Origin of the sequence: Flavobacterium sp. 123, from assembly GCF_003634825.1 — a bacterium.
GTDB lineage: Bacteria > Bacteroidota > Bacteroidia > Flavobacteriales > Flavobacteriaceae > Flavobacterium.
Genome location: NZ_RBXD01000001.1, coordinates 909,215 through 966,885 on the forward strand (window position 1 = coordinate 909,215; position 57,671 = coordinate 966,885).

The window sequence follows — 57,671 nt, forward strand, 5'->3', positions numbered from 1 at the left end:
GTATTAGAGACGTGTTCGTGTGACATGATAATTACTTTTTTTGAAAATTAAACAAGATAGAATACTGTAAATACAAATACCCAAACTAAATCTACAAAGTGCCAATATAATCCAACTTTCTCAACCATTTCATAGCTTTTTCTTTTCTCATAGGTACCTATAAGCACATTAAAAAAGATGATGATGTTTATAATTACACCAGAGAAAACGTGGAATCCGTGGAAACCAGTGATAAAGAAGAAGAAATCAGCAAATAATTTACTTCCGTATTCGTTTCTAGTAAGATTTGCACCTTCAACTACCAAACTAGCTTGACTCAGTCTTAATTCAGACTCTTCTCTTGATAAAATTGTTTTTTTCTTTTCTTTAGTAATAACTTCAGTTCTAATCAAAAGATCAGGATGTGCTTTGAAACCTGCTTGAACTTCAGCTACAGAGTATGATGGTAAAGCTGGCTCACTCATGAACCATCTTCCTTTATTTCTTGTAAGTTGTTCTCTTTCTTCCGGCAATGTTGCAGCAAAGTCAGCCAGAGCTACTCTGTGACCATCTTTATCAACAAACTGAAGTAAGCTACCTCCTTTTGTCTCAATTGCTCCATACTCTCCTTTAATGAAGTTTTTCCATTCCCAAGCTTGTGAACCAACGAAGATTAAACCTCCGATAATGGTTAGAAACATGTAAACAACTACTTTATTTTTCTTCATTTGGTGTCCTGCATCAACAGCCAAAACCATTGTTACAGAAGAGAAAATCAAAATAAATGTCATTAATGCTACATAATACATCGGTGCAGATACACCATGCATGAATGGAAAGTGAGTAAACACCTCATCCGCCAAAGGCCATGTTTCAATAAATTTAAATCTAGAAAAACCATAAGCAGCTAAAAATCCAGAAAACGTTAAGGCATCTGATACGATAAAAAACCACATCATTAATTTACCATAACTTGCTCCCATTGGCTCATTTCCGCCACCCCAAGTTTTTTCTTCACTATTTGCAGTACTAACTGTCGATCCCATATAAGTTATTCGTTAAAAAGTTCCCAAATTTACATTTTTTTCTTATTTAAAGAAAAATAAAAATAAAAATAAATAAACCCACAATAAATCAAGAAAGTGCCAATACATCGCACCTAGTTCAATTCCAAGAGTTTGTGTTGAATTGTATTTTTGTTTAAAATGATTATAAATAATAATTAAAAGAGAAATAAGCCCTCCAGCCAGGTGTAACAAGTGAACAACCGTCACAATATAAAGAAATGTTGTTGTAATTGAACTTGCTTGTCCCGTAAAATAATACCCGTTTGCAACAATTTGACCGAATCCTACAAATTGCAAGATAACAAATAAAATTCCTAATGCTAAAGTAGACAAAAGAAACGTAGTTGTTCTTCCTTGGTGGTCTTTTTGTATTGCTTTTTTTGCTAAATGAAAAGTAACACTACATCCGATTATTGCTATTGTACTAAAATAAAACGCTGTTGGCAATTGAAAATCTTTCAACCAATCTGCTCTAGACTTACTTACCACAAAAGCACTCGTTAGTCCTGCAAACATCATCGTCATACTCACCATAGCAAACAACAATATCAATTTATATGATCTTGCCGTTCTGGATTTTTGTTCCTCTGTTGTCATTGTAATTTCCATAACTATCTTAAAAATTTATCAAATATATAAACTAATTGTAACAATGTAATATACGAAACACTTACTAGCATTAAAGTTCTTGCAGCTTTAGCAGTTCTCAATTTATAAAGTCTAACTCCGTAATAAAGCATCCAAAGACCTAATAAAAACACCACAACAGCAGCGACAGGCGTAATATACAATTGCCCTGTATGACCTAAAACTGGCAGAAGAGAGGCAATAATAAGCCAAACCGTATATAAAATAATTTGAAGCGCTGTTCCTTTATCTTTTTTTCCAGTAGGAAGCATAAAGAAACCTGCCTTTTCATAATCTTCAAACAAAAACCAACCAATAGCCCAAAAATGAGGGAATTGCCAAAAAAACTGAATCAAGAATAATGTTCCCGCTTCAATTCCAAAATTCCCTGTAGCAGCTACCCAGCCTAACATAAAAGGAATTGCTCCCGGAAACGCCCCAACAAAAACTGACAAAGAAGTCACCGTCTTAAGTGGCGTATAAATACTAGTATAAAGAAATATTGAAATCGCACCAAACATTGCTGTTTTAGGATTGATGGTAAATAATAATGCTATACCAATAATAGTTAACAAACTAGCAATAACTAATGCTACTGTCGAACTCATTCTCCCTGCAGGAACAGGTCTGTTTTTAGTTCGATCCATTAAAGCATCGAGGTCTTTTTCGATAACCTGATTAAAAGCATTTGATGCTCCAACCATACAATATCCGCCAATAGCAAGCTTTAATAATACAATCCAACTGCTAGAATCAAAACTATTATTTCCTAGCACAAATCCCGCAATAGACGAAAACACAACACTAATAGCTAAACCTGCTTTAGTAATTGCCTTAAAGTCAATATATATAGATTTTATAGAAATAGGATTTGGTATTGTATTCAATGCTGCTATTTATTTTTGTAAAAACTTTTGCAAAAGTAGGCTATCAAAAGGGATTTGGCAAAAAACAATTCATAAAAAAGTTTTTTATAACAAAACCGAAAATTAATAGTCAAAATACCAATTGAAAATATCTGCTCTCAACCCTATTGTGAACCAATTTGTACTTTGGTTAAAAGTAGTTGCCGTATTCTGACTTGGATCAAAACTTCTGTAAATATAACTTCCGAAAAATTTTAAATTCGTTGCCGGATTTATTAAATATCCTACTTGAAGATCTGTAATAAAGACTGCTGTTTTATTTCCTTGACCAACTTTCACTCCTGAATCAAAGGGTCTGTTTTCATCATAATCTTTATAAATATTACCGCCATAATTGTAACTATCCTCAGTCGTATTAAAATCCAAACCACGTGTTCCTGTAGTAATTTTAGCATCTGCAAAATACCTCCCCTTATGATAACGAGCAATTACAATAAACTCTTTTGCATTACCACCCCATTGATGCCCCATGCTTTGGTTGTTATGCCCATAGTTTGTAATAGGGTCACTATGAGAATACACATAAGGACGCACATGATTGTATTCCAACTGAAGCAATAAATTATCAACATGAAAAGCATTGTAATATTTAGCTCCCAACTGATATCCAAATTTATTTTTCCAACTATTGTCTACACTTTTAATTTCACCAAGAGAAAATTCATCAAGTAAAAATTGCCCATAGAGATTAACTTGATTATTCCATTTATATTTATAGGTAAGTCCTAAAAGTGCATTTCCAGTTCTAGCCGAAGAAGCAAATTCAACTGTTCTGTAAAAAATAATAGGATTTATAAAACTCTTATCAAAACCTCTATTATTGGTATTAGTCCAAATCACAGACTCGAAAAATCCTAAATTTAATTTATTTGAAACATTCCAACTTAAGTAATGATTGGCCATAAACTTTGTAGCATACGTTCTTTCGATTGTAACTTCTGGGCGAACATCTTTAAGCCACATGTAGGTATTCGTATATTTTATTTTCCAAAAATTAGTATTTATTTTGAAATATGGGTATGGACTAGCTCCGTCACTTTCTAACAAAGAACGGTATCCATCTCCTATAAAATTTCTTCCATAACCTAATTGTAAATCAAAATTCTTGCTTGCTGCATACGTTAAATTGGCTTCCGCCAAAGGAAAATCATAGGAATCCGTTTTGAAATCTTTGGCAATTCCAATGCCCGGTATTATAGCAGGATTACCTCCTGCAGGCTTAATTGATTCAGCATATTGATTGAAATAATCCGCAAATCGTCCTTGGCTTTCAAAAACAGTTGTGGTAAAATTGATTTGTTTCCCAATTCCTCCTCTAAAATTAATTCCTCTAGTATTTACATATGTGTAAGAAACATCACTTTGAGATGCTTTACCCACTTGCAAATCAAATATAGGATTTACAGTAAACCAATATCCTTCGCCTTGGATTTCGACCATACTCTCGTTCCATAATTTTCTAGACCACCATCCTGAAGCTTCTTTTTTATTCTTTTCGTTAACTTTTTTAAAATCATAATATTTCGAAACTTCGGCATACGTATACGGTTTAGAAGCCGTATGATTGTTACTTCCAATCTTATTAATTGAAGCATCAAATTCCGCATAATAACTATGAGAGAAGGGAATATTAAGGTGACTCTCGAACTCTGGATTAGTATACTTCTTATAAACTAAACTGTCTAATTCCGTAAGTTTTGTAGTTGTATTATTAAGAATCTCCGATTTAGCTTTTGCTTCAGCGGCAATTTGTTCTTTAGTTTTTAAAGGTATTGCAATTGAAATAGTATATTTTGAATACGTAGCTTTTCCATTATAAGTAGCAGGTTTAATTTTAGGAAACTTAGCAAAAACTCTTTTTGTTTCTTTTACTAAATCTTCTTCAACAGCATCTACATAAATAACTTTGAAAGTTCCCGTTTCATCTACTTCAAAAAGGACTTTTACAGTTCCATTAAAATTATTTTGTTTTAAGCTTTCAGAAACATTAAAATTTTGGAAAACAAAATCTTGAACTTGGTCATAAAAGCAATTTTCTAAGGTTACCCCTTGCAGATTTTCACATCCCGAAAAAACAGGAAATCTTTCGGGTAAAGCATTACCGCTTAATTCTTGAGAATAGCTAAAACAAGTATATAATGCTAAAAATAACAATAACAAACCTTTCTTCATATTGCTGCTGTGTTTAATAATCAATTTGTGTGCTTTCTCCATTTGCAATTGCTTTAGCTCCTGAAGTTCCTATTCGTTTTACTCCCAATTGTATCATTTCAATAGCTTCATCATAAGTTCTAACACCTCCAGCAGCCTTCACAGGAAGCGGAAAGGCGTTTTCAAGCATTAAAGTAATCGATGAAACTGTGGCGCCATTAGGCAAATTGTTTTTGGTTTTAAAAAAACCGGTAGATGATTTCACAAAAACAGAAGAAAACGATTCTTCTTTAAAATTTGAAATTACCAAATTTTTAATCAAACAAGACAATTGTATAATTTGCGTATCAGTTAGAGCCGCAACTTCAATTATCCATTTTACTACTTTATGATTAGCCAACCCTAAGGTTGTACATGCAAGAATTTCTTGTTTAACTAAATCAACTTCACCGCTCTTAAAAGCCTCATAATTACATACAAAATCTAAATCATCAGCACCATTCTTGATTGCCTCATTAGCTTCTAATACCTTTTCGTCTAAACTAGATTTGCCTTCTGGAAAATCAATCACAGTACCAATCTGCAAATTTGAATGTGCTTCAGCAATCATCTTTTTAGCCAGCGCAACTCTATTGGGACGAATCATAATAAGCTTAAAATGTTCATCAATTGCTTCTTGAATAAATCTCTTAGCGATTAAAACACTTTCCGTTTCACTAATTCCTTCTTGCTCTGCGGTTTTTAAATAAGTAGAGTCTAGATATTGTCTGACATTCATGGTTTTATAACTTAAATTAAAAGAGACCAATAGTAGGCAAAAGTACATTTTATATTGAAAAAGGGTGTTCTAAATGTCTACTTTTTAAAATCAAACCGAAAAAGTCCATTTCACAACTTCACTAACAAAAAAAAATCCCATCGGAATGGGATTTTATATCAAATTAGATTTTTGTTTTTTTAAATACAAGATTAAACCACTAGCAAGCATTGCTCCTGAAAAATTTGCTAAAACATCAAACACATCTGCCTTTCGGGTAGTTGTAAATAATTCTTGTAATATCTCGATGGTAATCCCAAAACAAATGGAAAGCAGTACTGTTATAATTAGTAATTTATTACTATTTGCTTCTTTGTAATGTTTTTGAAAAAATAAAAACCAAAGGATTGTAAATGAAAAATGAAAAAATGCATGAACAATTTTATCTAAATTTGGGATCGACATAGTAACATCTGGAATATTGCTCGCCTTTATCAAACAAAAAAAGGCAATAGCTAAAGTCCAAAATAGGGCAATCCAAAAAAAGAGTTGTTTAAGCACCAATCAATTCTTTGTATGATTCGCTTGATAATAAGGAGTCCACTTCATCTAAGTTAGATACTTTTACTTTTATCATCCATCCTGCTCCGTAAGGATCAGAATTCACACTTTCAGGAGCACTTTCCAAAGCATCATTAAAAGCGATAATTTCTCCAGACAAAGGAAGAAATAAATCTGAAACTGTTTTTACAGCCTCAACTGTTCCAAAAACCTCATCTTTTTCTAAAGTCTGATCAAGTGTTTCAACCTCAACATAAACAATATCTCCCAATTCTTTTTGAGCGAAATGGGTAATTCCCACTGTAGCGATATCACCTTCTAAACTCACCCATTCGTGATCTTTTGTGTACTTTAAATTTGCTGGTATACTCATAAAAATGCTTATTGATAATTAATTAAATTTTACGATACAAATGTAACAATCTTATATACAATTCTTGTTTACATTTTAAAAATTAATTTCCAAAATTATAACGAAGTGTAAATCCAGAACGAATATTTGTCAATGGAAATGAGGTCGAAATTACAGCTTTTGAAAACGAATGATCATAATAGAAAATAGCTGTTAGGTTTTTGCTAAATGCATAATCAGCCTTAATTTTCAAAGACCAAATATTTTGTCCAGCAGCTAATTGATTGTTATCATAATCTAAATAACGAACAATAGTCTGGTTGTTACGATACGCTAAATCAGCCGTTACATTGATATCACTTTTTATAATTCCCGTTGGATTATCTGCTAATCTAGAAGAAAAAATCACATCTTTGAATCGGTAACCTAATCCTACTATATATTCAATACCTTTTACTTCGGTCAATAAATTATTATCAAAACTCATTGACAAAGCCCTATCTTTTTTAATTTCTGTCAATACTTTTAAAGAGCTTTTCAATTCAAAATCAACTCTCACTAATGGACTAAATTGCTCCACTAAGTTGACATTTGACATAATTGTTTTATTATAAAAATTACCACTTGCGTCTGTTCCGTTTGGCGTTCTATCGTATTCGAAATTAGACCTGTAATTGTTAATAGTATAAGAAGCTCTATAATTGTGCTGCAAAGAAATTCGTTTAAAATTCTTTTTGAAAAAACCATAGCGCATCAATCCGTTGTATTTTACTGACCAGTTTGGAATTGGGAAGTTTCTAAAAATTCCTAAAGACACATCGGAGGCATTGCTACCTGAATAAGCTGCTAAAAACGATGGCAATAATACCGCTTGGCTATTTTTACCATATCCTAAAGGATAACCTTCAGCATCAAGATTTATAGGATTACTAATATCAATTCCTCTTTGTGACGCTAATCTATTAGCAACCACAAGTCTGTTTGTTCTGAAATCATCAAAGGCGGCCGAACCATTTTCGTCACTAGTTGAAAAAGATGTTTTAATGAAAACCGCCGAAATAGAGAAAAGTCCATAACTGTATGGCGATCTTGCATTATACTGTCCATTTGTAACATCATATTGTTCTGAAAAATTTTCAGAATACGATCTATCCAAAGACAAATCTATTTTAAGGTCAGGAAATAAATCTATATTTGCTGAAGTTTTAAAAATCTTGTTTGTCACCTGAGAATAATTCTGATTGAAATCTGGGTAAGTAGTAAGCCAACCTTTTTTTGCAGCTTCATATCTTACATCATCCTGACTACCAAAAACAAATCCTAAAGTTGGTTTAGAAGAACCTAAGAAACCTACACTTGGTATATATCCGGGTAATACTGTTCCGCTATTGTACGTATAGTTCATTTGTACATTTTTCACACTAGTCAAAACACCTATCAAACCATCAACAAATAGATTATTTTTAGAGGTTTGTTGGAAATTTGTTTTAACTATTTTCTCTCCAGGTTTTGGAGCTGCTGCTTTCGTTTTTGAAGCAAAACTGTTTTTTGCTTTAGTCAATCCTAAATATTTATACAATGCATCCATATTAAATGTAGCATTCAAATTATTAGAATTAGCATTTTGGATTGTATTTCCTAAGTTATAACTGCTTCCTTCAATTTCTATTTGTGATAACGCATTTGAAGCACGTTGCCAGCTATAATCTCCCGTATATGAATAATTAGCTTTTACAAAACTGAATAATGGTATTTTATTTATTGGTATTTCATAATCCAACTTCAATTGTTGCATATGTTGATTAGGATCTCCAATATCCCAATAGCTATCCCAAATGGTAAAACTATCAATAGGTTCATTCTTATCATTCAAATAGCTTTTCACAATATTACTTGACGAAGCTATATAATTCAACTTTAATGCTTTAGTCAGATTATAATTAAATCCATATTGGTAATTAAAGGCAAAATTTCGTCTGTATAATGGATCAATAGCAATTCCTTGAACGCCATCAACTTGTCTAAACTGCTGACGATTGTACTGTCGAATTATATCTGTATTAAATGAAATATTTGAAGGCAAATAATTAAAATTAAAATCACTTAACATTTTCCAGTAGGTGCTTTTCTTCATGAATTTAGTATTCTTGAATGGCTCCACCGATTTTGGTTGAAAAGTAAATGCATAATCAACGGAGGAATTAACTTGCTGATCGATATAATTTTCTATTTCAAAATCATGACGTTCTACCTCATTTATTGACTGAGAAAAAGTGAAATTTTCTGGGTCATAAATATGTTGTTTTTGTTCTGGTCTTCTTTCTTTTCTTACTCCAATAAAATTAATACTGGTTCGTTTTGTATAATCAATTGCTCTGCTTTTAATATTATCTTTTTCTGAAGCAGCACTATTATCCAATAGTTGTTTCAGTTTAATATCTTGATTAAAAGGATCGTATTCTGGCGTAATTGTTTCTTCACCAATACCATAATTAAATGGTAGATTGATTCCCCATTTTGGAGGCAACAATTTTCCAAGGTTAAAATTCGTTACAATATTATACTGCTGAATATCTTCCCTACTTCTTTCATTAGGCCCTTGTTCCAAAGCACCAAAACCAATTGTGGTCTTTTTACCTGTAGCTGATATAGTTGCAAAATCAGCCATATTTGAATCAATATTCAAAACTGCAGCCATACCACCTTTATTATCCATATCCGCCAAGCGAAGTTCATTGAACCAAACCTCCCCTTTAATATCTTGATGCAAATCATTGTTTTTCACACCGACCATCAAAGTTCTAACCAGACCAAAATTTGGATTCCCTTTTATTCCTATTTTCAATTTAGTGTTTCCATCAGCATCCGCTACACCTGATACATTATCTGGATAATAAATTCCATCTATAGGCAATGTGCTAGGATCAATACTCATGGCCTTAATTTTCAATTTAGTCAATAAATCTAAGGACAAATCAATTTCATTTTCTTCTGGCCAGACAACCTCTGCACTAAGAGAAGAACAATCTGAGGAGGACGAAGAGGAAGGAACGGTAACTTTTAAAGGAATTTCTACTTGATAAAAATTTTGGGTAAAATCATTCCCAAAACGAATAAAACCAATCATCTGATTGTCTTGAATAGAAATTTCATTTGGCAAAGATTCAGCGTGTAAAAACATTTTCAATTTTTTGAATTGACGCATATCTACACTTACATTTTTGAAAACAGCTCTTGAATCTTCTGGTTCTAGTCCATCACCTGACACTCTCAATGATAACGATTGTTCGTTTTGATTAATGATGGTGTTGTTATTATACAATTTTTCTCTAACTACTCCTGGAGGCGTAATATAATTGACAGGACATCTTTCATTATTTTCTTGGACATTAACGGCTAAAACATCTAAATCTGTATTGTCATCATCTACATTAGTATCATTAAAATCTAATGTTTTAGTATATCTTCTCCATTCGCCACGCACTAAATCCAAAGCTCCAAAACGTACTGTAACTTGCTCATTAAAGCCTGTCATAAACATTCGCATAAAGCGTATCGATCTAAAATCAGAAATATTCCCAATAGTGTTTTCTGGTTGTGAAACAGGTATTTTGAACTGAATCCATCTTGCCTCAGTAGTTGAACCATTTGGCAACTCTACTTGTGTGTTTCTGATATCAGTAATATAATTTTGTCCAACACTCATATTTGGCTGAAGATTAATACTGTATTCATAATACGCATTGATTGTATTCATGGTATTATCTCTATTGATATCTTCCACATCTGGAACCGTAGACGCTCCTCTATTGATATCATTTATATCAACAGCTGAATTCCCGTCAACTCCATTATAGTTTTTATAACGATCTGTAAGATTTCCTGAAGAATTGAGGTAATAGGTATAATCATCACCAGCAGGATCAGATTCAGAAGCATAATTATTATATATCGAAGCCTCTTTTGCATTAGGCAAACCATCCAAACCTATATCTTGATTGGTTCGGTTATTTGTGTTGTTATCAAAAGCATATATCAAAGATTGTGAAGCGGGAACATCACCCCAAATTGGTTGTGGATTTGTCAATATTTGGTCTGGTCCAAGTCCATTTTCATATTGTTTTCTTCCATCTTTCAAAATATCTTCTGAAAGTTCTCCTAAGTTGAAATATATTTTACCTGTATTAGAAGCTGGAACTGCTCCACTACCAACATAAGGATCTAAAACCCAAAACTGAATATACTCAACATTTCCTTGCTCAAAATTAGTCGAGCTTAAAGAACGCATAATTCCTCCAAAATTATCTCTTGGATTTGTTCCAATGTTTGAATTGTTATTATACGGCCCTCTATCAGATGGATAATAACTCAAATCCAAAGTGTTTACAATTTGAGATTGTCCTTGCGCGATATCAGTCAATGGATATAACTCTTCACTGTAAATTCTTCGGGTTGTGTTTAATGACAAATCATCATTAGTAATTCCTGATGGTTTTTGAGTGTAAAAAATAGGGTCAATTGAATACCATGATAATTTTGCTCTTTTAAAGCCATAACTCAAATCATTTGCACTTTCATTAAAATTATACATGCTTTCGGCATCATTGACTGGAGTTGAAGATAAACTCCAAGAATACGGTGAACGCATGTCTATAGTAGATTGTGAACCTTCAAAATCATCAACATAAATAGTAGATTCTCCTTGAAATTGATCGGCTTTTGGGGTATCTGGTTTCAAAAAAGCAATTTCTCCTCTCACCGAAAGATTTGAAGGAACATCCGTATCAATATTTGGCAACTTGTTAACCAAACGAGTTAAAAAAGGAACTTCCGTTGAAAAATTAGTGTTGAATCCAAAAATGGTATTGTTAACTGATTCTTGTCCAAAACTAGATTTTTGAGTAAATGGTTTTTCGGTCATTTTTAAGAAAGTGGCACCTACCAAAAATTTATCTGATATTTTGTGCTCTACATTCACCCCCATAAATTGTCGGGTTTGTTGACCAAAAATAGAATTGTTTTCTAACGAAACCTGAATTGGTGTATTAGAAGCTTGTAAAGAAGGGTCCAAAATCTGAACTCTTCCTAATTGATAATTAACACTATAATCAACTCCTTCAACTAAAACTCTTCCACCAGCGGTAACAACTACTGATCCTTGTGGCACATTAAAAGCACCTATAGGAATTCCATCCCCACTTGATGATTTATATTTTCCTCGCAATAAGAATTTGTTTTTATCACTGTCTTGTAAAGCTCCTGATTGTGTATTTCGATACATGCTTCGGAATACATATTTTTTTTGATTTGCGTTATAGGTATTTACATCACTATAGGTTTCTCCCGAACCTGGATTTGATAATTTAGAAAACAATAATTCTCCAAAAGGTTCTTTGGTCGTAAATATGATTCGCCCGTTTTGAGCATCTACAGTTAGACCTTGCATAAAATCAAAAAATCCATCACCTCCCGTTTGTGGATCATTATTATAATTTAGTTTATCTAAATTGAATACTTTAAGCAAAGGTGTTTCGGCTACTTTGTTTTCAGGCAAAGGATTAGAAGGAAATGGACTTCCGGCCTCGGTAATATAATTCAACGGGGAAGGATCCGTATACAAAATATTAAATCTGAAATCTTCTTGTTTTAACTGATATCCCCCTTGAATCTGATAAATGTTTTTCATCATTAAATTCCAAACAGGATTTTTGACATTGGTTAAATTACTTTTCAGCATTTTCAAAACCAAACTTTGAGTAATAATACTTTTATTTGAATTAGTATTAGTATTTCCTCCAACAACCGTAGCATCTACTCCGTCATTTCCAAATTCACCCACTTGATAGACTTTGTCTCCAATGGTGTATTGATAAGCAACAGCAAGAATTTCATCATTAGCTAATTTTTGTTGTAACGAAATGTATCCTAATTGAGCATTATAGGTATATTCATTCGGATTTAATTTTCGGGCGTTTTCTAACTTCGAATAATCTTGTCCTTCGCTTACAGTGGTATTAAAACCTGAATTTGAAGTTACAATTTCTCGAATATTAGAATTTAATAAACCTGTGCCAGCTTCTATCTGCGCCGGATCATAATCATTGTTTTTATTGTCCGTAGGCGAATCAATAGGATTGTTGAAAATTCCCGCTGAAGGATCTAGCACAACTACTTCATTATCTGGAATCCCTGATAATTGTCCTTCCCCTAAATCCTGAAGTGCAATAATATTTCTTAAATTATTATTCGTTGTTGTAACCCTGTTTTGTTTGTTTGTAACCCAAACTTCCAATCTCGAAATTTGAACTCTACTGTCTATAAATGGATAATTTTTTAAAGAAGCATCGTATCTATTTCTGAAATATTGTGACAAGAAAAAGTGTCTGTCATTATCATAATCAAGAGCGAAAATATCAAAATTTTGAACGGTTCCTCCACCTTCTGCAACGATGCTTTTGGTTTGTGATTTTTGTTCTGAAAAAACTCCCGTAACTGTAGTTTTACCAAATTTCAATTGCGTTTTAACCCCAAATAAACTTTGAGCGCCTCGAATCAAAGAACTATTCAAAGGCATGCTTACATTTCCGACTTCAATTTTTTGAATGATGTCATCCTCGGTTGGAGCGTATTCTAATTTGATTAAATTCTGAAATGCAAAAGTTGATTGTGTATCATAATTAGCATTTACATTCAATCGCGTTCCTACTTTACCCATCAAACTCATGCTAATTCTTTGATCAAAATCAAAAGAAGTATTTGATCTGTTTCTAGGAGAAAAAGAAGGGTTATCTTGTTTTGTGTACCGCATCCCTAAATCCATTTCAACAGATCCGGTAGGTTTCACATCAATAGTATTACTACCAAAAATGGATTCAAAAAAACCTGATTTCACATAGTATCTTGGTAATAAATCCTTTTTGGCATCTTCACTGCCTGTTTTTTTACCATCAATTGCATCTACTTTACTTTTGAAATACTCCCGCATGGATTCTTTCAAAACTAAATTTTCGTATTCTTTTGGGGTTAAAATAATAGGATAATTGATAGAAAATCCATCAACGGAATTTGTATAAACATACCGATCCGTAACTGGATCATACGTATAAGCAGAAAGAATACTTTGAGGGTTTTTTATTTGAACTTTCCCTACAGAAAATCCAGACTTAACAGTATCTTGAGCCTTTTCATTTACTTGGGCCTGAGATACAAAACCACAAAATAAAATTAGTACTAAAACACAAATTTTATTCATATAATTTTAGTGTTACTTTTATGCTTTTATAAGCTTTTTAAAGCTTTTTTAATAATTGATTCAACAGTAGCTTCTGGATCTTCTTTTATGATTTTTTCTATAACTTTCTCTGACGCTTTTCTAACAAAACCTAAAACCTCCAAAGCAGATAACGCTTCATCTCGATTTGTATTGCTCTGAGACATAGAAACTTCATCTAAATCATACAATTTCAAAACCTTTTCCTTTAAATCAAGAATTACCCTTTGTGCGGTTTTACTACCAATACCTTTTATGGATTGAATTGTAACTACATCTCCAGATGCTATTGCATTTGTAATTTGTTTTGGATCTAAAGAGGAAAGCATAGTTCTAGCAATACTTGCCCCAATTCCAGATACAGACAATAACATTTTGAATATTTCTCTTTCAGATTTTTCAACAAAACCAAATAGTGTATGTGCATCTTCTTTTATTTGAAGATGCGTAAATAATTTTATAAAATCCGTATTAGGAAGTAGTGAATAGGTATGTAATGAAATATTAACATGGTATCCAACGCCTCCACAATCTATAACGACTTGTGTTGGTGTTTTTTCTACTAGTTTCCCTTGCAAATGTGCTATCATATAGATTTTATATTATCAAATATAATAAAATTAAACTTACTTTTTTGGGCAAGCTTCCATTCTATTTTTCAACTCAAATTTATTTTTTTTCCTTCTCTTGAGCATCAATAACCGCAATAGCCGCCATATTGACCATTTCTTCAACACTTGCTCCTAACTGGAATATATGAACTGGTTTACCCATTCCTAACATTATTGGTCCAATTGAGTCTACTTTGTTAAGTTCTTTCATCAATTTATAGGTAATATTAGCTGATTCTAAATTAGGAAAAATCAATGTATTTACTTTTTTTCCAGCTAATTTAGAAAACGGGAATTTTTTCTCCAACATCTCAGGATTAAGCGCAAAATCAGCTTGAAGCTCTCCATCAACTATCATGTCAGGGTAATTTTTATGCAAATAAGCTACTGCTTCTCTTACTTTTCCAGCGCTTTCATTCGTTGAAGAACCAAAATTAGAATAAGAAACCATTGCAATAACAGGTTCAACCCCAAACATTTTTGCAGCATTTGAAGTCATGATTGCAATTTTTGCCAAATCTTCTGCAGATGGATTAATATTAATTGCTGTATCTGACAAAAACATTGGCCCACGAGCAGTCATCATCATATTTGTTGTTGCCACAATAGAAACTCCAGGTGCTTTATCAATAAGCTGCAGCATCGGTTTTACTACTGAAGGATAACTTCTAGAATGACCAGAAACTAGTGCATCAGCTTGCCCTACATTTACCATCATAGCAGCAAAATAATTTCTTTCACGCATCAATTTTTGAGCGTCTAATAATGAGATTCCTCTTCTTTGTCTAGTTTTCCAATAGGTTGTAGCAAAACTATTTTTTCTCTCTTCTTCAGCAGCTTCTTTTGGATCAATAATTGGAACATCGGCAACAAAACCTATTTCCGCTTTTAGCTCCATAATAACTTCTTTATTTCCTAATAAAATTGGGAAACCAATACCTTCTTCCAAAACAATTTGAGCCGCTTTAAGAACATCTAAATGATCTGCTTCTGCAAAAACAATACGTTTTGGATCGTTTTTAGCTCTATTTGTTATCAATCGAACCATTTTATTATCGTTGCCTAATCGATCTAATAAAATTTCTTCATAGGCATTCCAATCTGTAATAGGATTTAAGGCAACTCCAGAGTCCATTGCTGCTTTTGCAACAGCAGGTGCAACAACGGTAATCAATCGTGGATCAAAAGGAGATGGGATAATATATTCACGTCCAAAAGTTAATTTTTTAGCTCCATAGGCAATATTTACCTGTTCTGGCACATGCTCTTTTGCTAATGCTGCTAATGCTCTAACAGCCGCCATTTTCATAGCTTCGTTGATTTTAGTAGCTCGTACATCTAATGCTCCTCTAAAAATATATGGAAACCCAAGTACATTATTCACTTGATTAGGAAAATCAGATCTTCCCGTGGCCATAATAACATCTTTTCTAGTTGCAATTGCTAGGTTATAATCTATTTCAGGAACTGGATTTGCCATCGCAAAAACAATAGGATTTTCAGCCATACCTAATAACATTTTTGGTGTCATAATATCCCCTGACGACAATCCTAAAAATATATCTGCATCAACTAATGCTTCTTCAAGACTTATTGAAGGCATATCTTTAGCATATTGTTGTTGCAAATCTGACAATGATGGATTTCCTTTTGTTAATAGTCCTTTGCTGTTAAACATGTAAATATTTTCAAGTTTAACACCAAGCAAAATATATAAATTTGCACATGCTAAAGCTGCAGATCCTGCACCAGAAACAACCATCTTCATATCTTCCGCTTTTTTTCCTGCAAGTTCTAGTGCGTTCAAAAGTGCTGCTGAAGATATAATTGCTGTTCCATGTTGATCATCATGCATCACTGGGATATCTAATTCTTCAACTAAACGTCTTTCTATTTCAAAAGATTCAGGGGCTTTAATATCTTCTAGGTTTATTCCACCAAAAGTTGGCGCTATATTTTTTACTGTTTGAATGAATTCTTCAATATTTTTTGTGCTTATTTCAATGTCGAATACATCGATTCCTGCAAAAATTTTGAACAACAAGCCTTTTCCTTCCATTACAGGTTTTGAAGCTTCTGGACCTATATCTCCCAATCCTAAAACTGCGGTTCCATTAGTAATTACAGCAACTAAATTTCCTTTTGTAGTATACTTATAGACATTGTTAACGTCCTTTGCAATTTCCAAACATGGCTCGGCAACTCCGGGTGAATATGCCAAAGATAAATCTCTTTGCGTCGCATATTTCTTAGTTGGAACTACTTGAATTTTACCTGGCTGGGGCTTTGCATGATATAATAACGCCTCTCTTCTTTTGCTGTTTTGATCCATTTTGTCAGATTTTATACTAGATTACAAAGATAAGAGTCTTGATCTAAAAAAAGAGGACTTTTACTCCATTCTTTTGCATAAAACAAACTTCCATTTTGAATTAAAAAAAAAGCCGCATTAATATGCAGCTTTATTTAAGATTATTTCTTGTTCTTTTTATTGCGTAATATAGGAGTTCAAATGTTGAATAGTATCTTTTTGAATTTCAATAATTGCTTTAACCACATCACTTATAGAAATGATCCCTATAACAATATTATTTTCTATAACTGGTAAATGCCTCACCCTTTTACCGTTCATTAATTCCATACAAGACTCCAGATTGTCAGTAAGTTTTACTGTAACAACATCCGTCTCCATGATTTCACAAACTAAGGCATTCTTAGACGATTTAGCTTTCAAAACAATTTTTCTGGCATAATCTCTCTCCGATAAAATCCCTTTCAAAACTGTATCTTCAATAACAAGTATAGCTCCAATATTTTTTTCGCTCATCACTGTCAATGCTTCGTATACAGTATTCGTAGGAAGTACTGAATAAACTTCCTTCCCCTTTGTGCTTAAAATTTGATCTACAGTCATGATAAATAAGTTAGAATGAATTATAAAGTTAAAAAAAATATCGTTCGAAAAACAAAAAAATTAATTTACTTCTAAAATAATTCATTTGGAGAAACTAATTCATTTAGCTTCTCTTTCAAATTATTATGCAAAATCTTCAGTCCAAACTGATAGGACGCATTTACCCAACCAAAACCTTCTTTTGCGATATAATCAAACTCAGTACCTACATTGCCATATTCAGCAAAAACTTTATGAGAACTGATTTCTAAATCAAATTTTTCCGGAATTGTACCATTATATTCCACTGCATTTTTAGTAATAAGCCAAAGCCATCTATAAACCATTTCTTGCGCTTTGTCAAAGAATTTATACTTGACTAACCCTTCCCATAACAAAATTTGATGTGGTGCCCAGCCAAAAGGATAATCCCATTGTCGTTGTGGTCCGTCATCTGAAAAAAGATCAGAACTAGTTTTAGTACTTCCTGTAATTCCGCCCGTTTTTATAAAATGAGGCAAAGCAACTTCAACTAATTTCTTAGCTTGATTATCGCTACAAAGTCCAGCCCATAATGGGAAGAAAGTTGTTGCTGCTTCAAAAGGAAATTGTTTTTTGTTTACAAAATCATAATCAAAATACATTCCTGCATCTTCATTCCAGCACAATTCATTTATTTTTTCTTTTCTAATATCTGCTTTTTGTTCCCAGTCTTTCGAAGTATAGGTTACATCTTGAGCTTTAAAACTTCCATTAAAATACTCCTTTATTAAATAGGCAATATCTTTTTCATATTTATAAAGGAAGCTATTTATATCAACCGAATTTAGATTAGCACACATATTTATAAGCCTATCCGTAGTATCATGACCACTTTCTCTTAAACTTCTATCGTGAACAAAATACAAATCAAGCTCAGGATCTACTAGAGTTCGCTCTAAATATTGTTTTTCAAAATCTCGAATTGGCAAATTATATTTTTTTGCAAATGGCTCCAAAACATCATCAAAATGTCCTGGCTCTACCTCAAATGGCATTCCTACACCATCCGCTTTATACCTATTTAAACCCGTTGGCGTCAATCGGTTTCCTTGTTCCATCCAGACGGTATTGTATTCTAAAATCACCGTTTCAAGATGATCTTGTAACCAATCTGAACTTGGGACTTTTTGTTTTACAATATCAATAAGCAAAGAAGAATACAAAGGTGGCTGCGTTCTAGTTAAGTAATAACTTCTGTTGGCGTTTAGAATTTTTCCATAATGAATAATTTGATATTTAAAATTATCCGCAATTGCCATGGCCTTGTCCAGCTGATTATCTATCAACAAACCAACACCAATAAAATAACTATCCCAACCATACATTTCATTAAATCTTCCTCCTGGAACAACAAATGGAACGCCTTGTAAACCATCTGCTTTTTGTTCTAATGCTAAAGCTAAAATACCCGGTTTTTTATTTAAGGTTTCCACATATTCCATTGTGAAATTTTCTGGAAGAATCCCTAATTTAAAATTCTTAAGCTCTTTTTCTAAGTCTTGGAAATAAGCAACTCCTCTTTTATCTTTTGCAGAAATATAAAGAGTAGGAATCTCATTCGTTGTTTTTTCGTCTTGAAGAATTTGAGCTAATCCTTTTTTGTCAATAGTTCGAGTCAGTTCATTCCAATAATCATCTCTGATTTTTCTTGAAATTCTTTCTACTGGATTTTCTTGAATTCGGTTTAAATCAACCGATCCAATTTCACAGTTCTGCTCTTTTAATTGTGCTAATTCTTGCAAAAGATTAGACAAATGATAAGTGCCTTCTATGGTTTTTTCTTGTTTCGTAGTTTCGTCAACTAAAACAAACTTTTTAGGACCAGTATCATCCTTAGTGATTTTTTTATCTTTATCAGTATCTTCTTGAAGCAATAACTCATTAAATACTTTGTCTATGTTAAGAGAGAATTTCATTTTTTAGCAGTAAGATTTTTTAAAATAAAAAAAGAGATAAGTAACAACGACATTGGAATTAAAGTGTAATAAAAAGCATTTTCAGGCCCTTCATTTTTAAACAAGTACCCAATAATCCTTGACCCTAAAGTTCCTCCCAATGCTGAAAAAACAACAATTAATCCTGTCATGGAGCTGTGCATTTTTTTTGGCAAAGCACTCAAAACAACAGAATTCAGTAGCGGATAAATAGGCGCAATAAAAAGCCCTACTAATGGAAATGCGAATCCTATTAAAGGAATATCACCTAATGAATTGATTTCTTTAACATCTAATCCAACTGTTTTTGGAAGTACAAAAATAACAATCAGCATAGCCGCAATAATACAAAAACTAAGTACCCAAATCCAGTTTATTTTTTTAGTTATTATTCCAGCCAAAAGTCTTCCCGCTGCTAAAGTAATTGCAAGAATACTCGCCATCATTATACTAATATTCTGAGGAAGATGAAGCACTTTACTATTAAAAGTAGGTAGCCAAGACATTATTCCTTGTTCAATCATAACAAACAAGAAAGCACTAATTACAAAAACAATAGTCAAAAGCTTAGCAAACAATTTAAACATTTGAGCAAAATCATCCGCTAAATTGACTCCCGGAATTTCCGCTTGATTCTCGAATTTTGCAAAAAACAAAAACACGAAAGATACTAATGAAATCCCTGCCAAAAGCCAATACACATTCAACCATGAATCAGGATTTGTATCGGAATTGAACGCTGGAAATAAGAAATAAGCTAATGCAATTCCTATCATAAAAACACCCTCAATACTACTCATCATACTATTGTGTTCTTGCTGATTCTCTGTAATGGTTCCAATCAAAGAATAAACCGAAACTTTAATCAAAGCAAAAGAAACTCCAACGGTTGCAAAAAGTATTTTCGCCGCAGTAAAAGAATTTCCAAAATACATGCTTATACAAGCAACAGAAACTAATGCTAATCCAATAAGCATTGCTCTTTTGTAACCAATTCTAGGTAAAAAAGAAGCTACTAAAAAAGAAACAATTGCAATCGGAAGATCTTTAAATGCTTCCAGAATACTAGCTTGTAGTTCATCAACACCATAATTTGCTTGTGCTTTCAGAATTACAATTCCTACGCTGTTCAGCAAAATTGCAAACACAAAATAATTGAGGTACATGGCAATCTTAACGGTGTTTTTTTGCATTATTTCTTTATTTATTAATTGGTTAGTATTTATGAATCCACATTTAACTGGTAATTTTCCGATTGCAGTATAAATTAAAAACTCATGGTATTTATCACATCATTTTCCGAATGGTCAATTGTAAAACGATTGGTTTGAAGATCTGCCTTTAGATGTGCTACTGCTGTTCCATTTACCCATTTGATATCTATAACAGCATCAACGGCATCATTTATTTCTATATGACCCGAAAATGCAGCTGAAGTATTTCTTAAGTGCATGATTTCGAGTTGTTTTTTTACAACTTCGGTTTTCAACCCTTGCTGAATATCGTTCCTGGTCAATGTGGTACGATTAATTTCTTTGTGTCCAGCACTACCTCCATTATCTGCCGCTTCATAATTATTTTTACCCGCAAAAATATCTAAATACCAAACCTGAGGAATTCCTGGCATAAACATTTGGATAACTCTTGCAAGAAGTAACTTTTGTTCGTCTTCTCCTAATGCGCTAAAAAATGTTGCATTTATTTGATAATAAGAAATTTTGTTTCCTGAAGGATCGTAAAGATTCTTAACACGACCACCACGTTCCATGATTTTATTCATGATACTTTCAATCTCAGTATCCTCTAATAATCCTTTATTATAAGCTCCATTTATTTCTTTGCCTTTTAAATCTAGAACAGGTATTCCATCATGGCAACCAAGCATATTTACTGTTTTATATCCTTTAGCAATAATTTCCTTAGCCCAAGTCAACAAGGCTTTACTCGTTTTATTTTCGATAGTATGTATCGCTAAACCAGGTAAGAAAAAGTCATAAATATAATATCCTTTATCAGCTACCTCATCATGTAAATGCAAACCATATTCTGCGTGAATTTCCGGCAATAGCATCAAATTATTTTGTTCTGCAATTTTCTTAATACGCTCTAAATATTCCCAAGTTCCTGGTTTATTAAAAAAATTGGATTCCCCTACTTGTTTATGCAAATAGGCAAAAGCGTCTAATCTAAGAATGTTACAACCATAGCCATTCAGTTTCTTTAATGTTTCCTCGTAGAAATTCCATACTAAAGGCGACGCAGCATTAACATCCATTTGTCCTAAATAAGAACGTTTTTGTTCTACAATTTGTAAAATTTCTGATTTCAAAGGAGTACAATCTTTAAAATCAATGGTCGTAAAATCTTTATTATCCTTAATTGCGTCATTAACAATGGCAACAATAAATTGTTTTTGCTCTTCTGTTAAAGCTTTTATATTTTGTAAATCCGCAATAGTAATCGGGTTATAGGTTATTTGCTGATAAAAAGTGTTCCAATAAGGCTGTTCTGAACCATCTGGGAAACGTACTTTCAATATAGGCAAACCCGACTTTCTCATAAACAATTTATTGAGAAATTCTGGATTTGGAATTACAATTCCATCTTCATTTTTAACTCCATTTCCTTCCCAGAATTCATTCCAATTGATAAAAAAATCTTTAAATTTAGATTCATTACCATATTGTAACATATCTTTAAACTGAGGAGAAGCTACAGAAAGATGATTTAATACAATGTCAAATTTCAGCTTTATCTGAAGCTCATCCAAGTCCTTTAAATCTTTTGTATCGACCAAATCTTTATTAATATCATAATCAATAATAGAGAAACCTCTATCTAAATCACTATTAAAAAAAGTTGGCAAAACGTATAGTAAAGAAAACACATCTTTAAAATCGGTCATTTTAAGCATGGATATAGTATCGCTAAATTTTTCTCCAATACTATCTGGATAAACATTCAGCATTACACCATTACTTATTTTTGTATTATTTTGTTGCATGGTGTTTTATAAAAGTTTAGAAAGGATATTGATGTTATCCGGTAATCGTCCTACATTTTGCAGTTTTAAAGCGGCTAATTTTAAAGCGATATCCAAACATTCATTAATTGATTTTTCTTTTATATAAGCAAATAAAAATCCAGACCAAAAAGCATCACCTGCTCCAGTGGAGTCCATAACTTTGTCAATTTTTATTGCTGGCATTTGTATTACTTCTTTCCCTTTTTGAGATAATTTAACTCCTTTGCTACCTAAAGTTAAGCAAACAGTGTCCACTCCTTGTTGGTGAAAAAATTCAAATATCTCGTCATGAGGAAGTTCTTTCTCAAAAAGACGCAACATATCATCTTCACTAATTTTTATTAATGGATTAAACTGACAATAGGTTTTGATTACTTTGAAAGCTTTCTCTTGACTTTTCCACAACTTTCTTGCATAGTTAACATCAATACTTAGCTTACATCCTAAATCGTAAGCTTCTTTTGCTTTCTTCAAAATCGTTTTCTGTGCAGGATTTTTACTTAATGCAAAACAGGTAGTATGAAATATTTTTGTATGAGATAATATTTCCTTTGAAATTTGTTCCTCATAAATACAACAATCTGCTGAACGGTATGGTATAAAATCAGGTGTACCTTCAGATCTTGAAACAAAAATCACACTAGTTGATTTATCATCTAGAACGTTAACATGGTTTGTATTTATACCAACACTCGTTAATCGTTCTGTAATATAGGATCCAAAACCATCGTTTCCAACAGTTGCAACCATAATGGTATTTAAACCTAATCGCGTTGAATTCATAGCAACATTAGTAGGCGATCCTCCTAAATACCTATGATAATCTCTAGTTCCACTAATAAGCACGCCTTCTTGATGACCAATAAAATCTACAAGAACTTCACCCACACAAAGGATGTCAATTTCATTCATATTATTTATTATTTTATTCACTTAATTTTGTCTTTTTTATTTTAATTAATAATGTGCAGAAAGCTGCAATCACTAATAACACCCCTGCAAAACTTATTGCTTGACGAGGATCATTATCTAAGAAATTTTTTAAAATATAACCAAATGATAGGTTTTGGATAATCATCGGAATAACAATCATCATGTTAATAATACCCATATAAACACCATATCTTTCTTTTGAAATAACAGCAACAACCATCAAGTAAGGTATTCCCATCATACTTGCCCAAGCTATACCATAACCAATAACCACCGCAAAAAATACATACTGATTTTGCACTAATGGAAAGCATAAAAGTGAAACAGCTCCTAATAATAGGCAAACAAAATGAATCATCTTAGCACCATGACTTTTGGCTAATTTGGCCAAATAAAAGGCTATTGAAAAAGTAACTATAAACCCAAACGCACCAATCAATCCATTCCATTCCACTGCTTTTTCATAGCCTACAGCATTCTTTGGTGTTACATTCCAAACCGACAAAGCAATACTTTTTGAATTGTTTTGCCAATAACACATCATGGCATACCATTGAAACAAATAGACCACAAACAATTGCCACATAACTGTTGGCATTTCTAAAACCGCTCTATAAATATCTATAAAAGGAGAAAAAACATTTAATGGTTCTGCTTTTAAAAGCGCTAATTCTTCTTCAGTTGGCGGAATTTCTTTAGTCTTAGTCATACTCCACCAAATGGAACTTACAGAAAGTACTGCCCCTAGAAAAAAAGATGCATAAATCCAAGTTGGTAATGATCCTGTATAACCAACAAAAACTATTGGAAATAGAAAAAGAGAAATATAAGCCAAAAACTGCCCGAAACCAGTAAAAAAACTTTGCGCTTGAAAGCCCATAGGTTGCTGATCTTCGCTCAATGTATCTGCAATAAAGGCACGATAAGGTTCCATAGCAGTGTTATTACCAACATCTAGAATCCAAAGCAATCCTGCAGCCATCCATAATGAACTACTAAATGGAAATAAAAATAAAGCAATACTGCAAACTAGTGCTCCAATAAAAAAGTAAGGTTTACGTCTTCCCCATCTTGGATGCCAAGTTTTATCGCTCATTGCTCCAATTATGGGTTGAATCAATAAACCTGTCAAAGGACCTGCAAGATTTAATATTGGGATTTGATCTGGACTTGCATGTAAAAAATCATATATTGGATTGACCGCACTTTGTTGTAAACCAAAGCTGTATTGTATACCAAAAAAACCAACATTCATATTGATTATCTGCCAAAAACTCAATTTAAATTTTGTACCCATAGTCCTATTTTTATTTCGTTACTTATATCTTTTAAATTTAATTTTAAAATCCCAATCAACTACTGAATTAAATAAAAAAAACGTTTTCGGAAGAACCGAAAACGTTTTCGAACGCATTTTATTCGAGAAATAAAACACTATCTATTTTTGATCAAACGGAATGATAATTTGAGTTTCCCACTCTATTTCTTCACCTCCATTAAATGGATTTGCCAAAAAGTGCTCTAAAGGTTTGTTACTTAATTTATAATCATGTCTCTTAGCATAATCTATTAAGGCAAACCAAGCTCTATCTGAAGTTCTAAAATTGCCAAAATAAGTAGCTTTTAATCCTTTAAGTGCGGGTAATGTTTTAAATTTCACAACGTCACTTGGCGGAAAATCAGCTCTTTTTTCAACAGGGAAACAATAATTAAAATCTAATTTTTCCGAATCCAAATCCCAGTTTTGAACTTCAACAAAAGGTCTTCCAATTATTTTAATGTTATTTCTCTGCAAATACCCTGTAATAGAAGCATCATTTTGAATCATTGATTGTGCTTTTTCTTGTAGCACACTTTTTAAATTGATATACGCTACAAATGTTGCTTCAGAAGTTCCTTCTCCATCAATTTTAACTTTAAATTTATTGAGATGTTCCGTTAATCCCAATTTAAATTCTGATATTTTTTTAATTTGCTCTTGCTTAAAATCAGTTTTAAAAAAAGGAGCTGTAATCTTATTATAAAAACTATGATTTAAATCTTTAATACTAACATCAATTTTTGTAACCGAATCATTAATAGATTTAATGTCCCAATAATAATTAAATTCCGAATCCCCTTTTCGCATTTCATATTTAAGAAATTCAAAATTTTTCTTTTCTAAAATCACATAATTTTCGCTGTCTTTCAATGCTTGAGCAGTCGACCATTCTTGTACCCCTTGAAAAACAGTTCCTGTAGCCGTATTAATTTTAAATGAAATCGTATAATCACTTTCTTTAATAAATAAATACCATACTAAAAACAAGGAAAGAACGACACTTAATCCAACTATAATTTTTTTATTTCCTTTCATTATTTTTTAAGCATCTTTAATTTATTAGTAATATAATTTCCAATATTATCCCCTTGTTCAACCCCATTTTCAATAGCTGCTCTATAATGGATTCCTCCGTACAATCTGCTGATTGCAGCTTCTGCAGCGGCTTGTTTAAATGATTTGAAAGGTCTTTTTGGCAACCCAAAATAAACTTCTGAATCATCAATATAACTAAAATTATCTCCAAAAATAGTTGTTAAAATTATTGACGAACAAGAAGATATCACAGAATGTCCGCTAGTGTATTCTGGGAAAGGAGGTGTTTGTAATTGCGGTCTCCAATTTTCATCAATATTTTGATTAATATATGTTTCAGGGCGCACTACATTAGTTCTATACTTTTCATGCCAACAGCTAATAATACTTTCAAAAACACCTATAGATGTTTTGGTAAATGCAAAAACTGTGGTTTCAAAATCTGCATTCGTTTTCTTCAACGCAATTTTAGTGATGTTAATCCAATGTGCGTCTGGCGAATTTTTCTTCTTAGCAAACATCATATGACCTTGCGTAACGGTAGCGTATGGATTACAATCCCAAAAAGTAGCAATAGCAGATTCTTCTGGAATTACAGTACTTTTATTTTTCTCCATTGCTATTAATTTTTCAGAAATCATATTCCCAACATCATATGTTTCCTTTGCTTCTTTATAAAAAGCAGAATTTTTATCCGTTGAAAAAGGATGTGGAGCTTTCGGTTTAAATTGACCTGCTGAGTCCATAACTAACGTTCTTATTTCCCCCCAATGTGGTTCAACTCCATCCATATAGGCTGGTGGTGTAGGTTGCCATCTTCCTGGTTGACTAGCATACACAGAATATTTCGGAAAAGTTCGAGTTTGTTTGTAATTATCTTTCCCCATCCACAATTTAATTCTGTCTACAACTTTTAAAGCATACTCTTTAGAAACTTCAAATTCTTTTTGATTCTCAGAACCCCATTTTTTATACAAGCTATCTCTATATTTCTCTAAAGCTTCTTCAGAAAATATTAATTGTTTACTCACTTCAATATGTGCAATAAGTGCCGCTAAATTTTTATTAACACCACTTTTTGGATCTAATTTAGGAATAGAATCTAATCCATTTAATTGCCCTTGCAAACTTTGATATTTAGCATTGTTTTGAGCCATAATTTCATAAGCTGCAACATTAGGATAGACATAAATTCTACTAGCAACTGGTGGCGAAAATATATCATGAACCATAATTCCAGTTACAGTATCAACTGCAGCGCAGTAATCATTTGTTGTAACTTTAATTGGATCATCTTTTTTACAAGAAATAAAAAAGAGCATTATAAGTCCTAAAAGATAAATTTTAGATTTCATTTTTGGTAGGTTTTATAGTTTTGTTTGTAGTATTCTTCAAATTAGTTCTTAGCTGTAGGCATTTCGTATAATTCCACTTTTTTATTATTAATGGTAATCAAAAGATATTTTTTACCATTAAAATTGACAATATCCATATGTCTAACTGCTTTCTGAGTTAAATCTATTCCAATCTGATTACCCAAAAATATTGTTTTTTCATTTTTGATTAAAGCACCCGAAAAACCATCAAATCGACTATGATATGGAGATACTCCAAAATAATTTCCAGCTACAAAAACTTCTTCTTTTGCATCTGAATCAAAATTAGATTTTACAAAACAAGTAATTGGAGCAACTTGCATTTTATTTGAAAATGGCACGAAAGTAAATTTTCCATTATCATTTTTCAAATACCCTGATTTCAAATTATCAACTTCAAAAAGTTTACCTTTTTCAAGCATTTTTGGATCAAAAACTTCTTCAAGTGTTTTACCTGCAAATGACTTATAGCTATTAAATTTTTTCTTTAACATCCCACTAAATTGTTCTGCTAATTCATCCAGTCCCATTGTGGTATAATATTGACCTTTCTTTTCGATTGCAACAATAGTTTCAAAAGATCCATTGGTATCAAAGTCATCATAATACATTTTCATAGGGAAATCTTGTGAGGCTTTGAATTTTGAATTCATTCCCCAGTTCCCAACTAAATAATCTTCATCACCATCATGATCAATATCAAACGGCATTACAGATTGCCACAACCCATTGCTCTTTTCTGGAAAAACAGTTTCGGTTACATTAGAGAATTTTCCGTTTTTATTAGCAAAAAAAGTTGGTTTCATCCATTCTCCAACAACAATAATATCGATTTTTCCATCTTTATTAAAATCATTAAATACGGCATCAGTTACCATTCCTATTTTTGAAAATGTCTGACTTTCAACGATAGTAAATACCCCTTTATTATTATTTAACAAATAACAATCTGGCATACTTCCGAATCTATTATTTAAAGAATTATTCCCTACAAAAAGATCTAAATCACCATCTTTATCATAGTCAAAGGCTTTTACAACGGATGCATTTTGGGTTAGTTTAGGCGATGCGCTCTTTAAAAATTGATTGTTGCTATTTAAGTACAACCTATCTTGTAAATTAGATGCATTTTCGCCACCACCTGAAGCTACATACAAGTCATTTATTCTATCATTATTAAAATCTCCAATTACCGCTGAAGCATCTTCAAAAACAGAATCTTTCTCTATTTCAGAAACTAGTTTTTTAGTAAATCCAGTTTTATTTTGGATATAAACAGCCGCTTTTTTACCTCTAGATCCACCAAAGAAAATATCTTCTTTCCCATCACCGTTTAAATCTCCAATTGCTGTTGCAGCACTTCTATCAGAACGCTGGTATGGGATTAATTTTTGTGCTAAAAAATCAATATAATCATTTTCTTGATTCATGAAATCAATTCCTAATCCTGTTTCTACCTTTTTAAAAATTGGTAAAACTGCAGGATGTAATTTTCTATAATCAAACGCTTTTCTAGTATTACTTGCATTTATAGTAAGCGTTTGATTTGTTTTAATATTCTTTAGTGTTTGAGATGTTTTATCAGGCCAAATTACCACTATCGAATCCACAGAAGTTGTTTTTCCATATCCAAAATGAATCATTGGTTCAGATGAAGATTGAAAACCTCTTGTAGTTTGAAGTTCTTTAAATTGTTTTTTCCCTTTAGAATATGAAATTACTTTGGATCCAATTCCAAATGTATTTTTTCCTACAAATTGCAACTTCAATTTAAGGTAGTTCGATTTTTTATCCGTTTTGTTAATATAAACAGATGCAATATTATTCAAATTATTAGTAACTACATCTAAATCTCCGTCATTATCTAAATCAGCATAACCGCTACCATTAGAAATAATCGAGTCATTTTCAATCCAATCATTAGAACGATTTTTAAATTCTAAATCTTTTGAACCTTGAAAAACATAATTACTTACATTGCCTTTTGGCATTCTTTTCAACGCTTCTTTATCTAAAAGTTTTGTTGAATTAATTTTACTCTTGATTTGATCATTTGAATAATATTTTACATAATCTAAATCATTTGGACGTTTCGGAATTCCGTTACAAACAAAAATATCTTGTTCACCATCTTGATCATAATCTGCAAACAAAGTACTCCAGCTCCAGTCAGTTGCAGCTACACCACTTAACAATGCAGTTTCTGTAAAATGATTCCCATCTTGATTTAATTGTAACATGTTTCTGGTATACTGATAATGGTATCCCAGTTTTTCTGTTCTCATTTTAAGCATTTGAGTATTGTCATCTCCTAATGATGATTTCAATACTTTTTCGTCCTCTGGAAGCATATCCAAAGTCATTATATCTGGAAAACCATCATGATTAACATCCGCTACATCAACACCCATTGAGAATCGGCTAGTATGACCAAAGTGGCTTTTTAAACTTTCTGAAAAAGTCCCATCACCATTATTAAGATAGTAATAATCATCTTCATGAAAATCATTACAAACATAAATATCTGGGTATCCATCTAGATTAAAATCTGAAACAGCTAAACCTAATCCATATCCATTTGCACCTCCAAAAATTCCTGCTTTTTCGCTTACATCAACAAATTTTCCATTATCATTTCGGAATAATTTATCTCCACATTCATAGCTTCTTTTATTTCTAATATTGGCATTCCCGAAAGATAATTCTGAATGAACAGCATGATTTAACAAATACATGTCTAAATCACCATCTAAATCATAATCTAAAAATGCAGCTGAAGAACTGTAATTATCAAGATCTAATCCATATTCAGCAGCGCTTTCGGTAAACGTATTATCTTTATTATTAATAAACAATTCATTTTTTCCTTCAAAACCATTAATTCCAACTACTGCACAAACATAAATATCTAAAAATCCGTCTCCGTTAACATCCGCCATTATTGTACCTGAGTTCCAATCACTTTGCCCTTCAACTCCTGCTTTTGCAGTAATATCCTCAAATTTATTAGCCCCTTTATTCAGGTATAATTTATTTTTACCTTGATTTGAGGTGAAATAAATATCAACCAATCCGTCATTATTAATATCACCAAGCGCTACTCCACCCCCATTGTAATAATATAGATAATCTAAAATGGATATGTTTTTTGATTCTAATAATTGATTGTTAAAAGTAATATTACTCTCATCAGAAGATAATTTCTCGAATAATTGTCCTTCTTTTTTGGAACATCCTATAAGTAGCAATGAAGCTAGTCCTATTCTAAAAAATTTATTCATTGCGTTTAAATATTTTTGGAGCATTATTATTTATAGCTGCTATAATTGATACTCCTTTATTTTTTTCTTTAATTGTTTTAAGTTGTTTAACTTCTCCTCTAATGAAGAAACCAGATTTAGCATAAGGAAGCCATGAAAAATTACCTTTGCTATTTCCTAAAAGTACACTTGCATAATTTGAATCTAATCTTGAAAATTGAGGTTTGAATTCATATTGGTTTCCACCTAGAATTAAATCCAAAATTCCATCATTATTCACATCCATTGTTAAAATAGTATTGACACAAGAAAATTGAACTTCTTTAGGAAGTACTTTAATTTCGAATTGACCATTTCCTTTATTAATAGCAACTACGCTTTCTTGAATATTGGCTGTTTTTTGAATAGAATTATCAACAACCTCTTGTGCAAATAATTCTTGAAAGGTCTTTTTAGAATAATCCGCATAACTCAAATTTTTCTTTTTAATTGATGGGATTTGTTTTGCCAATTCTTGCTTCAGGTTTATCGGTAAATCTCTACCTTCAATATCTCGAGTAGTTATTTGTTCAATTGTTCCATTGTTATCAAAGTCATTAGTAAACAATTTCATCGGATTAGATTTAGTTGCTTTGTAAGATGTATTTGTTCCTTTATTGCCTAAAACCAAATCTTTTTTACCGTCATTATTCAAATCAACACAACTAACCGCATTCCAAAACCCATGAAAATCTGTAAGATTAGATTTAAATTCTGTCAATCTACGTCCTGTATTTTTGAAAATCATAGGAGCAGTCCAATCTCCTACAAGAATTAAATCTTTTTTGGAATCATTATCAATATCTTCCCAAACTGCATCAGTTATCATCCCTACAGCATTTACTTTAAAGGCTTTTTTATCAATTACATTAGTGAAATTACCTTTCCCATCATTCTCTAATAATAAATGTTTAGGGTCTATACCATAAACTCCTGGAACGCTTCGGCTACCCACAAACACATCAATATCACCATCGTTATCAAAATCATTAGGTGCAATTACAGAAACATTATTATTTGTTGTAGGTATACTAACTTTACTTTTTACAAATATTCCTTTTCCATTATTCAAATACAAACGATTTTTATAATTTGCTTGATCTGTTTTTTCATTTCCACCAGATCCAACTAATAAATCTTGATCGCCATCATTATCGGCATCAAAAAAACTAGCAGCAGTATCTTCAAAATTAGCATCCACATCTAAGTCTTTTTGAGCTGTAACAGCATAATTTCCGTTTCCTTTATTAATATATACTTTAGCAGATTGTCCTTTTGCTCCGCCAATGAAAAAATCCTCATTACCATCTCCATTGATATCTGCAATAGCAAGGGCTGGACCTTCTTGAGAAAGCATTTTTGAAATTAATCCTTCATAATCAAAGTCAATATAATCATTTTCTTTATGCGCTAAAAAAGAAGCTTTCTTTTCAGAAAAAATTGATTTTGAAACTGTTTTTTTAGGAACATAATTTAACTTAGCATCAGCTATATTCAAGTTGATTGTTTTATCTTTTACAACTTTATTAATGGTTTGAAATTTACCATTTGGCCAAATCACTTGTAAAGAATCTATTTTCTTTGTCCCAATTCCAAAAGTCATCACATAATCAATGGATGATTGGAAACCTCTTGACGGAATCAATTCTTGCTTAATGATTTCACTACCAGAAAATAATTCAACTATACTTCCTAAGGCAAATTTATTTTGGTTATCTCCTTTAAGTTTCACTTTTACAAAGTGGTTGTTTTTATTTTTCTCAGAATTATTTTTATAAACAAACGCTTCCATATTAACGTTGTTCACAATTAAATCTAAATCTCCATCATTATCTAAATCACCATAAGCAGCTCCATTAGAAAAACTTGGAGTGTCTAATCCCCATTTTTGAGCTTCATTACTAAAGGTAGCGTCTTTATTATTTTTAAATGCATAATTAGAAATAGGAGTACTTGGCATTTTATTAATGATAGTCTCTATTTCTTCTTTCTTACCAGTAATCACCATTTTTTGCATGATATCATTAGCAAAAAAGTCCATGAAATCTTGATTTGTTAAGTCATGATAAATTCCATTACAAACATATATATCCTTATAACCATCATTATCCATGTCAAATAATAATGCTCCCCAACTCCAATCAGTTTTAGCTACGCCAGCATAATTAGCAATCTCTAGAAATTGATCGCTTCCATTATTTAGCTGCAACGTATTTTGCATGTATTGATTGTAAAAATCAAGATTTAATTTTCTAGTAAATAAATCATAATTATCAAATGTAGTAGTAGTTTTTAAACGTTCATCAGGCTCAGGCAACATATCTGTTACAAAAATATCTGCTTTACCATCATTATTAATATCCGCCATATCTGCTCCCATTGAAGACTGACTAATATGAGATGTCCAATTTTGAATTTGCTCTGTAAACGTTCCGTTTTTATTATTTATATACAAATAATCTCTTTCGTAAAAGTCATTAGAAATATAAATATCCGGATAAAGATCCCCATTAACATCTCCTACAGTAACTCCAAGTCCAAAACCAATAAGACTCCCATAAATACCTGAAGCTTCGCTTACATCCGTAAACTTTCCATTATCATTACGCAATAATTTATCACCTCCACCTTTAAGAATGTCTGCTACATCCCAATCTTTATCTCTTAACTCTCTTTTGTTAGAATAATTAAGACTACTTACTGGAATAAAGCTATTATTTAAAATATACACATCTAAATCACCATCTTTATCATAGTCAAAAAATGCTGCGTGTGTAGTAATTCCAGTATCTGCTAAATTATATTCTTGGGCTTTTTCAGTAAATGTATTGTTCCCATTATTAATAAAAAGCTCATTATTTTGTTGTCCTCCTTTACTATTTCCTGCATTACAAACATAAATATCGAGTAAACCATCTGCATTTATATCTACCATAACAACTCCAGTAGACCAAATTTTAGTTCCTCCAACTCCGGCTTTTTTAGTAATATCTTCAAATTTAAAATTTCCTTTATTAAGATATAATTTATTAGTACCAAGATTAGATGTGAAATAGATATCCGATAATCCATCATTATTAATATCCCCAATAGCAACACCACCTCCATTATAAAAATTTCGGTATTTAAAGATATTCATGTTTTCTCCGTTTTTGACTTCATTTTGGAAATTAATTCCAGTTTCGGATGCATCTAGTTTGGAGAATAAAGAGTCTTTATTTTCTAAATTTTCATTAGAACAATTAGTAAAAAAAAGTAGAAAAAAGAAAAATAAAATAATACGATTAAACATATTTAAATACTATTTGATTAGGTAATTAGAGCATGCCAATTTATGTAATATTGATTATATAAAAAAATAAAACAACTAATAAAGCAGAGTGGAAAACGTTAAAAAATAGAGATTTTATCTATTATTTGTGAGAATAAAAAAGAGTTCAATTTATTGAAATAAAATATTTTTTACTCTTATATAAAAAAAGAAGAATGGGACTTATATAAAAAGATAAAGAGGGTAATAAATACCCTCTTTAAACTAACTCAAAACATAATTAACTTAACAATATCTTAGTATCCAGGATTTTGTGTAAGATTTGGATTGAATAATGCATCAGATGGAATTGGGAACAAAACATATCTAGAATCAGATACATAAGGTTTCAATTCTCTAGCAGCTAAGAATGTTCCAAAACGAACCATGTCATTTCTTCTCCATCCTTCTAACCATAATTCTTTCCCTCTTTCAAGGTATACTCCATCAAGAGTAGCTGGCGAAGCAGCTTGTCCAGATCTTGCAGCAATATCAGTCATGATAGTACCTATTGAACCTGAACCACCTCTTAAGATAGCTTCTGCTTTCATTAATAATGCATCAGAATATCTCATGAATACAAAATCATTATTCGGAGTACCTAAGTTAGCAGCATCTGGAATATATTTTTCCATTCTAATACCTGCAGTTTCTAATGTAGCTCCACTAGTAATCAAAGTGATTGCAGGAGTATAAACTAATGGATTTCCATTTCTGTCTTTTAATGCAATTAAACCACCTGGTTTGTACATTTGACCTACTTGCATACCTACTGGGTTACCAAAATTAGTGATGATATCTGAATCAGCATTTTTGATACGTCTATCATTTGGATTAAATTTATTATAGTATTCAGATACTATAGCAAAACCATTCCATCCATCAGGAGTTTGATTGTAGTGCATACCCATTCTCCAGTGGTATTGAATTCCTCCACCTGCACCACCTTGTACATTCTTAGAAGAGAATAAAATCTCTGGTGATGTATTATTAGTAGGCTTAAAGTTATCCCAATAATCTGAAGATAAAGAACTACTGATTGCATCAACATTAGTAACAACTTTAGTCATGTCTGCAGCAGCAAATGTATAAGGACCTGCAGCATCAGCAGCTTCAAATACACCTTTGTTTAAGTATAATTTAGCTAACAAAAAGTGAGCAGCATCAGCATTAGCAATACTTGCATCACCAGCTGTTCTAGCAGGCAATGAAGAAACTATAGCCTCTAATTCACTAATTACAAATTCAGTAGCTTCAGTTCTAGACCATACTTTAGGATCGTCAGTCAATTTAGATCCTGCCTCTCTGTAAGGAACTTGTCCAAACAAATCGATTACATTATAGTAATAGAAAGCTCTTAAAAAACGTGCTTGAGTAACCTCAGAACCACTACCGTTTTCAATAACTAAGTTACAGTTGTACACTTGAGACAATAGAGTATTCCAAGCATTTTTAACCTCGTTGTGATCAGGAGCCCAAGTATGTACGTGGATTTGTCTCCATGTAGCATTATCATCCCAGTCTCCTCCACGTGTTGGCCCAACTAAAGCATCTCCTGACATTTCGTCTAAAGCAAACATTTGCCCTTGAGTTTCAAAGCCTCTTAATCCTTCATAAGCACTTGTCAACAGTGAAGCTGTATTTATTGTTCCTCCACCTGTATTAGATATAACAACACCATCTAATACTTCTTCATCTAAATTAGTACAACTTACTCCTAAAACCATTGTACCTACAAAAAAGATGCTTTTTATAATATTATTTCTTTTCATTGTTCTTTTTAATTAAAATGTTACGTTAAGACCAACAGATACACTTTTGTCTCTTGGATATGATAAGTACTCCATACCAGCTGAAGGCACTCCATTCAAAGATTTATCAGTATCAACCTCTGGATCTGAACCTGAATATTTCGTGATTATAAATAAATTAGAAGCATTTACATATAATCTTGCTGAAGACATTTTAAATTTATCCAAAATAGAACCTTTAACTGTATATCCAAAAGTTAGGTTACCCATTCTTAAGAAATCTCCTTTTTCTAAATATTTAGTAGAAGGTGAGTTAGGATCTCCTTGTGCTTGTGGAGAAGTTGCAGCTTCTTCAGTTACGTTTCTACCACCTAAGAATGCTCCTTTAAAGAAATATGCATTCGTTGTGTTGTTGTAGATGTAATGACCGAAAGCACCATAGAATGAAGCTCCTAAGTCAAAGTTTTTGTATGTAAAGTTTGTATTGAAACCAACATTGATTTTTGGTAATGGTTGTTTATTCAATAATACTTTAGCAGCAGTACCTAAACCTGTATCGTTACCAGCAGCATCAGCATAAATAGAATTTCCATTAGCATCATATCCTCTCCACTCGTACATGTAGTAGGTGTAAAGTGGTTTGTTGTTAGTCAATACTTGAGCGTAAGCTCCTGATAAACCTTGACCGTTTATTCCACCTGTAGAAATAAATCCAGGGAAGTTTTCTAATTTGTTGCTTAAGAATGAAGCATTACCTGATACATCCCAAGTAAAATCTTCTTTATTGATTACTTTATAGCTCAAAGAAACCTCGATACCTTTAGTAATAATATTTCCTTTAAGGTTTGTATTACGTGGAGATGGAGGACCTGGTTGAGAAGACGCAGCAGGAACTGGAGAAATCAAATCTTTAGTATCTTTATGGAAATAATCCACAGATCCAGTTAATCTATTATTGATTAATTCAAAATCAGTACCTACACCATAAGATTTAGTAGTTTCCCATTTCAAGTTCTCGTTAGCATTATTATCTAATCCTAAAGTTCCGTTCAATCCGTAAGCACCTCTAGCAATAGCTGAGTTAGGAGCAAATTCTTGGTTACCAGTAATACCGTAGTTTCCTCTTAATTTTACACTGTTAACTAAACCTTCTTTATCCTCAACAACTTTGTAAGCAATACCTACAGATGGGAAATAATCGTATTTATTATTTTTTCCTAGTTTAGTAGAACCATCAGAACGCATAGTTCCTGTAAGAATTAATTTTTTGTATAATGTTGCATTAATCCTTGCGAAATAAGACTGTAATTCAGTTCTGTTTCTGTAAGAGTAAACTCTGAATTCATTTTGAAGACCTCCCTCGATATTGTCAATCAAGTTTGTTTGAGCCATATCATAACCTTTACCGATAGATGAATTACCATCAGCATTGTAGTCATAGTAAGAATAACCAACTAATGCATCTAAGTTAAAGTTATCACTAAAGTCATTATTATAATTTAATGTATGCTCGAAAGTTTTATTAAATTTATTTTGTGAATTTATTGAAGCTTGACCATGTTTTACAGCTGAAGATCCAGGAACTGAAGCTTGCGCTACATTTTGAATGTCCATTGTTGGTAACAATTGGCTTTTTCTGCTTGAGTTAGAACTTTCAATACCAAATAAGAATTGATATTTCAAGTGGCTATTAATTTTCCAAGTAGTATTGATACTTCCTAAAAATTTATTTGTGTTTGTAAAATCTTTGTAAGAATTCAATAATTGTACTGGATTCAAGTAAGTATTACTTACAACGTGGTATGAACCATCTGTGTTATAAATTGGCAAAGTTGGATTCCAATACAAAGCAGTACCGATAATGTTTCCAATGTAACCAGCATCATTAGACAAGATAGTAGTTTCATCTTTCAATGAAGCATACATAATTCTTTCTTCTACTTTCAAAGCTCCTCCGAAGAAGTCATTTGAATTATAAACTGTAGCAGAATATTTATCTAAACCTGTATTTTTAACAATACCATTAGTATTACTAGCTCCTAAAGAGATTCTTGTATTAGAGTTCTCTGTAGATTTAGTAAAAGATAAATCATGATTAGTAGCAAAACCGTTACGCAAAACTGCATCTTTCCAGTTGTAGCTTCTTGATCCTTTATCATCACCACCTGCAGCAACGAATTGATCTGGAGTCATTACATTGAAATCTCCAGCCATTTTACTGAACTGTACAGAAGTGTTGTAAGACAATTGTGGTTCTTTAGATTTTCCTTTTTTAGTAGTAATAACGATTACACCATTAGCTCCACGAGAACCGTAGATAGCTGTAGAAGATGCATCTTTCAAAACACTGATACTTTCTATGTCATTTTGGTTAACAAAGTTCAATGGGTTTCTTGCAGAAGACGCTCCTAACAAGTTATCTCCACCTGCAGCTACGTTACCACCGTCCAAAGGCACACCATCAATTACGATAAGTGGTCCGTTACCTGAACGAATAGATGTATTACCACGTACTCTAATAGCAACTCCACCACCTGGCTCACCGCTTGACTGAGTAACTTGTACACCTGCAACTTTTCCTCTTAATAATTGAGCAGGAGAAGGTGAAGCTACATTGTCAAAACTTTTTGATCCAATTTGATCAACTGCACCAGTTGCATCTTTTTTCTTAACAGAACCGTAACCGATAACGACTACTTCTTTTAATTCTTTTGAATCTTCTTTTAAAGTAACACTAACGTTACTTCTTCCTGCTACATTTACTTCTTGACTTTTAAGACCAATGTAACTAAAAACTAAAACTGCGTTTGAGCCAACATTTTTGATAGTAAATTTTCCATCAAGATCAGTTTGCGCTCCGTTAGTTGTTCCTTTTACCAATATAGAAGCCCCTGGAAGTGGACCACTAGAATCTGACACCGTACCTGACACATCTTGCGAATAGGTCAAACTAGTACATAGCATGGTTAGAAACACCATCAAGCCTTTAAGTAGACTATTTTTCATACGTAATAAATAAGTTGGTTAATAATTTGTTTAAATGGTTTGTTTTAAATATTAATGCCAAACATAATATTAATTTTATGATAAATTTAAGAATTAACAAACTATATCGTTTTCGATAGCCCGAAAACGTTTTCGATTTAAAAATTAATACCTTAAAAAATTAATACTAAAATTATATTAAACATAAAAAAAGCAACTTAAAAAAACACATTATGTATATATTATGGTTTTTTGATTCATAATAGTTTGAATTTTTACCAAAATAACCCTCATTTGTAAAAAAATATTACGAATCCTTCATCGATATTATTCTTTCAGTATTAAATCAACATTTTGAGCATATTTAATCTCAGCTTTTTAATACACTCGATGGTGAAAGTGTTGAAAAAAAACATTTTTGATAAAAAAAATCAAAAACTCTTATTTGAAAAAATTATTTTTCTTTCCTAATAAAAACAAAAAAACCATGAATAATTTAGATTGTAATTCTGATTTATTTAACAGAATTACAATCTAAATTATTCATGGCAAAAAAAAGCCTTATTTCAATTCTTATTCTATTGTAATTGTTTTATTATCAACTCCAATTCCAATTATTTTTAAAGATTTCCACTTTTTAGGCAACAAACCTTTATTGTATTTCAATCCTGAATCTGTTTGTTCAACTCCTCCAAAACCGTAAATAACAGCTTGAAGCATTGCACCTGCACCAGTAGCAAAATAAGGATTACTACTATTTGCTGATTCTGAAAACACCCCAAAAGGAGGACGACTATTTGGTAAATAAGATTTTACAAAATAATTATACGCCTTCTCTTTGTCTCCCAGCCTAGCATATAAAACAGATAAAACTCCCGAAGCCATAGCTGGTCCATCTTTTTTATCAATTTTTTCAGTGTAATATTCTAAATCTTTTTCTATTTGAGCTCTTTCGGTAATTATGTGTAAAGGATAAGCTAATAAATTAACATCAGCTTGTTTAATCATTTGTCCCTGGTATCCTCTATAGTTTTGAGTAATTCCATTTTCAGTATGAATAATTAATTTATTAGAGACTTCAACCCATTTTGAATTAATCGGCTCATTCAAAATTGTTGCTGCCTTGATAGTATTTTTCAAAGCTTCAATAGCAGATGCATTTGTAAAAGCATTATCATCAACATGCTGTGCATATTCATCTGCACCTACAACATTCAGAATAGAAAAAGTTCCATCTTGATTCTTAACAACACGACTTACCCAGAAATCAGCTGTTTCTTTTAATACATTCCATTCTTTTTTCAACCAAGACTTATCTTGTGTATAGGTATAGTAGTTCCAAAATGCAATTGACACATCTGCCGTAATATGTTGTTCAAAAATTCCTGTCAAAGCCCATGTTGGCGTTGCCTCTTCTCCAGTATCATCTGATTCCCATGGATACATAGCTCCTTTATAGCCATAAATAGTTGCTTTTTGTTTGGCTTTTTCCAAACGGTCTGAACGGTAATCTAAACAAGATTTAGCCATATCGGGTTGTAAAGCCAAAAGTGTTGGATACATCCAAAGTTCACTATCCCAAAAAATATGTCCATTATATCCCTGAGAGGACAATCCCATAGGAGCAACACTCTGTCTAGTTTCAGGTCGTATATAGGAATATAAATTATACAAAGCAAAACGAACGCGTTGTTGTGCATCAAGATCACCTTCAATCTGAATATCTCCAGTATTCCATAATTCAGCCCAAGCTTGTTTGTGGCGATTCAACAATTTATCTATTCCTTCTTGCAAAGCATAGATTGGTTGTCTTTCTGATTCGTTCAATGGATCCGTAACATCTTTTGAAGTACAAATCCCTCCCGCAACTGCAAAACGATATTTTTTGCCTTTTAATAATTTTTTAGAAAAACCAACCTCACCACCTGTTTGTTTCAAAGTTTCATTTTGTCCATCAAAAAGAAATGTTGTAGATGCAGCAATTGTATATTTCCCATTCAGAGTTTTAGCAGTTGTACCAAAAACCGGCATCATATATTGATTGTCCTTCAAAACGCGATATTGGCTTTTTGCGTTTTTTAATTCATCAGGAACTACCATATAATTATTAGCTGTTATTTCGATGTCTTTTTTAGGAGTGATTTCTACAATTGCCATAGCTGAAAACGGAATCGCTCTATTGGCTAAAATTGTGTAATTAATACTTGCATAATCTTTGAATGAAAATGAAGTTGTACTTAATCCCTCTTTCATCGAAATAACTTGACTCCAATTGTCAATATTGTTTGATTTTATTTCTTCATTATTAATACTCAAATGAAGATTCAAAAATTCTATCCCTCGAACAATTCTACTAATACCATTTTCAGGACTACCGTCATAAACACCATTTAAAATAATTTCTTTTGTTTTCAGTGGTGTGTCATCAGTAACAATTCCTATTTGTCCATTAGCCATTGCAACACCAAAATAATTTTCTCTAGAGTTTGCAAACAAATGCCATTCATCTGATTTAGTTTGACCGAAAGCAGCTGGGCATACTGCTAACATAAATACTAATTTTTTTAAATTTGAGATCATAATTTTATAAATTTATAAAGTTTCCAAACTTATGTTAATTATTTTTCAAAAAGTAATTTATTCGTCTAACTAGACGAAAATCATTATCGACAACGTTTTCGTAATTTCGAAAACGTTATCGATTTAGGTATGAAAATTTATTAAAAAAAATATTCTATTTTTAGAGGCTGAAATTTAATTAATCAATTAAGCATTATGACTTATAAATGGAATAAAATAGTAAAAGTAAGTGCTTTACAACTTATATTGTTGTTGTTTTCATGTAAAAAAGAAAGTGAAACAGCTATTACAATTCCAACTTCTGAAAAAATTTCAGTTGATTCGACAGTTTATTACAAAGAACCATTTCGCCCACAATTTCACTTTTCTCCAGAAAAACATTGGATGAATGACCCTAACGGTATGGTTTATTATAAAGGAATTTATCATTTATTTTATCAATATTATCCTAACGATATAGTATGGGGACCAATGCATTGGGGACATGCTACAAGTACCGACTTAATCCACTGGAAACATAAAAAAATTGCATTATTCCCAGACAAATTAGGTCTCATTTTTTCAGGAAGTGCTGTTATAGATATCAATAACACTTCTGGATTAGGTACAAAAGAAAATCCACCAATGGTTGCTATTTTTACCTACCATAATATGGATATTGAAAAAGCAGGAAAAATCAATACCCAATCTCAAGGACTGGCCTACAGTTTAGACGAGGGTGAAACTTGGAAAAAATACGATGGAAATCCAATTATAAAAAATCCAGAACTAAAAGATTTTAGGGACCCAAAAGTGTTTTGGAATGAAACAACTAAAGAGTGGGACTTAGTCTTAGTAGCTGGAGATCGAGCACAGTTTTATACTTCCAAAAATCTAACGGATTGGAAATTACAAAGTGAGTTCGGAAAAAATACTGGGGCTCATGGTGGTGTTTGGGAATGTCCTGATATATTCAAATTAAAAGTAGAAGGTTCTAAAGAAGAAAAATGGGTTTTGTTAATCAGCATCAACCCAGGAGCCCCGAATGGAGGATCTGGAACCCAATACTTTATTGGAGATTATGATGGGAAAACATTCAAAACCAATCAAAAAGACATCAAGTGGATTGATTACGGTACAGATAATTATGCTGGTGTAACTTATAACAATACTCCTGATAGTAAACGAATTTTTATAGGCTGGATGAGCAATTGGTTATATGCGCGAAACACGCCAACCAAAAATTGGAGAAGCGCTATGACTTTACCAAGAGAAATTTCGTTATCTAAAATAAACGGAGATTACACCTTAAAAAGCACCCCTATTGAACAATTCAAACAACAATTAGTTACTGAATATTCAAAAGATTTGATTTCTATAAAAAAAGGAACTAAAATAGATTTCACCTACGATTATTTAAACCAATCATCTATACGATTTAATAGCAAAAATCAGAATTTAAAACTAGTTTTTTCTAATGATTTAAACGATAGTCTTGTAATTGATTATTACTCTAAACAAAAAATATTTTCTATTGACAGAAAGCATTCTGGCTTTGTTGATTTTGAAAAAACGTTTGCAAAAGACATTCACAAAACAAGCGTATCGAATTTAGTTTCAGTCGCTATCGATTATCAGATTATTTTAGATTGGTCGTCCATCGAAATTTTTATAAATGGAGGTGTATATAGTTTTACAGAACAACTATTTCCTAAAAAACCATATACTAAATTAAGCATACAATCTGATGAAAATCAAGAGATAACAAACTTAACAATAAATAAAATAAAAGGAATTTGGCAAAAATAATATTTTGCAAAATTGATTAACTAAAAACCACAAAAAACTAAAAAAATGAACAACAGAAAAATACTTTATTGGTCAATTATTGTCGCATTGGCAGGCTTTTTATTTGGATTTGACACCGTAGTTATTTCAGGTGCAGATAAACAACTACAACAATTATGGGGTTCTTCTGATTTGTTTCACGGATTAGTGGTTATGTCATCGGCTTTGTGGGGTACTGTTATTGGAGCTATTTTTGGTGCTTATCCAACCAATATTCTAGGAAGAAAAAAGACATTGATAATTATTGGTATATTATTTTTCATATCCTCAGTAGGAACTGCAATGGCAAACGATCCTATTTTCTTTTCTATTTTTAGATTTATTGGAGGAATTGGAATCGGAGCCTCAACTATTGCAGCTCCAACCTATGTTTCTGAGATTGCGCCAGCTAAAGACAGAGGAAAACTAGTTGCTTTATATCAATTCAACATTGTTTTTGGTATTCTTATGGCCTTTACATCTAACTACTATTTACAAGATATTGGAGAAAATTCTTGGAGATGGATGTTAGGAATTCAAGCCTTCCCTTCTTTCATTTACACACTTTTAGTATTTGGAATTCCAGAAAGTCCACGTTGGATTTTAGAGTATAAAAAAGACCGTGAAAAAGCTATTTCTATATTGAAACAAATCAATAGTGATACTCAAGTTGAGCAAGAAATGAAGGCAATTGAAAGCGAAATGGCTCACGAAGGACAAGATGAATCAATTTTTAAGAAAAAATATAGAAAACCATTGTTATTAGCTTTTTTCATTGCGTTTTTTAATCAACTTTCAGGAATTAATGCATTTTTATATTATGCTCCACGTATTTTTGAATTAGCAGGTTTAGAAAAATCAGCTTCTTTTTTGAGCAGTATTGGAATTGGAGTAATCAATTTAATATTTACCATGATTGGTATTTCTTTAATTGATAAATACGGAAGAAAAACCCTTATGTATATTGGTTCAGTTGGATATATTATTTCTCTAGGATTAGTAACTACTGCATTTTATTACGAATGGAAAGGAATGGCAGTTCCTTTATTTTTCTTCTTGTTTATTGCTTCACACGCAATAGGACAAGGTGCTGTAATCTGGGTATTTATCTCTGAATTATTTCCTAATAAACTAAGAGCAGCCGGAACCTCTTTTGGAACATCTGTACATTGGGTATTAGCGGCTTTAATTCCTTCTTTTATTCCATTTTTATTTAAACAAATTGGAACAACAACAGTGTTTAGTATTTTCTGTATTATGATGGTTTTCCAATTGCTTTGGGTATTCTTCAAAATGCCAGAAACCAAAGGAAGAACATTAGAAGAACTATCTGGAAGTCTATCAAATAACGAATAATTATGACAAAAAAAGTAATCTGTTTCGGAGAAGTTTTATATGACGTTTTCCCAACACATAGAAAAATAGGCGGAGCTCCACTAAATGTGGCTATTCGTATGGCTTCACTTGGCATAAATACACAAATTATTAGCCGAGTAGGAAATGATGAAATAGGAAAAGAATTGATCCAATTTATTGAAGAAAATGATGTAGATACTTCATCCATTCAAATAGACGAAACATTCCCAACTGGTGAAGTAATTGTAAGACTAGACAGCAAAGGTTCAGCCTCTTATACCATTAACTATCCAGTTGCCTGGGATAAAATTGCTTGTGTTCCAGAAGATGAAATTAATGTTAAAAAAGCAGATGCATTGATTTTTGGAAGTCTTGTATGCAGAGACTCTGTTTCGCATCAATCCCTTTTAGAAATAATAAATTATTCGAAATATACTGTTTTTGATGTTAATTTAAGAGCTCCTTTTTACACTAAAGAACTGCTTATTAACTTAATGATGCAGGCTGACTTTATAAAATTCAATGATGATGAGTTATATGAAATTAGTGAATACATGAACTCACCGTACAATTCATTAGAGCAAAATATTCGCTTTATTTCTGAAAAAACAAACACAAAACATATTTGTGTAACCAAAGGTAATCACGGTGCTGTTTTGTACTATGATGGAAAACTATACTATAACAGCGGGTATAAAATTAATGTTATTGATACCGTAGGTGCTGGAGATTCGTTTTTAGCATCTTTACTAGCTAAATTATTACTTGGAAATGACCCACAAAATGCTATTGATTTTGCCTGTGCGATGGGAGCTTTAGTAGCACAAAGCGAAGGGGCAAATCCAAAAATATCAAACGATTCGGTAGCTGAATTTATGAAAATATAAATAATTTAATTTTCAAAGTATTTACATTTATTAGCTTGTTATTGAACTAAATACGATGATTTTTTTAATTATTTTAAACTATTTTTTCAACTGAAATGAATAAAATTTTGTTGTTGATTGTAGCTTTAGTATTTCCTATGCTCTTTTTTGGACAAGGCAACTTTGATTCGTTATTACAGGAATTAGACAAAACAGTAAAGGAATACCAACTGTATTTAAATCAGAAAGAAACCAAAATAGATGGATTAAAAAAACTTCTAAAAAATAAGAATTCTGATTATCAACAATATGAGCTTTACGGTAAATTATATGATGAATATAAATCCTATCAATCAGATTCAGCATTAGTATATGTAAGAAAGGGTTTGTTGACAGCTAAAAACCTAAAAGACCCTGAAAAATTAAATGAAGTAAAACTAAATTTTGCTTCGATAATGGGAACTTTAGGCATGTACAAAGAGGCTATAGATAAACTCTATGAAATTGACATAAAAACTTCACCTACATTAAAAGGCTCGTATTTCTGGACCCATCGAATTATTTATGGCTCCATGTCAGAGTATGCAACTTCAGCTCAGGAAAAAGAAAAATATGTAGCTCTAACTAAAAGATATAGAGATTCATCCTTATTATACTTTCCTGAAAAATCGCCACAATTTTTTATAGATAATATTGAAAAACGAATTGATTCTGGCAAGTATGATGCAGCACTAAATGAGCTCATTAATTTTTTTCCAAAAATAGCTGGTAATGATCCCAATCGGGCAGTTATTGCTTATATAATTTCGGAAGTTTATTCTTTAAAAAAGAATATTGAACAACAAAAAAAATGGTTAACAATTTCGGCAATATCTGATTTACAATTAGTAAAAAAAGAAAACATTTCATTACGAAAATTAGCAATTATTTTATACAATCAAGGAGATATTGATCGAGCCTATAAATATACAAAACGTTCTTTAGAAGATGCTCTTTTTTGTAATGCACGCTTAAGAACTTACGAAATCTCAAAGATGTTACCCATCATAAACGAAGCGTACGAGACTAAAAATGAAACTAATAGATCTCAACTCGTTTTGTTTTTAATAAGTGCAAGTATATTATCACTATTTTTATTAGGTGCTTTAATACTTCTTTTTAAACAAATGAAAAAATTAGCAAAAGCTCAGGAAAATCTGAGTTTAGCTAATGCGCAGATGTCTTTATTAAACAAAGAATTAAATGCTTTCAATGAGAAATTAAATCAAACGAATACAACTCTTGCCGAAGCTAGTTTATTAAAAGAAATATACATCGGTCGGTATATGGACCAATGTTCAGATTATATAGGAAAATTAGAAGAATATAGCCAGAAATTAAATGTTATGGCAACTGCTGGGAAAATGAATGAACTCATAAATACCGTCAAATCAAAGAATTTTATAGCGAAAGAATTAAAAGAGTTTTACAGTAATTTTGACGAAACATTCTTACAGCTTTTTCCAAATTTTGTAGAAGAATTTTATGAATTATTGAACAAAGAAGAACGTATTCAACTAAAACACGGTGAATTATTAACTCCTGAATTGCGCATCTTTGCACTAATTCGTCTTGGTATTAAAGACAGTGCAAAAATTGCAATCTTTTTACGCTATTCTGTATCGACTATTTATAATTATCGTTCTCAGCTTAAAAATAAATCACTTGGACCAAGAGAAGAATTTGAATCAAAAGTTATGTTAATAGGTAGCTCAAATAAAAAATAAGGTATTCAAATTTTTTATCAGAACTACTTATTTTAAAGCAATTATTTATTTAAAAAACTAAATTTCAAATACTTACATAAAAAATAATCTACTTTTTTTGAAACATAAAAAAGTATCATTAAGAAAATATCTATTTTTACAATGACAAAATTAGATGTTAAAAATAAATCGATTTCGTTGAAATCATACATAAGCGAATGTACATCATGAATTTAAAAATTAATCATATTCAACATATCGGCATACCGGTAACTGACATTAAAAAATCAGAAGCATTTTATGAAAAATTAGGCTTCACGAATGTCATGGCATCAACGTTTGAAATTGAAGCTGAAAAAGGTGGAATAGTAGCCATGATGAAACGTGAATCCATGATTATTGAGCTTTATCAGATGCCTGAAAGCAAATTATCAGAAATTAAAAGCAGAAAAGATGGACATGTAGATCACATTGCTTTTGATGTAGATGATATAGATTTAACTTTTACAATTTTAAAAGAAAATGGCTTTCAAATTTTAGAAGAGAGACCTGTATTCCTTAATTTTTGGGATAACGGATGTAGTTATTTTAATATTTTAGGCCCAGACGGTGAACGATTAGAATTCAATCAAATCATCAAAAATTAGTATTTTTAACTTTAACCAAAACTTAGATATGAAAAAAAATCATGTATTATTTTTGTTTGCAGCTTTACTACTACTCCCTTGTATTAGTTTAAATGCACAAAATAAAAAAATCTCAATTATGAAAAATGTAGATCCAAAATGGTGGAAAGAAGCCACTGTTTACCAGATTTACCCAAGAAGTTTTAAAGATAGTGACGGTGATGGTGTGGGCGATTTAAAAGGGATTATTTCTAAACTAGATTATGTAAAAAGTTTAGGAATTGATGCGGTTTGGCTCAACCCAATTTACACTTCTCCAAACGATGATAATGGGTACGACATTAGTGATTATCGTGAAATCATGAAAGATTTTGGAACGATGGAAGATTTTGATCTTTTGTTGAAAGAAATGCACAAACGCGACATCAAATTAATCATGGATTTAGTGGTAAATCACAGTAGTGACGAGCACGAATGGTTCAAACAATCCAGAAGTTCCAGAGATAATAAATACAGAGATTATTACCATTGGTGGCCAGCCGAAAAAGGAAAACCAACTTACAGATGGAGCTTTTTTGACGTGAATAGCGAAGCTTGGAAATATGATGCCCAAACTGATGCTTATTACCTGCATTATTTTTCTCAAAAGCAACCAGATTTGAATTGGGAAAACCCAAAAGTAAGACAAGAAGTATATGATATCATGCGTTTTTGGCTGAACAAAGGCATTGATGGTTTTAGAATGGATGCTTTCCAATTTGCTTCAAAAGACACCACTTGGCCAGAATTACCAAAAGGTTACGAAAAAAATGTAAATAAATATTATGGTGTAGGACCCCATTTACACGACTATTTACAAGAAATGAATAGAGAAGTTTTTAGCAAGTATGATATCATGACAGTTGCTGAAGGTGCTGGAAGTTCTCCTGAAGATGCGATGCAATTTGTGGATCCCGATCGAAAAGAATTAAACATAGCATATCATTTTGAAAGTGTAGATATTGGCAAACATTTAAAAGATTTTGGCCTTGTAAAATACAAAGACATTTTTTCTCGATACGACCAAACTTTCAAAGACAAAGGATGGCTGTCTATTTTTCTTGCCAATCACGACCAACCTAGAATGGTCAGTAAGTTTGGTAATGATACACCGAAATTTAGAGCTATTTCTTCAAAAATGCTTTCTACTTTTGTAATGACTATGAGAGGAACTCCTTTTTATTATAATGGTGATGAACTAGGAATGGTAAATATCCGATTTGATAATATTAATGATTATAACGATGTTCAAACCAAAAACAAATATCTTGAGTTAAAAAATAATGGTGGCAATTTAAAAGCATATATTCAGGGCCAAAAACAAACTTCAAGAGATAATAGCAGAACGCCTTTTCAATGGGACACTACTCAAAATGCAGGTTTTACTACCGGAACTCCATGGTTGAAGATAAACCCAAATTATGAGACCTTGAATGCCGAAGCGCAAGAAAAAGATCCTAATTCAGTGTTGAATTATTTCAGAAACTTAGTAGCATTACGCAAAAAGGAACCAACATTGGTTTATGGCAAATACACCCTTTTAGACAAAGAGAATCCGGATGTATTTGCATACACTAGAGAACTTGACGGTAAAAAACTATTGATTTTATTGAATTTTTCTGAAAAAAATACAGCCTATACCCTTCCGATTTCTACGGCTAAATCTAAAATTATTTTAGACAATTATTCCAACACCAAAAAAATAAAAAAGAACACTTTACGTCCGTACGAAGCAGTAATTTTGGAGCTTAAATAAAGCCTGATAAAATCTTTCAAGTTAAACTGTTTTTTGAAAATCGATTTGCAAATTAAATTGTAGATTTGTTTTTCAAGAAACAGTTTTTTTTATCGATACTAATCAGGAACTCCATAAATGAAAGATGCTACTCTCAAACAAATTGCCTTACAACTTGGAATTTCTATAACAACTGTTTCGAAAGCCTTAAAAAATTATTCTGACGTAAGTGAAAAGACTAAAAAAGCGGTTATAGATTTAGCAACCGAATTAAATTATACTCCAAATAGCTTTGCCGTAAACTTAAGAACCAAAGAATCTAAAACCATTGGATTAATAATCCCCACTGTTGTACACCACTTTTTTTCGAATGTTATTGAAGGAATTCTTGAAGAAGCCGAGAAAAGAAACTACATGGTTATCATTTTACAATCTAATGAAAACTATGAACTCGAAAAAAAACAAGTAGCGCTTTTATTGAATAAAAGAGTAGACGGAATTCTTATTTCCTTATCAAATGGGACAGGCGAATTTGACCATTTAAAAACAATTCTTGCCAACAAAACTCCATTAGTTCTTTTTGACAAAATTGCAAAAATTGTAAACTGTTCGAAAGTGACCATAAACGACAGGAAAGCGGCTTATGATGCGGTTACTTATCTAATAAAAAAAGGATATAAAAAAATTGCTCATTTTCGCGGATCTTATTTACCCCAGAATGCTATAGACCGTTTTTTGGGTTATAAAAAAGCGCTTGAAGACAACAACATTGTTTACGATTCTTCATTGGTTTATTTATGTGAAAATAATTTAGACTTTGAAGACGGCTATGAAAATGCAAAAAAAATAATTGCAGAACATCCTGACATTGATGCAATTTTTGCCGTAACGGATTTAGTTGCGATTGGAATTATTAAATATTTTAATGAAATTGGAATTGAAATTCCAAGGCAAGTTGCCGTTTTTGGATTCAGCAATTGGTTTATGTCAAGCATAATATCCCCTAAACTCACTACAATTAATCAGCCAGGTTTTGAGATTGGACAAAGGGCAGCTTCCATTTTATTTGATGAAATAAAAGCAAAAAAGAACGATGAACCAGTTGTTTTTCAATCTATCGAGTTGAATACAAGTATCATTGAAAGAGAATCTACCTAAACACAGTTTTTATTAAATTTAACTGTTGCTAATTAATTTGTTTAATTTGAAATTTAGAAAGGATTTCAGATAAAAATTAATATCTTGGTATTGAATTTTTGAATAAAAGAAGATCTAAACCCTATTAAAAAGACCTTCTCGATAATAAATATCTTTTTCACTAATTTTTTTAAATTAAACAATTAGATAAACGCTTCATGAAAGACATCACTCTTAAAGAAATAGCTAGTAAATTAGGCATTTCCATAACTACCGTTTCCAAAGCATTGAAAAATTATCCAGATGTTAGTGAAAAAACTAAAAATGCGGTAATTGAACTTGCTCAAAATCTACAATACACTCCAAATAGTTTTGCGGTAAACCTAAGAACGAAAGAATCTAAAACTATTGGATTGATTATTCCAGAAGTAATGCATCATTTCTTCTCGAATGTGATTAATGCTATTATCGATGAAGCTGAAAAAAATGGATATTTAGTTATAATTCTTCAGTCAAATGAAACCTTAGAATTAGAAAAGAAACAAGTTGAACTTCTTATCAATAAAAGAGTTGATGGGATTATAATGTCGTTATCAAACGAATCTAATAATGACGAGCATATAAAGGGAATTATCAATAGAAAAATTCCATTTGTAATGTTTGACAAGATTGCAAAACTTACTACTTGTTCAAAAGTAATTATTGATGATCAAAAAGCTGCTTTCAATGCAACTCAGCATCTAATCGATAATGGTTGCAGAAAAATAGCTCATTTTCGTGGTCCATTAAATCCTCAAAATTCCATTGACCGCTATATTGGATATAAAAAGGCATTAGAAAAAAATAATATTCCCTTTGACAATAAGTTAGTTTACACCTGTGAAAAAGTTACTTTTCAAGAAGGAAAAGATTTTGCAGAACAAATCATTAAAGAACATCCAGATGTAGACGGTATTTTTGTCATAACAGATTTAGTAGCCGTAGGTGCTTTAGCTTATTTTAATGAAAATAACATAAAAGTTCCAGAACAAATCGCTATTATTGGCTTTAGCAATTGGTTTATGGCACAAGTTATTACGCCTAAATTAAGTACTGTTGATCAACCAAGTCATGAAATGGGAATTGTTTCTTTTAATTTGTTATTAGAAGAAATGAATTCTCGTAAAGAAGAAACTCCATTTAAACCTAGAACGGTTGAATTAGAAACTAATATTATAGTTCGAGATTCTAGCTTAAGAAACTAATAAATAGTATTATTTTAAGAATTCAATATTTTTTTTAAGCCCTTGAAACTTGGCTCTTTTGAGGGGTGAATTTTTAAAAATGACTTTAAAAGTTTCTTCGGTAATTTCTTCCCAATCGCTTTTTGACATCGAAAGTAATTCCCGATTAGGATTAAATAAGGGTTCCGAATGTGATTTTGAAAAACGATTCCAAGGGCAAACATCTTGACAAACATCACAACCAAAAGCCCAATCATCAAAGCTGCCTTTCATTTCTTGAGGAATGTTTTCTTTTAATTCAATCGTAAAATAGGAAATACATTTGCTCCCATCAACTACATAAGGTGCAACTATAGCCTCCGTAGGACAAGCATCAATACACGCTGTACAAGTGCCACAATGATCAGTTGTAGGAGTATCGTAGTCTAAATCTAAATCAATAATAAGTTCTGCAATAAAGTAAAAAGAACCTACTTTTTGAGTCAACAAATTACTGTTTTTACCTATCCAACCCAAACCACTTTTGGCAGCCCAAGCTTTGTCAAGAACCGGCGCTGAATCAACAAAAGCGCGTCCAGAAACCTCCCCAATGTTCGATTGAATTGAAAACAGAAATTCTTTAAGTTTTTCTTTAATTACAAAATGATAATCTTGCCCGTAAGCATATTTGGAAATTTTATATGAATCTGTATTTTGTAGCTGTTCCGGATAATAATTTAGCAATAACGAAACCACACTTTTAGCATCATCAACAAGCAAGGTCGGGTTCAGACGCTTATCGAAATTATTTTCCATATACAACATTTGTCCATTTTTTTTATCATTTAGCCATTTTTCAAGTCTAGGAGCTTCTTGTTCTAAAAAGCCGACTTTAGATATCCCACAAGACAAAAACCCGAGGCGTTTGGCTTCGGATTTTATAAATTGTGTGTATTTTGATTTGTTGTTAATGGTAAAATAGTATTTGTAATTCTAGGCAAACTCTTAAATAAAAGTCAATTTTTATACATTTTATAAAGAAAAGTGAACAAGAATAACTTAAAACAAGCCACCTTGAATATTGGTTTTTATTTTTCCTAAATGTCTATATGCCTTATCCGTAACTTCTCTACCTCTTGGCGTACGCATGATGAATCCTTCTTGAATAAGAAACGGTTCATAAACTTCTTCAATGGTTTCACTACTTTCAGATACTGCTGTTGCTAATGTTGACAATCCAACTGGTCCACCTTTAAACTTATCGATAATTGTATTAAGAATTTTATTATCCATTTCATCAAGTCCATGAGCATCCACATTAAGCGCTTTAAGAGCATATTTAGCAATTTCTATATCAATTGTTCCATTACCTTTAATTTGAGCAAAATCACGTACCCTACGCAATAAAGCATTAGCAATACGAGGCGTGCCTCTACTTCTACCGGCAATTTCAATAGCAGCATCCAAAGAAATTGGCATTTTTAATATTGATGCACTTCGTTCAACTATTGAGGTAAGGAGTTCAGTTGTATAGTATTGAAGGCGTGAAGAAATTCCAAAACGTGCTCTCATAGGAGCTGTTAATAAACCTGAACGTGTTGTTGCGCCAATTAAAGTAAAAGGATTTAAATTGATTTGGACAGTTCTGGCATTAGGCCCAGATTCTATCATAATATCAATTTTAAAATCTTCCATTGCAGAATATAAATATTCTTCAACTATGGGACTCAAACGATGAATCTCATCAATAAACAAAACATCGCGTTCTTCTAAATTTGTCAATAAACCAGCTAAATCTCCAGGTTTGTCCAAAACAGGACCTGAGGTTATCTTAATACCAACTTGTAATTCATTAGCTAAAATGTTAGCCAAAGTAGTTTTCCCCAAGCCAGGAGGCCCATGAAAAAGGGTATGATCTAAAGCTTCATTTCTTTGATTAGCTGCTTGAACAAAAACTTTTAAATTTTCAAGTATTTGGTCTTGTCCTGCAAAATCATCAAAAGAAAGAGGTCTCAATCTTTTTTCGAGATCTAATTCTTCCGAATTAAATCCTTTGGTTGTGGGGTCTAAATTTTCATTCATTTAACAAAGATAAAGAAACTAATGAGTTGCATGAAATACATCAGGCGAGATTATTAAAATAAAAGTCTAAACTCAAATATATAAAAACAAAAAACCCCTACTAATGTAGAGGTTTTTGTTTTTATATATTTTTAGTGATGTAAAACAACTTCACCTGGCTTCATTGGAACATTTTGAGGAACAAAATCATCTTCATGTTCAGGATTGCTGTAATCATAAGGCCAACGATGTACTTCTGGTATTTCACCTGGCCAGTTACCATGCATATGTTCTACAGGAGCAGTCCACTCTAAAGTATTCGATCTCCATGGATTTTGAACAGATTTTTTACCGTAGAAAATACTACTAAAGAAGTTGTATAAGAAAACCAATTGAAAAGCACCTCCGATTAATGCAAAAGTAGTTATAAGTACATTTACATTTTGTAAATCGTCGAACAATGGAAAGTTTGTATTTGTATAATAACGTCTTGGTAATCCAGCTAATCCAATAAAGTGCATTGGGAAAAATACTCCATAAGCACAAACTGCAGTTACCCAAAAGTGAATATAACCTAAGTTTTTGTTTAACATTCTTCCAAACATTCTTGGAAACCAATGATAAATACCTGCAAACATTCCATAAAGAGCTGAGATACCCATTACTAAGTGGAAGTGAGCTACAACAAAGTAAGTATCATGAACATTAATATCCAAAGTACTATCTCCAAGAATAATTCCAGTTAAACCTCCAGTAATGAAAGTAGAAACTAAACCAATAGAAAATAACATTGCAGGATTTAATTGTAAATTACCTTTCCAAAGTGTTGTGATATAGTTAAATGCTTTTACAGCAGAAGGAATTGCAATCAATAAAGTTGTGAATGTAAATACCGATCCTAAGAATGGGTTCATACCTGAAATAAACATGTGGTGACCCCAAACTATAGTTGATAAAAATGCAATAGCTAAAATTGACATAATCATTGCTCTGTAACCAAAAATTGGTTTACGAGAGTTAGTTGCAATAATTTCAGATGTAATTCCTAAAGCAGGCAATAATACGATATATACCTCAGGATGACCTAAGAACCAGAATAAGTGCTCAAACAATACTGGAGAACCACCTTGATAATGTAAAACTTCACCAGCAATATAAATATCAGAAAGGAAAAAAGATGTTCCAAAACTTCTATCAAAAATTAATAATAAAGCTGCAGATAATAATACTGGAAATGAAACTATACCAATAATAGCAGTTACAAAGAAAGCCCAAATAGTAAGTGGCAATCTTGTCATAGTCATTCCTTTGGTTCTAAGATTGATTACTGTAACAACATAATTTAAAGATCCCATTAATGAAGAAGCAATAAATATAGCCATAGAAACTAACCAAAGTGTCATACCCATTCCTGACCCAGGAATTGCTTGTGGTAAAGCTGATAATGGAGGATATATAGTCCATCCTGCTGATGCTGGTCCAGCTTCAACAAATAATGAACAAACCATAATAACACTAGATAAAAAGAATAACCAGTATGAAATCATGTTCATAAATCCAGAAGCCATATCTCTAGCCCCAATTTGAAGGGGAATAAGTAAATTACTAAAAGTACCACTTAATCCTGCCGTCAAAACAAAGAAAACCATTATAGTTCCGTGAATTGTAACAAGAGCTAAATAAATATCATTTGCCATTACTCCATCAGGAGCAAACTTATCACCTAATAAAATATTGAATATTTTAAAAGACTCTTCAGGCCAAGCCAACTGCATTCTAAAAAGCATAGACATACCTACACCAATAATACCCATAATAATACCTGTAATCAAGTATTGTTTGGCAATCATTTTGTGATCTATACTAAAAATATATTTAGTAATAAATGTGTCTTTATGATGATGTTCGTGTTCGTGATCGTGTCCGTGATCGTGACCTTCTGCTGACATATATGTTTACTTTAAATTTTCTTAATTAATTATTTCATTGCTATTTTAACAACAGCTGCTGTATCATTTGTTTTAGTAGAATCAGTAGTTGCAGGTGCGCCATCAACAGGAGCAGGAGCCGCAGCAGTTTTAATTTCGTCTACCAAAGAAACTTGTTCGCTTAACCATTTTTTGTAGTCTTCTGGTGTATCAACAACTACTTTCATTTGCATGTTGTAATGTGACGCTCCACAAATTTTATTACAAAGTAATAAGTAATCGAAAGTATAAGGATCAAGTGCTGGCTGACCTTTTGCTACAAGTTCAATACTCTTTTTAGCTCTTATTGCATTAATATTAGCTACTTTTTCAACCATGTATGGTAACTCTCTATATTCTGCAGAAGTATAAATTGGCACAAAAGCAAATTCAGTAACCATACCTGGAACACAATTCATTTGAGCTCTAAAATAAGGCATATAAGCAGAGTGCAATACATCTTGAGAACGCATTTTGAAATGAATTTTTTTACCTTTAGGTATGTGTAATTCTGTTACAACAAAATCATCTTGTGCATTTTTATCAGACATATCAACACCAACAGAATTAGCTCCTTCAATAAATCTAACATTAGCTTTTCCTAAAACATTATCTTGACCTGAATATCTAGCTTTCCAGTTGAACTGTTGTGCATATAATTCAATTACAATAGTATCTTCATCTTCATCAACAAACATAATATTATTCCAAGCATATAAACCATACAAAATCAATCCTGCCAAAACAACAGCTGGAATAACACTCCATATAGCTTCTAACTTATTGTTGTCAGCAAAATATAATGCTTTCTGATCTTTTTTCCCTCTGTATTTGAAAGCAAAAAAGTGCAATAAAACTTGTGTAATAGCTTGAACAGTAAAAATCAAAATCCAAGTTATATTCATCAAATTATCAACATCAGCTCCGTGTTCTGAAGCTGGCGTATGAAGCACTAAAGAACCCCATCTAAACAAAGAATAAATTGAAAAGATGTATATAAAAGCTAAGAAACCAAACATCAAATAACCTTGAACGTTATTATCATTATCTGTAGCTATTTGAGAATTGTCCGAATCAGATACTCCTACTTGAGTAAGATCGAAAATTTTCGTCAATTGCCATAAAGCAACAGCCAATAAAACTAAAACTATAATTACCAACAAACTTGTCATCTGTTTATTTCTTTAAATATTAATAATGAAAATGTTTACTTTCTTCAATAAATGGATTTCTTTTCGGCAACAATGGTGCTTTTGATAAAGCAGTGAAAACAACAAAAATAAATAATCCGAAGAAGAAAAGAACTGAAGCTATTTCTGACACACCGATGAACCATTGATCTCCAACTGTTCCTGGCATAATCATATTAAAGAAGTCAATATAATGACCTAATAAAATTACTGTTCCAGCCATAACAAGTATCCATGTAATTCTTTTAAAATCAGTATTAATTAAAATTAACAATGGGAAAAGAAAATTCATAACTACAGCTCCAAAGAATGGAAGATTGTATACTTGTATTCTAGTAATAAAATAAGTTACCTCTTCAGGTATATTTGCATACCAAATTAACATGAATTGAGAGAACCATAAGTAAGTCCAGAATACACTAATACCAAACATAAATTTAGCTAAATCATGAATGTGACTTGTATTAACATGCTCTAAATACCCTTTAGATTTCAAGTATAAAGTAACCATTGCTATTACAGTGATACCGCTTACAAAGAAACTTGCAAAAACATACCATCCAAACAATGTACTAAACCAGTGTGGATCAATTGACATAATCCAGTCCCATGACATAATTGACTCAGACACAATAAAGAACACTAAAAATCCTGCAGATATTTTGAAATTCTTTTTATAAAAATCATCGTTTGTAGACTCATCTTGAGCTAAACAGTTTTTTCTAGAGAAATAACGGTATAAATTCCATCCCAATAAAAACACAGCAGCTCTTACAATCCAAAATGGAAAGTTTAAATACCCTGCTTTACCTGCAATTATTTCGTCATAATTAGCACTTTTAGGATCAGTAACACCTTCTCCTAACCATACAAATATATGATTGAAATGTAATCCACATAAAACTAATAATATAAAGAACAAAACAGATCCTACTGGCAAGTAAGATGTGATTCCTTGCATAACTCTAAACAAAACAGGAGACCAACCAGCTTGTGCTACTTGTTGTATAGCATAAAATGCTAAAACACCCATAGAGATTAATAAAAAGAAAATACAAGCAACATACAATGCAGACCAAGGTTTGTTTTGTAATTGGTGTAAAACATGATTTAAGTGTTCTTCATGTTCAGCAGCTTCTTTAGCTACAACAGCTGC

Annotated in this window: 37 protein-coding genes (2 of these 37 running past the window's edge); 8 read left to right on the forward strand and 29 right to left on the reverse strand. The window is 31.9% G+C overall.

Going from position 1 to position 57,671, the window contains the following annotated elements:
* The 24 genes from C8C88_RS04160 to C8C88_RS04275 form a co-directional block, all read right to left on the reverse strand.
* A protein-coding gene (locus C8C88_RS04160) for a cytochrome C oxidase subunit IV family protein (protein ID WP_121336908.1) crosses the window boundary here: on the reverse strand, positions 1 to 26 show its 5' end (the start). The gene continues 325 nt to the left of window position 1, outside the view; the window shows 26 of its 351 coding nt (coding positions 1-26); its start codon is at positions 24 to 26; its stop codon lies beyond the left edge, outside the window.
* Positions 27 to 47: 21 nt separating this feature from the next.
* Positions 48 to 1,025 carry a cytochrome c oxidase subunit 3 gene (locus tag C8C88_RS04165; RefSeq protein WP_121336909.1) on the reverse strand — a complete coding sequence of 326 codons (978 nt, stop codon included), beginning with the start codon at positions 1,023 to 1,025 and terminating at the stop codon, positions 48 to 50.
* A gap of 42 nt (positions 1,026 to 1,067) precedes the next feature.
* Positions 1,068 to 1,655 carry a cytochrome c oxidase subunit 3 gene (locus C8C88_RS04170; RefSeq protein WP_121336910.1) on the reverse strand — a complete coding sequence of 196 codons (588 nt, stop codon included), beginning with the start codon at positions 1,653 to 1,655 and terminating at the stop codon, positions 1,068 to 1,070.
* Between the two features lie 2 nt (positions 1,656 to 1,657).
* Positions 1,658 to 2,560 (reverse strand): heme o synthase, encoded by a 903-nt coding sequence (cyoE, locus tag C8C88_RS04175; protein WP_121336911.1) that lies wholly within the window; start codon positions 2,558 to 2,560, stop codon positions 1,658 to 1,660.
* A 102-nt stretch (positions 2,561 to 2,662) separates the two neighbouring features.
* Complete coding sequence (locus tag C8C88_RS04180) at positions 2,663 to 4,771, reverse strand: energy transducer TonB (protein WP_121338561.1); 2,109 nt, start codon at positions 4,769 to 4,771, stop codon at positions 2,663 to 2,665.
* Between the two features lie 13 nt (positions 4,772 to 4,784).
* Complete coding sequence (gene deoC, locus C8C88_RS04185) at positions 4,785 to 5,528, reverse strand: deoxyribose-phosphate aldolase (RefSeq protein WP_121336912.1); 744 nt, start codon at positions 5,526 to 5,528, stop codon at positions 4,785 to 4,787.
* Between the two features lie 153 nt (positions 5,529 to 5,681).
* Positions 5,682 to 5,972 carry a VanZ family protein gene (locus C8C88_RS04190; RefSeq protein ID WP_121336913.1) on the reverse strand — a complete coding sequence of 97 codons (291 nt, stop codon included), beginning with the start codon at positions 5,970 to 5,972 and terminating at the stop codon, positions 5,682 to 5,684.
* A gap of 88 nt (positions 5,973 to 6,060) precedes the next feature.
* Positions 6,061 to 6,441, reverse strand: coding sequence for a glycine cleavage system protein GcvH (gene gcvH, locus C8C88_RS04195; RefSeq protein WP_121336914.1), 381 nt, complete (start codon positions 6,439 to 6,441; stop codon positions 6,061 to 6,063).
* Positions 6,442 to 6,523: 82 nt separating this feature from the next.
* Positions 6,524 to 13,672: a cell surface protein SprA gene (sprA, locus tag C8C88_RS04200; RefSeq protein ID WP_121336915.1), complete on the reverse strand. Its 7,149-nt coding sequence runs from the start codon at positions 13,670 to 13,672 to the stop codon at positions 6,524 to 6,526.
* Between the two features lie 26 nt (positions 13,673 to 13,698).
* On the reverse strand, positions 13,699 to 14,280 hold the full coding sequence (ruvA, locus tag C8C88_RS04205; protein WP_121336916.1) for a Holliday junction branch migration protein RuvA: 582 nt from the start codon (positions 14,278 to 14,280) through the stop codon (positions 13,699 to 13,701).
* A gap of 79 nt (positions 14,281 to 14,359) precedes the next feature.
* On the reverse strand, positions 14,360 to 16,633 hold the full coding sequence (locus C8C88_RS04210; protein WP_121336917.1) for an NADP-dependent malic enzyme: 2,274 nt from the start codon (positions 16,631 to 16,633) through the stop codon (positions 14,360 to 14,362).
* 156 nt (positions 16,634 to 16,789) lie between these two features.
* Positions 16,790 to 17,215 carry a CBS domain-containing protein gene (locus tag C8C88_RS04215; protein ID WP_121336918.1) on the reverse strand — a complete coding sequence of 142 codons (426 nt, stop codon included), beginning with the start codon at positions 17,213 to 17,215 and terminating at the stop codon, positions 16,790 to 16,792.
* Positions 17,216 to 17,286: 71 nt separating this feature from the next.
* Positions 17,287 to 19,152, reverse strand: coding sequence for a trehalase family glycosidase (locus C8C88_RS04220; RefSeq protein WP_121336919.1), 1,866 nt, complete (start codon positions 19,150 to 19,152; stop codon positions 17,287 to 17,289).
* On the reverse strand, positions 19,149 to 20,363 hold the full coding sequence (locus C8C88_RS04225) for a sugar MFS transporter (RefSeq protein ID WP_121336920.1): 1,215 nt from the start codon (positions 20,361 to 20,363) through the stop codon (positions 19,149 to 19,151). The genes C8C88_RS04220 and C8C88_RS04225 overlap by 4 nt, the downstream gene beginning before the upstream one ends.
* 74 nt (positions 20,364 to 20,437) lie before the next feature.
* On the reverse strand, positions 20,438 to 22,174 hold the full coding sequence (locus C8C88_RS04230; RefSeq protein ID WP_121336921.1) for a glycosidase: 1,737 nt from the start codon (positions 22,172 to 22,174) through the stop codon (positions 20,438 to 20,440).
* 6 nt (positions 22,175 to 22,180) lie between these two features.
* Positions 22,181 to 23,107, reverse strand: coding sequence for a carbohydrate kinase family protein (locus tag C8C88_RS04235; protein ID WP_199711391.1), 927 nt, complete (start codon positions 23,105 to 23,107; stop codon positions 22,181 to 22,183).
* A gap of 13 nt (positions 23,108 to 23,120) precedes the next feature.
* The gene (locus C8C88_RS04240; RefSeq protein ID WP_121336922.1) at positions 23,121 to 24,425 is read right to left on the reverse strand and encodes an MFS transporter; all 1,305 of its coding nucleotides are present in this window, start codon (positions 24,423 to 24,425) and stop codon (positions 23,121 to 23,123) included.
* A 141-nt stretch (positions 24,426 to 24,566) separates the two neighbouring features.
* Entirely contained in the window at positions 24,567 to 25,484 is a 918-nt protein-coding gene (locus C8C88_RS04245; RefSeq protein ID WP_121336923.1) for a GyrI-like domain-containing protein, read from the reverse strand.
* Positions 25,484 to 26,839: a vanadium-dependent haloperoxidase gene (locus C8C88_RS04250; RefSeq protein ID WP_121336924.1), complete on the reverse strand. Its 1,356-nt coding sequence runs from the start codon at positions 26,837 to 26,839 to the stop codon at positions 25,484 to 25,486. The genes C8C88_RS04245 and C8C88_RS04250 overlap by 1 nt, the downstream gene beginning before the upstream one ends.
* A 41-nt stretch (positions 26,840 to 26,880) precedes the next feature.
* The gene (locus C8C88_RS04255) at positions 26,881 to 30,141 is read right to left on the reverse strand and encodes a VCBS repeat-containing protein (protein ID WP_121338563.1); all 3,261 of its coding nucleotides are present in this window, start codon (positions 30,139 to 30,141) and stop codon (positions 26,881 to 26,883) included.
* Positions 30,134 to 33,451 (reverse strand): VCBS repeat-containing protein, encoded by a 3,318-nt coding sequence (locus C8C88_RS04260; protein WP_121336925.1) that lies wholly within the window; start codon positions 33,449 to 33,451, stop codon positions 30,134 to 30,136. Before C8C88_RS04260 ends, C8C88_RS04255 begins: the two co-directional genes overlap by 8 nt.
* A gap of 275 nt (positions 33,452 to 33,726) precedes the next feature.
* Positions 33,727 to 35,241, reverse strand: coding sequence for a RagB/SusD family nutrient uptake outer membrane protein (locus C8C88_RS04265; protein WP_121336926.1), 1,515 nt, complete (start codon positions 35,239 to 35,241; stop codon positions 33,727 to 33,729).
* 12 nt (positions 35,242 to 35,253) lie between these two features.
* Complete coding sequence (locus C8C88_RS04270; protein WP_233549309.1) at positions 35,254 to 38,226, reverse strand: SusC/RagA family TonB-linked outer membrane protein; 2,973 nt, start codon at positions 38,224 to 38,226, stop codon at positions 35,254 to 35,256.
* A gap of 552 nt (positions 38,227 to 38,778) precedes the next feature.
* Positions 38,779 to 40,755, reverse strand: a complete 1,977-nt coding sequence (locus C8C88_RS04275; protein ID WP_233549310.1) for a glycoside hydrolase family 65 protein — start codon at positions 40,753 to 40,755, stop codon at positions 38,779 to 38,781.
* A gap of 225 nt (positions 40,756 to 40,980) precedes the next feature.
* On the opposite strand from C8C88_RS04275, the gene C8C88_RS04280 reads away from it, so the two are divergent.
* The 8 genes from C8C88_RS04280 to C8C88_RS04315 all read left to right on the forward strand — a co-directional run bounded on the left by C8C88_RS04280 (position 40,981) and on the right by C8C88_RS04315 (position 51,339).
* The gene (locus C8C88_RS04280; RefSeq protein ID WP_121336928.1) at positions 40,981 to 42,573 is read left to right on the forward strand and encodes a glycoside hydrolase family 32 protein; all 1,593 of its coding nucleotides are present in this window, start codon (positions 40,981 to 40,983) and stop codon (positions 42,571 to 42,573) included.
* A 45-nt stretch (positions 42,574 to 42,618) separates the two neighbouring features.
* Positions 42,619 to 43,947 (forward strand): sugar porter family MFS transporter, encoded by a 1,329-nt coding sequence (locus tag C8C88_RS04285; protein WP_121336929.1) that lies wholly within the window; start codon positions 42,619 to 42,621, stop codon positions 43,945 to 43,947.
* Between the two features lie 2 nt (positions 43,948 to 43,949).
* Positions 43,950 to 44,834 (forward strand): carbohydrate kinase, encoded by an 885-nt coding sequence (locus C8C88_RS04290; RefSeq protein ID WP_121336930.1) that lies wholly within the window; start codon positions 43,950 to 43,952, stop codon positions 44,832 to 44,834.
* A gap of 95 nt (positions 44,835 to 44,929) precedes the next feature.
* The gene (locus C8C88_RS04295; protein ID WP_121336931.1) at positions 44,930 to 46,579 is read left to right on the forward strand and encodes a DUF6377 domain-containing protein; all 1,650 of its coding nucleotides are present in this window, start codon (positions 44,930 to 44,932) and stop codon (positions 46,577 to 46,579) included.
* 206 nt (positions 46,580 to 46,785) lie between these two features.
* The gene (locus tag C8C88_RS04300) at positions 46,786 to 47,205 is read left to right on the forward strand and encodes a VOC family protein (protein WP_158588983.1); all 420 of its coding nucleotides are present in this window, start codon (positions 46,786 to 46,788) and stop codon (positions 47,203 to 47,205) included.
* 28 nt (positions 47,206 to 47,233) lie between these two features.
* On the forward strand, positions 47,234 to 48,979 hold the full coding sequence (locus C8C88_RS04305) for an alpha-glucosidase (protein ID WP_370453780.1): 1,746 nt from the start codon (positions 47,234 to 47,236) through the stop codon (positions 48,977 to 48,979).
* Positions 48,980 to 49,096: 117 nt separating this feature from the next.
* Entirely contained in the window at positions 49,097 to 50,116 is a 1,020-nt protein-coding gene (locus tag C8C88_RS04310) for a LacI family DNA-binding transcriptional regulator (protein WP_121336933.1), read from the forward strand.
* A gap of 197 nt (positions 50,117 to 50,313) precedes the next feature.
* Positions 50,314 to 51,339, forward strand: coding sequence for a LacI family DNA-binding transcriptional regulator (locus C8C88_RS04315; RefSeq protein ID WP_121336934.1), 1,026 nt, complete (start codon positions 50,314 to 50,316; stop codon positions 51,337 to 51,339).
* Between the two features lie 9 nt (positions 51,340 to 51,348).
* Here the strand turns inward: C8C88_RS04315 and queG are convergent, their stop codons facing one another.
* The 5 genes from queG to C8C88_RS04340 all read right to left on the reverse strand — a co-directional run.
* A complete protein-coding gene (gene queG / locus C8C88_RS04320) occupies positions 51,349 to 52,269 on the reverse strand; it encodes a tRNA epoxyqueuosine(34) reductase QueG (protein WP_121336935.1) in 921 nt (306 codons plus the stop codon).
* Positions 52,270 to 52,356: 87 nt separating this feature from the next.
* Entirely contained in the window at positions 52,357 to 53,379 is a 1,023-nt protein-coding gene (gene ruvB / locus C8C88_RS04325) for a Holliday junction branch migration DNA helicase RuvB (RefSeq protein WP_121336936.1), read from the reverse strand.
* A 131-nt stretch (positions 53,380 to 53,510) separates the two neighbouring features.
* Positions 53,511 to 55,307 (reverse strand): cbb3-type cytochrome c oxidase subunit I, encoded by a 1,797-nt coding sequence (locus tag C8C88_RS04330; RefSeq protein WP_121336937.1) that lies wholly within the window; start codon positions 55,305 to 55,307, stop codon positions 53,511 to 53,513.
* A gap of 29 nt (positions 55,308 to 55,336) precedes the next feature.
* Positions 55,337 to 56,497 (reverse strand): cytochrome c oxidase subunit II, encoded by a 1,161-nt coding sequence (locus tag C8C88_RS04335; protein ID WP_121336938.1) that lies wholly within the window; start codon positions 56,495 to 56,497, stop codon positions 55,337 to 55,339.
* Positions 56,498 to 56,516: 19 nt separating this feature from the next.
* Positions 56,517 to 57,671 carry the 3' portion of a quinol:cytochrome C oxidoreductase gene (locus C8C88_RS04340; RefSeq protein ID WP_121336939.1) on the reverse strand. 216 nt of this gene lie beyond the right edge of the window, so 1,155 of the gene's 1,371 nt are visible here — the last part of the coding sequence; its start codon lies off the right edge, out of view; its stop codon occupies positions 56,517 to 56,519.

Excerpts from the sequence above, each read along its gene's own strand:
- C8C88_RS04245 (WP_121336923.1), bottom strand. The coding sequence starts at position 25,484 with ATGAAAGGAAATAAAAAAATTATAGTTGGATTAAGTGTCGTTCTTTCC.
- C8C88_RS04295 (WP_121336931.1), top strand. The coding sequence starts at position 44,930 with ATGAATAAAATTTTGTTGTTGATTGTAGCTTTAGTATTTCCTATGCTC.
- C8C88_RS04170 (WP_121336910.1), bottom strand. The coding sequence starts at position 1,655 with ATGGAAATTACAATGACAACAGAGGAACAAAAATCCAGAACGGCAAGA.
- C8C88_RS04290 (WP_121336930.1), top strand. The coding sequence starts at position 43,950 with ATGACAAAAAAAGTAATCTGTTTCGGAGAAGTTTTATATGACGTTTTC.
- C8C88_RS04250 (WP_121336924.1), bottom strand. The coding sequence starts at position 26,839 with ATGAAATCTAAAATTTATCTTTTAGGACTTATAATGCTCTTTTTTATT.
- C8C88_RS04330 (WP_121336937.1), bottom strand. The coding sequence starts at position 55,307 with ATGTCAGCAGAAGGTCACGATCACGGACACGATCACGAACACGAACAT.
- C8C88_RS04310 (WP_121336933.1), top strand. The coding sequence starts at position 49,097 with ATGAAAGATGCTACTCTCAAACAAATTGCCTTACAACTTGGAATTTCT.
- C8C88_RS04260 (WP_121336925.1), bottom strand. The coding sequence starts at position 33,451 with ATGTTTAATCGTATTATTTTATTTTTCTTTTTTCTACTTTTTTTTACT.
- C8C88_RS04220 (WP_121336919.1), bottom strand. The coding sequence starts at position 19,152 with ATGAAATTCTCTCTTAACATAGACAAAGTATTTAATGAGTTATTGCTT.
- deoC (WP_121336912.1), bottom strand. The coding sequence starts at position 5,528 with ATGAATGTCAGACAATATCTAGACTCTACTTATTTAAAAACCGCAGAG.
- C8C88_RS04335 (WP_121336938.1), bottom strand. The coding sequence starts at position 56,497 with ATGACAAGTTTGTTGGTAATTATAGTTTTAGTTTTATTGGCTGTTGCT.
- C8C88_RS04285 (WP_121336929.1), top strand. The coding sequence starts at position 42,619 with ATGAACAACAGAAAAATACTTTATTGGTCAATTATTGTCGCATTGGCA.
- gcvH (WP_121336914.1), bottom strand. The coding sequence starts at position 6,441 with ATGAGTATACCAGCAAATTTAAAGTACACAAAAGATCACGAATGGGTG.
- ruvA (WP_121336916.1), bottom strand. The coding sequence starts at position 14,280 with ATGATAGCACATTTGCAAGGGAAACTAGTAGAAAAAACACCAACACAA.
- C8C88_RS04270 (WP_233549309.1), bottom strand. The coding sequence starts at position 38,226 with ATGAAAAATAGTCTACTTAAAGGCTTGATGGTGTTTCTAACCATGCTA.
- C8C88_RS04255 (WP_121338563.1), bottom strand. The coding sequence starts at position 30,141 with ATGAATAAATTTTTTAGAATAGGACTAGCTTCATTGCTACTTATAGGA.
- C8C88_RS04180 (WP_121338561.1), bottom strand. The coding sequence starts at position 4,771 with ATGAAGAAAGGTTTGTTATTGTTATTTTTAGCATTATATACTTGTTTT.
- C8C88_RS04280 (WP_121336928.1), top strand. The coding sequence starts at position 40,981 with ATGACTTATAAATGGAATAAAATAGTAAAAGTAAGTGCTTTACAACTT.
- C8C88_RS04210 (WP_121336917.1), bottom strand. The coding sequence starts at position 16,633 with ATGGATCAAAACAGCAAAAGAAGAGAGGCGTTATTATATCATGCAAAG.
- sprA (WP_121336915.1), bottom strand. The coding sequence starts at position 13,672 with ATGAATAAAATTTGTGTTTTAGTACTAATTTTATTTTGTGGTTTTGTA.
- C8C88_RS04240 (WP_121336922.1), bottom strand. The coding sequence starts at position 24,425 with ATGGGTACAAAATTTAAATTGAGTTTTTGGCAGATAATCAATATGAAT.
- C8C88_RS04165 (WP_121336909.1), bottom strand. The coding sequence starts at position 1,025 with ATGGGATCGACAGTTAGTACTGCAAATAGTGAAGAAAAAACTTGGGGT.
- C8C88_RS04305 (WP_370453780.1), top strand. The coding sequence starts at position 47,234 with ATGAAAAAAAATCATGTATTATTTTTGTTTGCAGCTTTACTACTACTC.
- C8C88_RS04265 (WP_121336926.1), bottom strand. The coding sequence starts at position 35,241 with ATGAAAAGAAATAATATTATAAAAAGCATCTTTTTTGTAGGTACAATG.
- C8C88_RS04315 (WP_121336934.1), top strand. The coding sequence starts at position 50,314 with ATGAAAGACATCACTCTTAAAGAAATAGCTAGTAAATTAGGCATTTCC.
- C8C88_RS04215 (WP_121336918.1), bottom strand. The coding sequence starts at position 17,215 with ATGACTGTAGATCAAATTTTAAGCACAAAGGGGAAGGAAGTTTATTCA.
- C8C88_RS04300 (WP_158588983.1), top strand. The coding sequence starts at position 46,786 with ATGAATTTAAAAATTAATCATATTCAACATATCGGCATACCGGTAACT.
- C8C88_RS04235 (WP_199711391.1), bottom strand. The coding sequence starts at position 23,107 with ATGAATGAAATTGACATCCTTTGTGTGGGTGAAGTTCTTGTAGATTTT.
- ruvB (WP_121336936.1), bottom strand. The coding sequence starts at position 53,379 with ATGAATGAAAATTTAGACCCCACAACCAAAGGATTTAATTCGGAAGAA.
- C8C88_RS04190 (WP_121336913.1), bottom strand. The coding sequence starts at position 5,972 with ATGTCGATCCCAAATTTAGATAAAATTGTTCATGCATTTTTTCATTTT.
- C8C88_RS04225 (WP_121336920.1), bottom strand. The coding sequence starts at position 20,363 with ATGCAAAAAAACACCGTTAAGATTGCCATGTACCTCAATTATTTTGTG.
- C8C88_RS04230 (WP_121336921.1), bottom strand. The coding sequence starts at position 22,174 with ATGCAACAAAATAATACAAAAATAAGTAATGGTGTAATGCTGAATGTT.
- C8C88_RS04275 (WP_233549310.1), bottom strand. The coding sequence starts at position 40,755 with ATGTTAGCAGTATGCCCAGCTGCTTTCGGTCAAACTAAATCAGATGAA.